The sequence below is a fragment of the Ferdinandcohnia sp. SAFN-114 genome, from assembly GCF_059415045.1.
In genome coordinates this window covers 1-52,654 of sequence record NZ_JBPFDQ010000037.1, presented here as the reverse complement: position 1 = coordinate 52,654, position 52,654 = coordinate 1, and the positions used below count along the sequence as shown (strand labels likewise).

The 52,654-nt window shown below is 38.2% G+C and carries 37 protein-coding genes, 16 tRNA genes, 1 rRNA gene and 1 riboswitch; of the genes, 14 read left to right on the top strand and 40 right to left on the bottom strand.

Annotated elements, in window-relative coordinates; translation table 11 throughout:
- Positions 1-470 precede the first annotated feature (470 nt).
- The 6 genes from pqqE to ACR65M_RS13455 all read right to left on the bottom strand — a co-directional run bounded on the left by pqqE (position 471) and on the right by ACR65M_RS13455 (position 6,597).
- Positions 471-1,595 (bottom strand): pyrroloquinoline quinone biosynthesis protein PqqE, encoded by a 1,125-nt coding sequence (gene pqqE, locus ACR65M_RS13480; RefSeq protein WP_440273563.1) that lies wholly within the window; start codon positions 1,593-1,595, stop codon positions 471-473.
- Entirely contained in the window at positions 1,573-1,875 is a 303-nt protein-coding gene (gene pqqD / locus ACR65M_RS13475; RefSeq protein ID WP_440273561.1) for a pyrroloquinoline quinone biosynthesis peptide chaperone PqqD, read from the bottom strand. Before pqqD ends, pqqE begins: the two co-directional genes overlap by 23 nt.
- 28 nt (positions 1,876-1,903) lie before the next feature.
- On the bottom strand, positions 1,904-2,635 hold the full coding sequence (pqqC, locus tag ACR65M_RS13470; RefSeq protein WP_440273560.1) for a pyrroloquinoline-quinone synthase PqqC: 732 nt from the start codon (positions 2,633-2,635) through the stop codon (positions 1,904-1,906).
- A gap of 2 nt (positions 2,636-2,637) precedes the next feature.
- Positions 2,638-3,573, bottom strand: coding sequence for a pyrroloquinoline quinone biosynthesis protein PqqB (pqqB, locus tag ACR65M_RS13465; RefSeq protein ID WP_440273559.1), 936 nt, complete (start codon positions 3,571-3,573; stop codon positions 2,638-2,640).
- 313 nt (positions 3,574-3,886) lie between these two features.
- Positions 3,887-5,245, bottom strand: a complete 1,359-nt coding sequence (locus ACR65M_RS13460; RefSeq protein ID WP_440273558.1) for an MATE family efflux transporter — start codon at positions 5,243-5,245, stop codon at positions 3,887-3,889.
- A 221-nt stretch (positions 5,246-5,466) separates the two neighbouring features.
- Positions 5,467-6,597, bottom strand: a complete 1,131-nt coding sequence (locus tag ACR65M_RS13455) for an NAD(P)/FAD-dependent oxidoreductase (protein WP_440273557.1) — start codon at positions 6,595-6,597, stop codon at positions 5,467-5,469.
- Positions 6,598-6,979: 382 nt separating this feature from the next.
- Between ACR65M_RS13455 and ACR65M_RS13450 the strand changes: the two genes are divergently transcribed.
- Positions 6,980-7,960 carry a diaminopimelate dehydrogenase gene (locus ACR65M_RS13450; RefSeq protein ID WP_121448882.1) on the top strand — a complete coding sequence of 327 codons (981 nt, stop codon included), beginning with the start codon at positions 6,980-6,982 and terminating at the stop codon, positions 7,958-7,960.
- A gap of 49 nt (positions 7,961-8,009) precedes the next feature.
- On the opposite strand, the gene ACR65M_RS13445 is transcribed toward ACR65M_RS13450, so the two are convergent.
- Both ACR65M_RS13445 and ACR65M_RS13440 read right to left on the bottom strand, forming a co-directional pair.
- Complete coding sequence (locus tag ACR65M_RS13445; protein ID WP_440273556.1) at positions 8,010-9,731, bottom strand: sulfate adenylyltransferase; 1,722 nt, start codon at positions 9,729-9,731, stop codon at positions 8,010-8,012.
- Positions 9,732-9,809: 78 nt separating this feature from the next.
- Positions 9,810-9,950, bottom strand: coding sequence for a hypothetical protein (locus tag ACR65M_RS13440; RefSeq protein ID WP_440273555.1), 141 nt, complete (start codon positions 9,948-9,950; stop codon positions 9,810-9,812).
- A 97-nt stretch (positions 9,951-10,047) separates the two neighbouring features.
- On the opposite strand from ACR65M_RS13440, the gene ACR65M_RS13435 reads away from it, so the two are divergent.
- On the top strand, positions 10,048-10,728 hold the full coding sequence (locus ACR65M_RS13435; protein WP_440273554.1) for a phosphoribosylaminoimidazolesuccinocarboxamide synthase: 681 nt from the start codon (positions 10,048-10,050) through the stop codon (positions 10,726-10,728).
- 125 nt (positions 10,729-10,853) lie between these two features.
- On the opposite strand, the gene xylE is transcribed toward ACR65M_RS13435, so the two are convergent.
- From xylE to ACR65M_RS13415, 4 genes are all read right to left on the bottom strand, one after another.
- Positions 10,854-12,347, bottom strand: coding sequence for a D-xylose transporter XylE (gene xylE, locus ACR65M_RS13430; RefSeq protein WP_440273562.1), 1,494 nt, complete (start codon positions 12,345-12,347; stop codon positions 10,854-10,856).
- 304 nt (positions 12,348-12,651) lie between these two features.
- Positions 12,652-14,217, bottom strand: coding sequence for a response regulator (locus ACR65M_RS13425; RefSeq protein WP_440273553.1), 1,566 nt, complete (start codon positions 14,215-14,217; stop codon positions 12,652-12,654).
- Between the two features lie 24 nt (positions 14,218-14,241).
- Entirely contained in the window at positions 14,242-15,663 is a 1,422-nt protein-coding gene (locus ACR65M_RS13420; protein ID WP_440273552.1) for a sensor histidine kinase, read from the bottom strand.
- Positions 15,650-16,660, bottom strand: a complete 1,011-nt coding sequence (locus ACR65M_RS13415) for a sugar-binding protein (protein ID WP_440273551.1) — start codon at positions 16,658-16,660, stop codon at positions 15,650-15,652. Before ACR65M_RS13415 ends, ACR65M_RS13420 begins: the two co-directional genes overlap by 14 nt.
- A gap of 196 nt (positions 16,661-16,856) precedes the next feature.
- On the opposite strand from ACR65M_RS13415, the gene ACR65M_RS13410 reads away from it, so the two are divergent.
- Positions 16,857-18,245, top strand: coding sequence for a LysM peptidoglycan-binding domain-containing protein (locus ACR65M_RS13410; RefSeq protein ID WP_440273550.1), 1,389 nt, complete (start codon positions 16,857-16,859; stop codon positions 18,243-18,245).
- Positions 18,246-18,319: 74 nt separating this feature from the next.
- Here ACR65M_RS13410 and ACR65M_RS13405 read toward each other — a convergent pair whose 3' ends face one another.
- Both ACR65M_RS13405 and ACR65M_RS13400 read right to left on the bottom strand, forming a co-directional pair.
- Positions 18,320-19,582, bottom strand: a complete 1,263-nt coding sequence (locus ACR65M_RS13405) for a cation:dicarboxylate symporter family transporter (protein ID WP_440273549.1) — start codon at positions 19,580-19,582, stop codon at positions 18,320-18,322.
- A 110-nt stretch (positions 19,583-19,692) separates the two neighbouring features.
- A riboswitch (cyclic di-AMP (ydaO/yuaA leader) is annotated at positions 19,693-19,846 on the bottom strand.
- A gap of 122 nt (positions 19,847-19,968) precedes the next feature.
- Entirely contained in the window at positions 19,969-21,603 is a 1,635-nt protein-coding gene (locus ACR65M_RS13400; protein ID WP_440273548.1) for a thiamine pyrophosphate-binding protein, read from the bottom strand.
- A 207-nt stretch (positions 21,604-21,810) separates the two neighbouring features.
- Between ACR65M_RS13400 and ACR65M_RS13395 the strand changes: the two genes are divergently transcribed.
- Positions 21,811-27,123, top strand: coding sequence for a lamin tail domain-containing protein (locus tag ACR65M_RS13395; RefSeq protein ID WP_440273547.1), 5,313 nt, complete (start codon positions 21,811-21,813; stop codon positions 27,121-27,123).
- A 101-nt stretch (positions 27,124-27,224) separates the two neighbouring features.
- Here the strand turns inward: ACR65M_RS13395 and ACR65M_RS13390 are convergent, their stop codons facing one another.
- Positions 27,225-27,989: an RQC-minor-1 family DNA-binding protein gene (locus ACR65M_RS13390; protein ID WP_440273546.1), complete on the bottom strand. Its 765-nt coding sequence runs from the start codon at positions 27,987-27,989 to the stop codon at positions 27,225-27,227.
- Positions 27,990-27,991: 2 nt separating this feature from the next.
- Positions 27,992-28,231: a hypothetical protein gene (locus ACR65M_RS13385; protein ID WP_440273545.1), complete on the bottom strand. Its 240-nt coding sequence runs from the start codon at positions 28,229-28,231 to the stop codon at positions 27,992-27,994.
- A gap of 255 nt (positions 28,232-28,486) precedes the next feature.
- On the opposite strand from ACR65M_RS13385, the gene ACR65M_RS13380 reads away from it, so the two are divergent.
- The gene (locus tag ACR65M_RS13380) at positions 28,487-29,350 is read left to right on the top strand and encodes an AraC family transcriptional regulator (RefSeq protein ID WP_440273544.1); all 864 of its coding nucleotides are present in this window, start codon (positions 28,487-28,489) and stop codon (positions 29,348-29,350) included.
- Positions 29,351-29,578: 228 nt separating this feature from the next.
- Here the strand turns inward: ACR65M_RS13380 and ACR65M_RS13375 are convergent, their stop codons facing one another.
- Positions 29,579-30,970, bottom strand: coding sequence for an NAD-dependent succinate-semialdehyde dehydrogenase (locus ACR65M_RS13375; RefSeq protein WP_440273543.1), 1,392 nt, complete (start codon positions 30,968-30,970; stop codon positions 29,579-29,581).
- Positions 30,971-31,019: 49 nt separating this feature from the next.
- Entirely contained in the window at positions 31,020-32,321 is a 1,302-nt protein-coding gene (gabT, locus tag ACR65M_RS13370; protein WP_440273542.1) for a 4-aminobutyrate--2-oxoglutarate transaminase, read from the bottom strand.
- Positions 32,322-32,448: 127 nt separating this feature from the next.
- Between gabT and gabR the strand changes: the two genes are divergently transcribed.
- Positions 32,449-33,864 (top strand): MocR-like transcriptional regulator GabR, encoded by a 1,416-nt coding sequence (gabR, locus tag ACR65M_RS13365; RefSeq protein ID WP_440273541.1) that lies wholly within the window; start codon positions 32,449-32,451, stop codon positions 33,862-33,864.
- Between the two features lie 169 nt (positions 33,865-34,033).
- On the opposite strand, the gene ACR65M_RS13360 is transcribed toward gabR, so the two are convergent.
- Positions 34,034-35,437 carry a sigma-54 interaction domain-containing protein gene (locus ACR65M_RS13360; protein WP_440273540.1) on the bottom strand — a complete coding sequence of 468 codons (1,404 nt, stop codon included), beginning with the start codon at positions 35,435-35,437 and terminating at the stop codon, positions 34,034-34,036.
- Positions 35,438-35,693: 256 nt separating this feature from the next.
- Between ACR65M_RS13360 and ACR65M_RS13355 the strand changes: the two genes are divergently transcribed.
- The 3 genes from ACR65M_RS13355 (at position 35,694) to ACR65M_RS13345 (ending at position 40,808) form a co-directional block, all read left to right on the top strand.
- Positions 35,694-37,346: an amidohydrolase gene (locus tag ACR65M_RS13355; RefSeq protein ID WP_440273539.1), complete on the top strand. Its 1,653-nt coding sequence runs from the start codon at positions 35,694-35,696 to the stop codon at positions 37,344-37,346.
- Positions 37,347-37,534: 188 nt separating this feature from the next.
- Entirely contained in the window at positions 37,535-39,142 is a 1,608-nt protein-coding gene (locus tag ACR65M_RS13350) for a zinc-binding metallopeptidase family protein (protein WP_440273538.1), read from the top strand.
- A gap of 124 nt (positions 39,143-39,266) precedes the next feature.
- Complete coding sequence (locus ACR65M_RS13345; protein WP_440273537.1) at positions 39,267-40,808, top strand: BCCT family transporter; 1,542 nt, start codon at positions 39,267-39,269, stop codon at positions 40,806-40,808.
- Positions 40,809-41,071: 263 nt separating this feature from the next.
- Here ACR65M_RS13345 and ACR65M_RS13340 read toward each other — a convergent pair whose 3' ends face one another.
- Positions 41,072-41,923: a DegV family protein gene (locus ACR65M_RS13340; protein WP_440273536.1), complete on the bottom strand. Its 852-nt coding sequence runs from the start codon at positions 41,921-41,923 to the stop codon at positions 41,072-41,074.
- A 334-nt stretch (positions 41,924-42,257) separates the two neighbouring features.
- On the opposite strand from ACR65M_RS13340, the gene ACR65M_RS13335 reads away from it, so the two are divergent.
- From ACR65M_RS13335 to ACR65M_RS13320, 4 genes are all read left to right on the top strand, one after another.
- Entirely contained in the window at positions 42,258-43,106 is an 849-nt protein-coding gene (locus ACR65M_RS13335; protein WP_440273535.1) for an MBL fold metallo-hydrolase, read from the top strand.
- Positions 43,107-43,333: 227 nt separating this feature from the next.
- Positions 43,334-43,537, top strand: coding sequence for a protein YkzT (locus tag ACR65M_RS13330; protein ID WP_341332670.1), 204 nt, complete (start codon positions 43,334-43,336; stop codon positions 43,535-43,537).
- A gap of 213 nt (positions 43,538-43,750) precedes the next feature.
- A complete protein-coding gene (locus ACR65M_RS13325) occupies positions 43,751-44,848 on the top strand; it encodes a C40 family peptidase (protein ID WP_440273534.1) in 1,098 nt (365 codons plus the stop codon).
- Between the two features lie 608 nt (positions 44,849-45,456).
- Positions 45,457-45,669 carry a YczF family membrane protein gene (locus tag ACR65M_RS13320; protein ID WP_440273533.1) on the top strand — a complete coding sequence of 71 codons (213 nt, stop codon included), beginning with the start codon at positions 45,457-45,459 and terminating at the stop codon, positions 45,667-45,669.
- On the opposite strand, the gene ACR65M_RS13315 is transcribed toward ACR65M_RS13320, so the two are convergent.
- The 3 genes from ACR65M_RS13315 to ACR65M_RS13305 are packed head-to-tail and all read right to left on the bottom strand — an operon-like array spanning position 45,666 to position 49,480.
- Positions 45,666-46,775, bottom strand: coding sequence for a GerAB/ArcD/ProY family transporter (locus ACR65M_RS13315; RefSeq protein ID WP_341332673.1), 1,110 nt, complete (start codon positions 46,773-46,775; stop codon positions 45,666-45,668). The two genes, ACR65M_RS13320 and ACR65M_RS13315, sit on opposite strands and share 4 nt — an antisense overlap.
- Before the next feature lie 24 nt (positions 46,776-46,799).
- Positions 46,800-47,975 (bottom strand): Ger(x)C family spore germination protein, encoded by a 1,176-nt coding sequence (locus ACR65M_RS13310; RefSeq protein WP_440273532.1) that lies wholly within the window; start codon positions 47,973-47,975, stop codon positions 46,800-46,802.
- Positions 47,972-49,480 carry a spore germination protein gene (locus ACR65M_RS13305; protein ID WP_440273531.1) on the bottom strand — a complete coding sequence of 503 codons (1,509 nt, stop codon included), beginning with the start codon at positions 49,478-49,480 and terminating at the stop codon, positions 47,972-47,974. The genes ACR65M_RS13310 and ACR65M_RS13305 overlap by 4 nt, the downstream gene beginning before the upstream one ends.
- A 234-nt stretch (positions 49,481-49,714) precedes the next feature.
- Between ACR65M_RS13305 and ACR65M_RS13300 the strand changes: the two genes are divergently transcribed.
- On the top strand, positions 49,715-50,314 hold the full coding sequence (locus tag ACR65M_RS13300; protein ID WP_440273530.1) for a DedA family protein: 600 nt from the start codon (positions 49,715-49,717) through the stop codon (positions 50,312-50,314).
- 147 nt (positions 50,315-50,461) lie between these two features.
- Here ACR65M_RS13300 and ACR65M_RS13295 read toward each other — a convergent pair.
- The 17 genes from ACR65M_RS13295 to rrf form a co-directional block, all read right to left on the bottom strand.
- Positions 50,462-50,542, bottom strand: a tRNA-Leu gene (locus ACR65M_RS13295).
- A gap of 29 nt (positions 50,543-50,571) precedes the next feature.
- A tRNA-Leu gene (locus ACR65M_RS13290) sits at positions 50,572-50,657 on the bottom strand.
- Positions 50,658-50,694: 37 nt separating this feature from the next.
- Positions 50,695-50,768, bottom strand: a tRNA-Cys gene (locus ACR65M_RS13285).
- Between the two features lie 2 nt (positions 50,769-50,770).
- Positions 50,771-50,845 (bottom strand) — tRNA-Gly (locus tag ACR65M_RS13280).
- Between the two features lie 23 nt (positions 50,846-50,868).
- Positions 50,869-50,943 (bottom strand) — tRNA-Gln (locus tag ACR65M_RS13275).
- A 41-nt stretch (positions 50,944-50,984) separates the two neighbouring features.
- Positions 50,985-51,060, bottom strand: a tRNA-His gene (locus ACR65M_RS13270).
- A gap of 11 nt (positions 51,061-51,071) precedes the next feature.
- A tRNA-Trp gene (locus ACR65M_RS13265) sits at positions 51,072-51,145 on the bottom strand.
- Between the two features lie 44 nt (positions 51,146-51,189).
- Positions 51,190-51,274: transfer RNA gene (locus ACR65M_RS13260), tRNA-Tyr, on the bottom strand.
- A gap of 15 nt (positions 51,275-51,289) precedes the next feature.
- Positions 51,290-51,365: transfer RNA gene (locus ACR65M_RS13255), tRNA-Thr, on the bottom strand.
- Positions 51,366-51,372: 7 nt separating this feature from the next.
- Positions 51,373-51,448, bottom strand: a tRNA-Phe gene (locus ACR65M_RS13250).
- Between the two features lie 8 nt (positions 51,449-51,456).
- Positions 51,457-51,532, bottom strand: a tRNA-Asp gene (locus ACR65M_RS13245).
- Positions 51,533-51,761: 229 nt separating this feature from the next.
- Positions 51,762-51,838, bottom strand: a tRNA-Met gene (locus tag ACR65M_RS13240).
- A gap of 165 nt (positions 51,839-52,003) precedes the next feature.
- Positions 52,004-52,079 (bottom strand) — tRNA-Val (locus ACR65M_RS13235).
- 4 nt (positions 52,080-52,083) lie between these two features.
- A tRNA-Glu gene (locus ACR65M_RS13230) sits at positions 52,084-52,158 on the bottom strand.
- A 25-nt stretch (positions 52,159-52,183) separates the two neighbouring features.
- Positions 52,184-52,275 (bottom strand) — tRNA-Ser (locus ACR65M_RS13225).
- Between the two features lie 3 nt (positions 52,276-52,278).
- Positions 52,279-52,353, bottom strand: a tRNA-Asn gene (locus ACR65M_RS13220).
- Positions 52,354-52,363: 10 nt separating this feature from the next.
- Positions 52,364-52,479 (bottom strand): 5S ribosomal RNA (gene rrf, locus ACR65M_RS13215).
- Positions 52,480-52,654: the final 175 nt, after the last annotated feature.

Below are 52,654 nucleotides of genomic sequence, written 5' to 3'. Positions count from 1 at the left end.
TTCATAGCTTCGATGAAGAGGATTCGGCGACGGGATTGGTCTCCTTTTCCCCTTCATAGCTTCGATGAAGAGGATTCGGCGACGAGGTTACTCTCGCTTTCCCCTTCATAGCTTCGATGAAGGACTTTACACCAAGATCCAGACTACACTCGGTCCTTCACCACCTCGATGAAGGACTTTACACCGACGCCCAGACTACACTCAGTCCTTCACCACCTCGATGAAGGACTTTACACCGACGCCCAGACTTCACCCGGTCCTTCATCACCCCTATGAAGCACTTTACACCAACTCCAGACTTCACCCGGTCCTTCATCACCTCGATGAAGGACTTTACGCCAAGCTCCAGACTTCACCCGGTCCTTCATCACCATAATAGACAAACTTCTTCAAAACCACAGTACCTACTTCCACAACAAAAATAGATGCCAAAGGCAATTTTTTCTTACAAATCGCCCCTAGCATCTATTTCATATTTTTATTTTTGGTGTTGTTATTTTACGGTAAATCAACGGTGATGTTTCGCCAACTTGCGAACTATTTGCTTCCTGTACTGCTTTTTTAACGATATGATGATCAGGTGCCAGGTGACACACTGGGTCTGTTGCTTGAGCGTCTCCAGTCAAGGCATAGGCCTGACATCGACATCCACCACCATCTTGCTGTACCAAATCACATGAACGACAAGTTTCTGGTAGCCACTCATCCCCTCGAAATCGATTAAATGAATCCGATTCATACCAAATTTGCTGCAATGACCGCTCACGAACATTTTCAAAAGAAATTTCTTCTATCATCCCAGCCGTTGGGCATGGTAACACGTCTCCGTTGGGGGCCACAGTTAGAGCGACCGCTCCCCAACCGCCCATGCATGGCTTGGGAGTTGATTCATAATAATCAGGTATAACCCAGATAATTTCCATTTCTCTCCCCAAGTGTGCTCTTGCTGCTTCAAAAACTTCACTCGCTCGCTCAATCTGCTCTCGACTTGGCATGAGCTGATCCCTATTGAGTAAAGCCCAATTATAAAACTGAGTATTTGCTAATTCCAGCCGTTCCGCGCCCATTTCATGAGCAAACGTAATAATTTCATCTAATGTATCGATGTTCAAACGATGCAACACGACATTTAATGATAAATGCATTCCCGTCCTCTTGACTGCTTCAACAGCCTTCCGTTTCTTTTCAAACGCCTTAAATCTGCCAATCTTATCCGAAAGCTTTTCTTCTCCGGCTTGAAAACTAATTTGGACATTGGCCAACCCGGCTTCCTTAAACCGCTTTGCCTTTTCCTCAGTTAAACCAATCCCACTTGTTATCAGATTCGTGTACATTTCTAAAGAGTTCGCATGGTGAATCAGTTCTTCTAAATCATTTTTTAAAAGCGGCTCTCCTCCTGAAAAATGAATCTCAACAACTCCAAGATTGGCAGCTTCTGATAATACCCGCTTCCAATCCTTTGTTGATATTTCCATTTCCTTTCGTGTCATTTCGATTGGGTTTGAACAATATGGACAATGCAAGGGACAACGATGTGTTAATTCTGCAAGCAGCGAAAAGGGTGGCTGTACTCTATAATTCTTTGATTCTAGAATCTTGCATCACCACCCATCCTTCGTTCACCATTTGTAAGATAAATTTTGTGATATCCGCCTGCATGACTTCGAAATCAGGCAAATTCTCAGACTTTAGGGAACTTCTCATTTTTTCGGTGATGGTGTGAACTGATTCATTTCCGTCACATAGAGCAAGAATTGACGCGGCAGTTTCGTTCAGAACCACAACCTTTTCAGGTAACAAAAGAAGATGTTTTTCTCTTACCTTATCAAACTTGAGTCGCCCCTTTTGTGCCAGTTTTGGAAAACTAGTAGTCAAAATTTCCCCACCACCTTCTCCTTAAAACTTAATCTGGAAAAGCTTTTTCAATCGCATCAAGCTGTGCCCAAAGTACATCACACTTAAATTGTAAGGCCTCAACCGCAAGCTGCTGTTCTTTTAATGTCTTGCAATAATCCAGTACTACATTCAGAGCAAATTCTGTATCTCGAGGTGCTTGTGTTAAGCGATTTCGGAAATACCCAAGTCCGGACCGGTCAATCCACGGATACAATCGTTCAAGGATTTTAATCCGCTCTGAAATAAGAATGGGTGAAAATAGTTCTGTTAATGAAGAAGCAACTGCTTCTAACCATGGCTTTTCTTTCGCAAAATTCACATAAGCGTCCACAGAAAAACGAACAGCAGGTACCACATGTTCTTCACTTAAAACCTCTTCTCGGGAAAGTCCCACCACTTCCCCTAGCCTTAACCAAGCTTCAATGCCGCCCTCTTGTTTATGATTTCCATCATGGTCAATAATCCGCTGTATCCATTCACGTCTAAACTCCCTAGTTGGAAGCTTTGATAAAATAACCGCATCCTTAATCGGAACAGATTTTTGATAATAATAGCGATTGGCTACCCAACCTCGGATTTGCTCTCGACTTAGGGTACCTTCGTGCATCGCCACATGAAAGGGGTGTTTATCATGATAGGAAGAACGCCCGACATCGATTAATCGTTCTTTAAAATCCTCTCGAGACCATGGCTTTCCATCCTCTTGAGACACCCTTGCTAACCCTCCTTGTTGTGGCATATTCAAACCTCCAATTCCATACCTTCATAGGCAATCTCAATGCCTTGTTGCTCCAACAAATTTGCTTCCTCGGAGCCTTTTTTCAAAATAGGATTGCTATTGTTAATGTGGATTAATATTTTTCGTTCTGCTGAAAAAGATGTTAAACTCTCAATGATTCCTGACGTACCACTAATTGGGAGATGCCCCATATCCCTTGCATTCCGTTTCGTCGCACCCAATGCAACCAATTCATCTTCAGACCAAAATGTTCCATCCACTAACAAAATATCTGCTTTATGTAAAGCAGACTCAATTTCCGGAGTCATCGTATCTAAAGTCGGAAAATAAGCCACACATTTTCCAGACCGTTCATTTTGTAAAAGTAGACCAACCTCCCATATTTCTTCGGAACTCTCATTATTTGATTTAGCATAAAGAGGTGGTTTTCTTGAAACAGGAATCGTCTCAATCAGAAGTGACCCCTCACTTGTATCCCCAATTCGTTCCTTACATTCAGGATTAAGTGACTGCCATTCCCAAGAACAATAATTTTTTAGCATTGGAAACACAGGAAAGGCTGTGTGTAAACATTTCCTTACCGTTTCCGTCCCAAATATCGTTAAATGGGAGCCTTCTCGTAACGACAATAAACCGATTGAGTGATCAAGCTCTGCATCGGTTAAAATCACACCAGCAAGTGGTGTTTCCCTAATACCAGGTCCTGCATGAAGGTCAGAAAAGGTTTCAATCTGTCTACTAACATCCGGACCAGCATTGATGAGATACCAGTCTCTATCATTTGCACTTATCGCAAGGGAGGACTGTAACATCGGTTTTAACTTAATATCCCCGTCGCGAACACCGCTACAGTTGGGACATGCGCAATTCCATTGTGGAAAGCCTCCTCCCGCTGCTACTCCTAAGACCCTGACTCGAATTTTACTCCATCCTTTCAAACAGACATAATAAAGCATGTAAGGCAAGTTTAGTAGTATTACTCACGGATGTAGGAATACATTGTCACCTCAGCGGCTGTATTAATCACTTCATACTCAGGAATGACCCACATGCTTTTCACCCCCTTCAAAAGGATAAAGGTATATGAAAACTGATTAAACTTTCGCCCTTTCAAGTTATTCATATGTTAAAAATAGGCGCAAAATAACCATGAATTTCGACATAAAGTTGTCCAATTTGCTAAATTGAAACGAACAAACTTATCCATGAATAAAAAAACAATGCCCTGAAATAACCCAAGAGCATTGTTAATCAATCATTATTCTTTAATACAGTACTCGAACTGAATAGCTCCTTCTTTTTCCATCCACCCCATTTAAAATAGGAAAATGAAAAAAGGCTGCTAATGATAAAACTAATTCCAATCCCTAGTGCAATTCCGTTCTGCCCAATTAAACTCGAGCAGAAATAAGTAAGTGGATATCGGAGAAGCCAGAAGGATAGAATGTTTAGTATTAGTACTTGATACATGGCACCCGCTCCTCTTACGACACCATTCAAAATAAAGTTAATGCCAATGAATGGATAAAAGAAAGCGACCATTTTTAAATAATCCGTTCCAAAAGTCACTGCTTCTTTTTCCTGAAGAAACAACTCTGTAAAACCTTCTGCAAACATGAAGACAATCAAAGCAATTAACACCATAATGATTACATTGAAAATCGTTCCGTACACTGCAATTTGATGAACCCGCTCCCATTGGTTGGCCCCAATATTTTGACCAGCCATACTATTCACCGCTGTGCCTAATGCCATCGCCGGAATAGTTATTAAACTATCAATTCGTTGTGAGGCGCCAAATCCTGCTACAACCGCACCATCGAATGAATTTACTACAGATAGAATGGCCGTAACACCTGCGAAAATCACCATCATCTGTAAGCCAGCAGGAATTCCTAATTTTAAAATTAACCAAATATCCTCTTTACTTGGTAAATAGGGTATCGAATATGGAACAAACTTGCCTCGAAAAGTATACGCTAATGCCAACAAAAATGAGATCCCTTGCGCTAACACAGTTGCCCATGCAGCACCGTGGATTCCCCAATCAAAATAGAAAATGAATAATGGATCCAAAACGGCATTCAACACAACTGCTATGAGCACAAAACGCAACGGAGTCTTACTATCCCCCAGTGCCCTAAGTACAGTGCCAATAAAGTTATATCCCATAATAAACAAAATACCAATAAAATTTATTTCTAAGTATGCCTTTGCCTCATTGAGCATTTCCATAGGTGTATTCAAAAATAGTAATAAAGATTCTGAAAAAAGGTAACCAAATAAACCAACTACAATCGAAAGCGTTGATAATATAACAACAAAAGCATTCACATATTTTTTTAATCCTTGCTCGTCATTCATTCCTTTTTGTTGAGAGAGGATTGTCAATGTGGCGTTGTTAATTCCAATAATAAAAGCCAATACCGTGATAACAATTGTAGAAGAAATTGTAATTGCCCCGAGTGCATTTGCACCTAGTAAATTTCCTACCCACAAACTATCGATAAATTGGTAAGAAACCTGAAGTAGATTGGTTAACATTATTGGTCCAGCAAAGGTAATTAGTTGTTTGCGGATTGAGCCTTGCGTGAAATCCTGTTGCGTCAAAACGTGAACACTCCTTATTCTTCAGAGATATCTGTTCTAGGATACCATACCTTCTCTATGCTGTCTGATTCTTTACCCCAGGAAATACATTAGAAGTTTTGCATAACTAAAAAAACAATAAAGGAGTTTTCCCTCTATTGTTTTTAATTGAACATTTTATTCCTCTAAATCGTACATACACAAGTAGAAGAAAGCCTAGTTTTTCTTAACACGACTTGATATTATACATACTTTTTCATCTCAATCGCACGATCAGGGTGACATGCTGTAAGGTCTAATTCAATCTCTTTATTTTGAATCATTGAAGCCGCTAAACTACCAATATATGGGCCCATTGTAAGTCCAGATGCCCCTAATCCAGTAGCAAGCAAAACGCCTTCAAGTGTATCAACTGTACCTAGGATCGGTAATAAATCTGGGCCCATTGGACGAAATCCGATACGAATCTCTTCTAAAGTACCATCTTCTAAACCTGGGGCAACCTCTAGGGCTTCAGTCAAAACCTCATTCACTCCACCGGCTGTCAATCGATAGTCAAATCCTGACCCAGTTTCTCTAGTCGCACCTGCAACCACTTTACCATCATCAAATGGAACCAAATAGTGGGTTGACTGTGGAATAATAATCGGCCAATCAGAACTATTTATTCCTGGTAATTTTATATGAGCAATCTGACCTCGCTGTGGATTGACGTTCAATTGGATACCAAACGGCTGCAATAACTCAGGAGCCCATGCACCAGTGGTGATGAGGACTTTATCAGCAAAAAACGTTTTATCTCCTACCGTAACACCCATTACTTTTCTATTATTCTCATGAACTAGTTCTGCATCGCCTTCGACAAACTTGGCACCGTGACGAAGTGCAGCCCGTTTTAACGCATCACGCAGCAAAGCGCCATCTACTCTTGCCCCTCCAGATACATACAAACCTTCCAAGTTTTTGTTAAGTGGTGGAAAGAGTTCTCGTGCCTGCTCACCATTCAGACGCAGAATATCACCTATTTCAGGTGCATCCTTCCGTTTGGTTTTCACTCTCTTTTCAATTTCATCCAATTTAACAGGATCTGACGAGACACATAATGCACCAACATTTTTATAACCAACTTCATCTTCGCCCTCATTTTGCAAAGTAGAAATTATATCTTGATAGAAAACAAAACTTTCCTTAGCAAGGTTATACCAAGTTTCATTTTCAATCTCTTTGATCCAGGGACAAACAATACCCGCTCCAGCTGAAGTTGCCTTTCCTTCTTGTTTTTTATCAATCATGATGACATCTAGATTATTTTTGGCCATGTGATACGCTGCACTTGCACCTACTATTCCTGTTCCGATTACAATAACTTTCATGTCAATCACTCCTTCTAATTCTAGTGTATTTAACATTCAGGGACTTTACCTTAGCTATTTTCACATTATATAAATGATTGAACTACTTATACCATAAATCTATTTATAACTACCTCTCCTGTATGAATCTTACTACGTTTAAAATATAAATATAACTTTTTAGTTTGTGGGTCCTTTATGTCCAAATTCCAATGAGCTGTTAAAAAAACTTTTCGAATATCGAAGAAAATTATTGGCAGTGAGGACTTATTCTATTATTATAAGTATTATCAAAAAAGTTTGGAAATCGAAAGACCCAAAATAGGTTTACATAGAAGCTAACTGGGCAATTTAAACTTGACATAATTTTTTTGATAGTATTTGAAGTAAAGGAGAAATGTATATGAGCAACAAAATTAGACTAGGTATCGTAGGTTACGGTAATCTTGGAAAAGGCGCAGTTAAAGCTATTAAACAATCTCCTGATATGGAATTAGTAGCAGTTTTTACGAGAAGAGATCCAGAAGCCCTCGTTCTTGATGAGCCAAATGTAAAAGCTGAACACATTTCAAATGCAAGTGATTATCAAGGTAAAATTGATGTTATGTTACTTTGTGGAGGTTCTGCTACAGACCTACCTGAACAAACTCCGCAAATTGCTAGCATGTTCAATACTGTAGATAGTTTTGATACACATGCAAAAATCCCTGAATTCTATGCAGCTGTAAACGAAGCTGCAAAAAATACGACTGCTATTATTTCAGTAGGTTGGGATCCAGGTTTATTCTCCATTAATCGTGTTATGGCGGATGCGATTTTACCTAATGGTGAAAATTATACATTCTGGGGTAAAGGCCTTAGCCAAGGACACTCTGATGCAATAAGACGAGTAGATGGTGTTAAAAACGGTGTACAATATACTATTCCATCTGAAGATGCAATGGAAAAAGTGCGCAGTGGTTCAAATCCAGAACTAACAACTGCTGAAAAGCATCGCCGCGTCTGCTACATCGTTGCTGAGGAAGGTGCAGACAAAGCAGCTATCGAAAATGAAATTAAAACAATGCCAAACTATTTCGCAGATTATGATACAGAAGTGAATTTTATCTCAGAAGAAGAATTAAACCGTGAGCATTCTAAAGCACCACATGGTGGATTTGTCATTCGTGGTGGTAAAACGAGTGAAGATACTACACAGGTATATGAATTCTCACTAAAATTAGACAGCAATCCTGAATTTACGTCTGCTGTATTAGTTGCATATGCAAGAGCAGCATACCGATTAAACCAAGAAAAGCAATTTGGTGCAAAAACTGTATTCGATGTAGCACCAAGCTATATTACACCACGTTCTCCAGAAGAACTAAGAAAAGATTATTTATAAGAAAATCTATAAAAAAATCACTCACAATTCGTGAGTGATTTTTTCCTACTTACTCATCACTACCTCTGTAACGGTTGTATGGCAGCGGGTTCCAAACTCTATATTTTAGGTTTTCTGAACGAAGTGGTGAAGGGATATCATCAAATATTTTTCGTGCAACTTCTAGTTCACGTTCTGCCTCGGACTTATCCTGATACATAAATTCATCGGAAGCCTTTTCCAATGCTTTATTTACCTTTTCTTCTAAATACTCAACCACCATTTCTTGTTGTTTATGGATAGACTCTCTGGCTAATGCCACCCAATCCGGCTGAGCGGTACGAAGTGTGTCTGATACATAACTGAACTCTTCGAAAATATCTCTATATATTTTATCGGCATTTTCACGTGCATCCATGATCACATTTTCTAAATCTTCTATCGTAAGTTCCTCAACCTTAAGCGGTTTTCTTCGCTTTGGACCACCAATTCTTGATCTCGTTAAATAATATGGGAAAATACTCTTTATCGTTTTACCGACAGGTGAGATAGCCATATTGTTCTCATCCACACCTTTCGGCTGCACACCCTGCATCGCAATCCGGGCAGACTCTGGTCTTACTATTTCTTTCGGTGGTAAAACCCCATACCTCAGTAACTCACGAATCCCAGTCCCGGAGATATTAATACGATATTGTTCATCATGTGGACATGTTTGGTCAGTTGCTTGCGTACTGCATCGTGTACAGTAAAACACTTCATGGAACAAGCGAATATCGATTCCTAATTCATCTGGTGTAAATTCATCAAATATCGTATGGCTAGCATATTTTTCATAGAAATCACCAATACCCGCATGATCCCGTCCGATTAAAGCGTGGGTACACCCATAGTTTTTCATGATCAACGCATGGAGAACCGCTTCACGTGGACCAGCGAATATATAAGTAACTCTTAAAGGTGCAAGAATCGTTCTTTCTTTTGGATAATATGTATCCAGTACACTGCGGTAAGACAACATTCGAAACTCGTGTCGTGTATATTCACGCTTTGCCATTTCTACTAGTGGCTGAACAAATAGGCCCTCTAACTCTTCCAACGCATTTCTATGAATATACTCATGTCCGCGGTGTAAAGGATTTGCTCCAGTAATAAATCCGCCTACAGATTTAAACTTCTTTTTTTCATAAAAAAGCTTCCAAGTTTCTTTCGGCTCCATTCTTATATCTTCAAATGGCCCCCAATGGACTCTTCGAAGCAATTGTATGGGGCCGGCCAAAGCGGTATCTCCCATTCGACGATAGATCGAATCAACTCCAGGGTGGTTTCGGTCAGTTGTGCCAAAAAGATGGGTTGCTCGGAATTCACGATCATAGTGAAAGATATCATTCAACTTTAGAATCGCGACGGGTTCTCTTGTTTCATCCGCAAGAGCGACCTCATCCCCGACGGATAAAGTTTTAATTACCTGCTGATTTCGGTCACCAATTGGCGCGAAACTTAGCGGTACAGGCCAAACCACTCCATTTTTCAAGCGGCCTTTCGTAAGTACAGACTTGTAATCCTCTTCATCCATAAAACCTTCATTAGGAGACAACACCCCTGTTGCGATCATTTCAAGCGTTATGACGGCCTCCAAATCTACCATAATCATAGGTAAATGCTTTGCTCTTTCCATTGCTTCCTCTTGTGCTTTCCCGGTAAGTACACGATTCACCAATTTGCCACCATGTGGCTGTTGTGGATAGCTTGCTAATGTTTTTTCATCCAACACATCAGTAAACTGATTCATCATATCACCCTCCTATACCCACTTATATTCTATTGATATACTTTATATCCTTCCAAAACTGAATATTTTTTAGAAAATTCAGTTAAACTTTTTTAATAAAAATAACATAGATGCCTGTGAATAATAGTTTAATAGAATGGATTTTCGGTTAAAATCCGCATGAATTTTATACTTCTTTACCGTTAATCCCTCAATACCCACCAAAATCTTAACGTTCATGTGTATTCACACTAAAATATTTCGTATTTACTATTGTACAAACACTATTTTATCTATATGATTATTATGTTATTAAATTTCACGTAGGAGGATTAACATGAAGCTTAAATACACAGGTAAAACAAAAGATGTCTATGAATTGCAGGACGGAAATTACCTACTCCAATTTAAAGACGATGTAACAGGCGTTGATGGTGTTTTTGATCCAGGTGCAAATACGGTTGGTTTAACAATTGAAGGTGCAGGTCGTGCTGGATTAAAGTTAACTAAATACTTTTTCGAGTTATTAAACGAAAGAGAAATTCCAACTCACTATATTGACGCCGATATCGATCAAGCAACTATGACAGTTAAACCGGCTGAAGTATTCGGAAGCGGTCTTGAAGTCATCTGCAGATATCGTTCTGTTGGTAGCTTTCTTCGCCGATACGGATTATATGCTGAAGAAGGCCAAGCTCTCGATGCTTTTGTTGAAGTAACCTTAAAAGATGATGGTCGTGAAGATCCTCCAATCAGTGAAGACGCTTTAGACATGCTCGGTATCCTGTCTAAAGAAGAATATCAGGTATTAAAAAAACTTACACAACAAATCAGTGGTATCGTTAAAGACGAGTTAGCTAAAAAAGGAATCGAATTATATGATATTAAATTCGAATTCGGACGCACTGGCGATGACAGACAAATTGTACTTATCGATGAAATCTCTGGAGGAAACATGCGCGCATACAAAGACGGAGAATATATTGAACCATTAGAATTAGAAAAGATGTTTCTATAATGGGACATAGGGACAGGTCCCTTGTCCCAAAAATCGATAATTTAGGATCTAAAAAAGAAGCCAATACAACATGATTGGCTTCTTTTCTAAAATAAGACTATTTCACTTCCACTTTATTTGTCACACTACACTACTCTTTTTTTGCTTTCAATAGTACCTTCTCTTACTGCCTCTTTAGATTTACTTAACATATTCTCCAATTGTTCCAATGACTTTCCTTTTGTTTCGGGAATAAACTTCCATACAAAAACCGCTGAAAGAAGACTCATTATTCCATAGAAGGAGTATGTTAATCCACCACTAAACTCCATCATTGCTGGGTAAGTCGATGAAATAAAGTAGTTTGCCGCCCATTGTGCAGCCACTGCAATCGCCATGGCTTGACCTCTAATTTTGTTAGGGAAAATTTCTGAAAGAAGTACCCATACTACAGGTCCCCATGACATCATAAATGATGCTGTATAAATGATAATGAAAATTAATGTACCGATTCCAATTATGTTTGTGAAAGCCATGCCAGCCACACCAAACATTCCAATTGTCATACCGATTGAACCAATAATTAAGAGCGGTTTACGTCCAAATTTGTCAACAGTGAAAATCGCAATAAGTGTGAATACAACATTAACCAAGCCCATAATTATCGTCTGGAACATAGAAGCATCTTTTGCCGCCCCCATGCTTTCAAAGATACGTGGTGCATAGTAGAGTGCCACATTAATTCCCACGAACTGCTGGAAAACTGATAACAGAATTCCGACTACAACAATTGTTTTCCCAAATGAGAATAGTTTTGATTTTGATTTATTGCCGTCAAAGGATGACTTAATTTCTAATAAAGTTGATTTAGCGACAGCTTTTTCGTACAACTTATTGAGAACAGACATCGCCTTCTCATCCTGATTCTTTTGAATAAGATATCGAGGTGTTTCAGGTACGGTAAATAATAGAGCAAGAAATATAGCTGCTGGTATTACCTCTGAAAGAAACATATAGCGCCATCCGATATCATTTATCCATTCAATGGTTTGGCCATTCGCAATTCCCCAGTTAACAAAATACACAACCAGCATACCGAAAATAATGGCAAATTGATTTAATGATACTAATGTACCACGAATTTTTGGTGGTGCGATTTCTCCTATATACATTGGTGCAACAGCTGAAGCAAGACCAACGCCTATTCCACCAATAATTCGATAGATGTTAAATGTAATCAACAATTCAATCGTAGGATTACCCTTTGTGAAGAATAAAAATTCAGGATATGCTGATCCAAGTGCTGAAACGATAAACAAGACCGCTGCTACAACAAGTGAATATTTTCGTCCAATATTCGATGCAAAGTAACCGGATACAAGACCACCAATAATACAACCAATTAAAGCACTTGATACTGTAATCCCATGGACAAGTGAACTCAGTCCGAGACTCTCAGTAAAATAAGCTTGAAGCGCTCCTTCCGCTCCTGAGATTACCGCTGTATCATAACCAAATAACAAACCACCAAGAGTGGCTACTAATGTAATTAAAACAATCGAAAAATTACTATTTTTTTTCATATACTTTTGAAAGAGACTTTCCTCTTTCTTCCCCCTCTCTTCCTTGAAAGGATTAATATTTTGATAACCCTTACACTTTCTTTAAAAGGCACCTACCTCAAAACAAATCAACTATCCTCCTAAAAAAGAATTAATTCTCAGTATGATTTCGTTTTCATAAACCTAGAAGCAGGTAGCAGTTGATTTCTATGCATCTAAATTATCATGTAAACGCATTAATGTTTTCGCTTTCATCTTCATTATCTTGTTAACTTCTAGACTATCTTGTTTTTTATGTTGGACCTTTCAAATCACTTAACCAATCCCATCACTGAAAATTTCCTGCCTAATAACAAAAAAACAACGACTATGATCGTTGTTTTTACGGTTGATATTTGGTTCGATACTCACTTGGGCTCATTCCGATTTCCTTTTTGAATACTCTACTAAAATAATTTGGATCTTTATAACCTATACTTAGTGCAATTTCTTTTAACGACATACGTGATAACAATAGCTCTCTTGCCTTTTCTAATCTCGTAGCTGTCAAATACTCTATAATCGTAAGATGAAACCGCTCTTTGAATAACTTACTTAAATAATAAGAACTAATGCCAATTTCTGCAGCAATTGATTCAAGAGAAATTGATTTAACATAATTTTTATCTAAGTATTCTTTTGCTTTTAGTAGTAATGTTTGTACACCATTCGAACGATATTCTGCTAAACTTTCTATAATCATGAGGAGGTGTGATTTGGCTGCTTCCTTAATCTGCATTGCTGTACCGAATTGACCTAAGCCTGTTACTATATCTTCTTCAAATCCTAGCTCTTTTAAGGCACGCGATAATACAATAAAGAAGTTTTCCATCGCCTTATGGATCGTTCTAACCTGATAGTCTGAGGTCTGTTCAATAGACTGAAAATACAGTTCAAACATGTGTAAACCCTTTTGGCTATCACCTTTCTTCACAGCATCAACCAGTTCCTTCTCAATTTCAAAAGGAATTAATTCTTTGCGCCTTTGTTTAATCCGCTCATTAAATACCATATAGGCTGCACTAGGTTGTGTATAGGCTAGCTCTAAAGCATCGATTGCTTCTTTATAAGAAATAGAAAACTGATTAACATCAGAAATAATACTACCAATCCCTACATATAAGTGGCATTCGTTAAGCGAATGTTGTACTTGATGTATAACCGATCGAGCAAACTCTTCTCTTATTTTATGATTTTCATATTCCTCGTCAGTTAATAGCCTCAAAACAGGTACTTGAAAGCCTGTCAAAGGACCGACAAGACAATGGGAATACTGGTCATGAATTGTTTCTTTCAACACTCGATACCAGTGACTTTTTTCTTCTCGACTTGTATGCAGTTGATCTGATTCAAATGTAAAAACAGCAACAAAACCTTTTTTATGCTCAAGATCTAGCCATTCTTCCCAATCTTCCTCATTAAACTCATGAACGTGATCCATAATGAAGGAAACAATAAATTCTATTTCAATAAAGGAACTTGCTCTTTCAAGTCGTCGATTTATTTGTTTTGTTTCATTTTCTTTCTGCTTCTCACTTTCAATTTCTTCGACCATCCGATCAAAAGCCTCAATAACTTCAGACATTTTACTAGGCTTTAATAAATACTCTTTAATTCCAAATTTCATTGCTTCTCTAGCATAATCAAATGTATCAAAAGCTGAGACCATAATAAATTTTGTTTGCGGAAGAACAGAAACGATTCTCCTAATAGCTTCTAAGCCATCAAACTCAGGCATCTTTATATCCATGAAGACTAAATCTGGTTTATGTAAGATAGCTAAATCAACTGCTTGTTTCCCATTTTTCGCCTCAGCAATAATTTCAAAATTTACCCGCTTTTTACTAAGTATTATTTTCAAACCATCTCTTTCAATCTGTTCATCATCAACTAACATGACCTTTATCATAAAAAAATCCTCACTTATTCTTCTTTACGTTTTGACTAATTTAATACGTACTGTGGTCCCTTCTCCTATACTTGAAACAACCTCAACTTCACTCTCTTTTTGAAATAGTGCAAGACGGTTGATTACATTTTTCATGCCAATTCCAGTTGAATGACCAGTACCTTCCTTTATCGTAGTTACTTCATTGCTGTCATTTGGATCCATCAAGCTTCGAAGTGTCTCTTCATCCATTCCTACCCCATTGTCCTTAACTTCTATGAGCACCATATTATCTTCTTCATATATATGTAATTCAATCTTGGCACCCTCCGCCATACCCTCAATTCCATGAATAAATGCGTTTTCAACAATCGGTTGAAGCGTAAGACAAGGTATTGGAATTGCAAGGCAATTTGGATCAATGTTTTCGATAAACTCAACTCGATCTCCAAACCGCGTCTTTTGAATAAAAAAATACTCTTTTACAATTTTAACTTCATCTTTCAATATTGTTTTACGATCAAGACTACTTATATTATATCGGAGTAACGTCGAGATTGAAGAAATTAAATCACTTGTTCTCTCCGCTCCCTCGATGAGAGATGTTTTGGATATTGTGTTTAATGTATTAAAAAGGAAATGGGGGTTAATTTGATTTTGCAAGCTCTTTAATTCCATTTCCTTCAGTAATTGTCCCATCTTAGCCTTTTCTTCTATCTCACTCATTGATTCAAGAATATTCCTCTTCATTTCATTAAACGTCTTTGTTAAAAACCAAAGTTCGTCCTTTGTCGAAACGACAACATCCTCTCCCATATAGCGTCTAGCAGATATTTCTTTAGCTGCTAGAGTAAGTCTTTCAATGGTGCTAGTTATCCCATTGGAAAACCATAATGCAAATAAGATACTTAATAGGATAATCACAACTAGAATCGATATCGCCATCTTTTTCATATAAGTAATCTTTTTATCTAATAACTTAGCTATTGATTGGTAATTGCTAAGCTCATTGTTTATCAAACTAAGTGTTTCTTCATGAATATAGGCAGATGTATTATTTGCCTCACTTATAAGTAGTGAGTAAGCCTCAATGTCTTTTTTTTCTACTGCAACTATTGTCTTATCTGTTTGTTCAAGAAAACTTGTCATGATATTGATATAATTTTTTTTCGTTATACTTTCCTTTTCCATATCCTTAAACCTATGTTGCAGTTCTACGAGTTGCTCCTTACTTTCTTGATATTCAATTAGGTTCTCAGGTAGCGGTTCGTACACGTATATTTGTAACGTTTCAAATGTTTGATTTGTCTTTTTAGCAATTTCATTTAATAGAAACAAATACGCATCATTCTCATTATGAAGTTCCATAATGCTTTGATTACTCTGCTCACGAACAACAAACAAAATTACAATTAAAAGTAAGATGGTTGTAAAATAAATCAGTAATTTTGTTCTAATTTTTATCATAAGGAACCACCATTGTTTCGTTACCAAAATCTAAATTAGATTTATTAATAATGGATGAATTGGTATGAGTAATTTCTTTAAACTGTTTGCCATTCATAATGTCTACCATTCGTTCTACACTTAAATAACCCATTTCAAAAGGATGCTGTTCCACAATTGCTTCAATTTCCCCGTTCTTTAATAATTCCATATTTTCATCGATTGTATCAAAAGTAATGACATACATATCATTTTCCTTTTGTAAAGAATTAGCTGCAGACACAATTCCAATCCCATTGTAGGAACTCGTTCCAAAAAAGGCAGTAATATTTTCATGTTCCGTTAATATGTTGTACGCCTTTTCTTCTACCTCCACCCTTGTAATCTTTGACTCTTCAACTGCTACAATTTCTATGCCCTCTACTTGCTCCACAACATCTTTAAATCCCTCTACACGTTCTAGGTGATGCGGATTGTCCAAACTACCTGTGATGATACCAACATTCGCCACGCCATTAGTATCTTCAACTAACGCTTTCCCTGCTAATTGGCCAGCCATGTAATTATCTGATCCAATGTAAGCATGCCGCATACTTTCGGGAGAGTCCGTATCAATCGTTACAACTGGAATTTTTTGACGCTCCGCTTTATTTATCATGTCGGTAAAATGTTCGTTAAGGCCTTGGACGATAATTCCATCCACTTTTGATTTAATTGCTTTGTCAAAGAGTTTCAACTGCTCTTCTGTATTTGATCTTTCAGGCCCAATATACTCCACTGCTGCACCATACTTCTGTCCGGCATTCTTTGCTCCTTCACCAATTAATTGCCAATACTCATGTTCCATCTCCTCCACTATTAATACAAAATGATACTTTGGTAAAGATGCTTCTGGAGAATAAACCTCTTCCATTTCTTGATTAATCGTTTGCACATGTTCATAAAAGTAAATGGAAAAACCTAAGGCTGTTATAAAAAATATCATTAATAAGCTATAAATAATACGTATCCTCTTCATGCTGCCCCCTTGAATATAAACTATCTAAGAATCATTATGTATTAAAATAGCACATTTCGACATTCTAATGCATTCTATTCCGTTCTTATAACCTCTCACAACTTTTACCTCCTCACCAAATACACGATATGAATTTGTAAAAATAAAGAACTTGGGGATAGTAATGGATAGAAATAGACAATGGATGGTGAAATAGGTGGAAGGTTTTTCACGATATAAACTAAACGAAACAGAAGACGGAATTGAAGTAATCTTATACCTTGATGAAAATTTAACCGAGTACTCAACTGAGTTAGGACTCTCATCCCCAGTGGAAGAGTCTGATATGGAAAGAAAAGCTGTTAATTTTGTAAAAAGAATATTTCCTACATTGAAGGTTAAAACAGTTAAGATTATGGCAGGTGGAGTGCTATTATCTGCCTTAGGTCTTGGTACTTTGCCTGCAACTCAAGCCTCTGCAGCTGAAGCAACTGGAAAGAAGACACAAACGAAGTCTTTATCCCATACTGTAGTAGCTGGTGATACACTATATAGTATTGCTCAAACTAATGGAACAACCGTTGATGCAATTAAGAACGCAAATAATCTCTCTTCGGATTCTCTACAGATTGGACAAACATTGACAATTCCTGTTGGCATTACTGCCATTCCGGCTCAAACCAATGTAACTACTTATCAGGTTGTTTCCGGTGATACTTTATATAGTATTGCCACACGTAACGGTACAACCGTAGATGAAATCAAAAGGGCGAATAATCTTTCTTCGGATATTTTGCAGATCGGACAAACGTTGACGATTCCTTCTGGTAATGGCACCGCTCCTACTCAAACCAATACAATTACACATCAGGTTGTTTCCGGTGATACGTTATATAGCATTGCAACAAGAAACGGCACAACCGTCGATGGGATTAAAAAGGCAAATAATCTGTCTTCCGATATTTTGCAGATCGGACAAACGTTGACGATTCCTTCTGGTGGTGAGTCTGTTCCTACTCAAACCACTACCACTACACATCAGGTTGTTTCTGGTGATACGTTATATAGTATTGCAACAAGGAACGGCACAACTGTCGATGGAATTAAAAAGGCGAATAATCTTTCTTCGGATAGCTTACAGATTGGACAAACTTTGACGATTCCTTCAGGTGTTACCATTGCACCCGCTCCGGTTCAAAGCGAAACAACATTCGCCGCTGAACAACAAAAAGTAGTGAACAAGGAAGAAGTCGAATGGCTTGCGAAAATGATACACAGTGAAGCGAGAGGTGAATCTTTAGAAGGGCAGATTGCCGTTGGTGCTGTAATTGTGAATCGTGTAAATAGTCCCTTATTCCCTAACAATATTAAAGATGTCTTGTTTGAAAAAAGCTACGGTTACTATCAATTTACACCAGCAGAAAACGGTGCGTTACTTACAGCAACTCCTAACGACCAACATAGAGAAGCTGCAAAAAGGGCACTCAGTGGTGAAGATCCAACAAATGGCGCATTATTCTTTTACAACCCTGATAAAACATCGAGCTCCTATCTAAGAAGTCGTACCGTATCAACCACAATAGGCAACCACGTATTTGCCTTTTAGGGACACAGTTCCTTGTCTAAAACAAAAAAAGCACATTCCTTTATTAACGGAATGTGCTTACTAATATCACATATTTACGATGCTTGTTGAACAGCTTCAACTTTAGTTGGAGGGTTATATTGACCTTCCCATTTAGCTACAACTAGTGCTGCCAACGAGTTACCTACTACGTTAACCGCGGTACGTCCCATATCTAGAATACGGTCAATACCAGCAATAAATGCCAGTCCTTCAGCTGGTAAACCCATTGTACTGAACGTCGCTAATAGCACTACGAAGGATACCCCAGGAACTCCAGCCATACCTTTGGATGTTACCATCAATATTAACATTAGCATTATTTGTTCCCCAATGCTCAAGTGAATTCCATACATTTGGGCGATAAATAAAGACGCTATAGCTTGGTATAAAACTGATCCATCCAAATTAAAAGAATAGCCAGTTGGAATAACGAAAGTCGCTATATGCTTTGGGCTTCCTGCCTGTTCCATTTTATCCATAATCCTCGGAAGTACAGTTTCCGAGCTGGATGTTGAAAAAGCAAGGATTAACTCTTCCTTAATCATCTTCAATAATTTAAAAATATTTAACCCAATAAATTTAGCCAATAAGCCTAAAATAACTACTACAAAGAAAATCATTGTTCCATAAACAGTAACGGCCAGCTTGCCTAATGGAATAAGTGATTCGAATCCATATTTTGAGATAGTTACACCTATTAATGCAAAAACACCAATCGGTGCATATTTCATAAATAAATTTGTCACATAAAACATGGCATTTGCCATACCCTCAAAGAAACGTAAAACCGGTTTTCCTTTTTCGCCTATAGCTGCAATTCCAAGACCGAAAACAACTGCAAAGAAAATAGTTGCTAGCATATCTCCTTCAACCATAGCTTGGAACGGATTTGTTGGAACAATATGAAGGAGTGTATCCGTTATAGATTTTCCTTCTTGCGCTTCTGATGTTTCTACATAACCTGAGATATCACTTTGTTCTAACTGGTCCATTACTAGTCCAGCACCTGGTTGGAATAAATTTGCAGAAATAAGACCGACTGCAATTGCGACCATGGTCATGCCAATAAAATATGTCAGGGATTTAGCACCTAACTTGCCGACTGATTTTAAATCACCAACACCAGCTATCGCAACGATAATACTCGAAAGAACAATTGGCACGACAATCATTTTAATTAATCGTAAGAAAAGATCTCCGAATGGCTGCAGGACACTTTGGGCAGTTTCACTTCCATAGAAAATGCCACCAACGATAATACCTAAAATAAGACCAATTAAAATTTGGCTTGCCAAACTTAATTTGAATTTTTTCATAAATTACCCCACCTTCTTAATAATTTGATTCTGATTACTCAGGTAAGGGAAACATATAGAAAGATAAGGTAACAAAAAACCGGCCGTTGCCGATTTACTATTCTACCATACTGTTCCCACTCGATTGCTTACGAGGTTAGCTTTCAGGTTAGGACTATAGGAAACAATAAGCCCCTTCTATTTAAGAATTCACCAATAGCGGAAAAATCCCGCATGAAGAATTTGGGTCCCCCGCTCTAGATAAAGATTAAGCAACAATGTTCTATATTGATTTTATACTAAAATAATATTCTAGTAAACTATTGAATCATTTCCAGTAGAGGGTCCCACCCCTGATTAACTAAAGCGGTAACATACCTGTGGGGCGGGAAACTAGCTTTCCACGGTCAACTCTTTGTTTCTGGATGAAAAGTTGGCGCAGTTTCAACCTCGATCAATGCTGGACCATTATGTAAAAATGCTTTTTCAAGGGTATCCTCTAATTCACTTTCTTCTGTGATTGAATAGCCTTTCCACGAGCAAGCTTCGGCAATTTTTACAAAGTCAGGATTCGTTAAGTCCACATCCTTTTGAATACTTCCGCTGGCTATCATTTTATCGCGTTCCATTTGTAACGCATGATTATTGAAAATGATGACTGTGATACTTAAGTTATACCGGATGGCCGTTAATAAATCGGCTAAAGTCATTTCGATTCCGCCATCTCCAACAACTGCAACCACTTGCTTCCCTGGAAAGCATAGTTTGGCTGCAAGAGCTGCAGGTAAACCAAATCCCATTGTTCGCCATTCTCCTGAAAAGATGATTTGTTGTTTAGTTGAGCGAAAATTACGATTGAACCAAACAGTTACATCACCCGTGTCTAGAGTAATAATCGCATCGTTTTGAACAGTATTTTCAATAGCTCTAACAATTCTTGATGGATGGAGCGGTTGGGAAGATTGTAAGCCTTCTTGCTCGTTTTGTGTGTCCCACGTTTCTTTTATCTTCTGGATGTTTGTTACCCAAGTTTGATTTTGTGAAACGCTATGAAGACTTTTCGTTAACAGGGGGACAAGCATTTCAGCTGAACCTACAATACCTAACTCAACAGGTATACCTTTCCCGATATTCTCTTTCGCAACATCAATTTGAATCAACTTCGCATGCTCTGGAACATATCCTTCCGGCCACCACAAGTTCCCTACTAATAATACGACATCTGACTCTTGAAAAAGATCTTTAGCATGAGGGTTTCCCCCTTGTCCAATTCCTCCTAAAAAGTTCGTACATGATTGATGAAACACCCCTTTTGCACCTAGGCTTACAAGGATACCCGCTCCCCAAAGTTCTGCTAGTTTTTCTACTTCTTTAACAGCATGTATTGCCCCAAGACCAGCTAAAATCATTGGTTTTTTTGCGTTTTTCATTAATTCAACTACCTCTGTGATAACTTTTTCATCTATAGATGAGGTAGTCTGTATCATTTTTGGTTCCCGCTGAATTTTTGCAGTTGTATTCACTGTAAAAAGATCCTTAGGAATCGATAGATGAGTAACAGCCCCTTTATCAAGTGATGTTTTCATCGCTTTTGTTAACACATCTATAATGGCGTCAGGGTGTGCGAGCAAAGACGTATATTCTGCGAGTGGTTTTATTAATTCTTGTTGATTAAGATACTGCTTATAGTCAGTCCCGATTTTTTGACTAGGAGCCTGACCAGAAATAGCCAGTACGGGTGCCTTATCCATATAAGCATCCCCTAGACCATTGAGTAAGTTTCCTAATCCTGGTCCCATCGTTGCCAGACAAACGCCAAGCCTTCCTGTTAACTTTGCCTCAGCTGAAGCCATCATGGCGGCAACCGATTCATGTTTCACCGCAATAAATTGGATTGAATTCTGCTTTGCTAGTTCATCCATTAACCCAATAATGGCATCCCCCACAACCCCATAGATCCTCTTAACTCCCCACATCTCAAGTTGCTTTAGCATAAGACTAGCAACAGTTTCATTCGTTGATTGACCAGATTGTACATTCACGATAGGTAAGTCTCCTTTGATTGTTTTTCCTTACCTTTCCAAATAGTGGAGTTTTATATTCAAGGACAGGATATGACAGCCACATGACAACTTTTGCTGAAATTTGTAATATTTACACGTTTTTTACATTTCAGATAAATAAAATCAATACTTTGTCGTTATTCTGTAGTGGAATACATAAAATCTTTACATTTTTAAGGAGGCATTATGAGGAAAAAAGCAAAACTGAACAAAGGGTTAGCCGTAACAACCACAGTAGCTATTCTCGTATCGAATTTAGGATTAGCCGTTCCGTCAGCTATGGCAGAAGAAACTTCACTAATTCCTATTTCACAAGTGCAATCAGAAAATCAAGTCCAAAAACAAGAAGATTCCATTTCAAATTCGGGAAACCAGGAGTCTGATGTACAAGATTCCTCTGCTCTACCTGAAGAAGCTCTCCCGAACGAAAACAGAGCTGACACTGAAGTGACGGAAGCCCCTTCTTCTCCAACTACAGAAACGAAAAGTCAGCCTAGCGAAGAAGAAACGCAAGAAAACACAGAAGTAAAAGTAAGTGAACCTGTACAGGTTCCCCAACAAGAAGTTGTTGCGGAAGAAAACCAAGCACCCATTATTACTCATGAACAAATTACAAATGCGAGTGCAAAAGATGACCTTGTTATCTCAGCAACCATTACTGACGATCATCAAGATTTCTCCGCCTCTGTTTATTATCAAACAGAACCGAATGGTGAGTTTAAGAAGATCGCGATGACTCACGTCGAAGGACAAATCTATCAAGCTACCATTCCGAAAGAATCGTTAACAAATGAAACTTTGCGTTATTACATCGAAGTAACGGACACACATCATCGTGTTAGGTATCCTACAAAAGATGGTTTTGAAGTGGCAATCGAAGATATCGTGGAGCCTGATTATGACTCACTTCCACCTATTTTGATTACGGAGATTTCTCCAAATTCTGAGGGTGGCGGCACAGATTATTATGAGTATTTTGAGCTCTATAACAATTCGAACCAGCCGCAGGTGTTAACAAACTATTCATTTGTTTATCATTATACGGATAGCGGAGTAGAGCTCCCTTTCCAAATCCCAGCAACAACGATTGAGCCACAGGAAAAACTAGTTTTCTGGTTTAATAACGGAGATAAACCATTATCAGACTTTAACACTCAATTTGGTACTGAGCTAACAAATGATCAAGTCGTCGAGTTTACTGATGCATTTCCTGGCTTTGCGAACGTCGGCAATCGTGCATTAGTTTTAAAAGACCTACAAGGAGCAGAGGTTATTTCTGCAAGTTATTTAGGAAGTGACAATGATAATACTGGCGCTGTTATCCAATATGAATATCCTGACCAAGGAACAGTAATGAAAAAATTACAGGGTATGGCCCCTCCGTCACCAGGTGTGATTACGGATAAACAGGTACCCGCTGTTCCTGTGCAACTCCCAGAAATTCCAACGGATACGGGAGCACCTGTGATTGAGCATACCCAGGTTGACGAGGTTGATGCCTATAAACCCGTCAAAATCGAGGCTAACGTAACAGATAACCTAGCAATCCCATTGGTTACTCTCCATTATAAAGAAAAGAATGCCGAGAACTTCACAGCCATCTCGATGAATCCAAGTGGAGAGAACACGAGCACGTACTCAGCTGAGATTCCAGCTGCGAGTGTAACGTCAGATCTCATTTATTATATTGAAGCATCAGATGGGATTCAGACTGCGAAAACAAGTGAGTATACGATCAACGTGAAACAAATTGATATTGATTATAGTACTCTCCCACATTTATTGGTTACAGAGGTTGTTCCAGACACCACAAATGTTGGTTCAGCTGACGGATATGAGTTTATTGAAATCTATAACAATAGCAATCAAGATATTAATTTTAAAGATTATAAGATTTATTACCGCTACGGCACGGACCCAGGTACAGATGTTGCATGGCCTTCGGTTCCGGAAGATGTCACCATACCTGCCGGAAAAACACTCGTCTTTTGGATCATCAATGATCAAAATGGCGATTCAACTGTAGCGGATTTTAACCAAAACTATGGTTCAAATTTAGTAGAAAATGAGAATATTGTTCGTGTTTATACAGGTGGTATGGCGAATGGCAGTATGCGTGGTATTGTGATCGGTACGAATGCTCATAAAGAAGTGGCACTTGCCTACTATAATGATGTACCAAATGTGGATGATACTTATGCTGACAAAGGAATTGTCTACGGGTATCCTACCGATCAGACGACACAGCAAATCAAACTAGACATCAAAGATGCAACTCCTGGAAGTGTTGAGACACACCAAGTTCCACGAGAAGCTGTGCAGCTTCCTGAAGATACAATTGCACCTGTAATTGATAATCAAACAGAGGTTACTGAAATAGCGGAAAAGGATAATATCGAAATTGCAGCGAATGTAACGGATGACCAAGAAGTGAAATCGGTCCGCCTTTTCTATAAAATTTCGGACCAAGATGAATACCAAATGAAAATTTTACAACAGGATTCTACGAGTGGTTTATTCCATTCAACCATCTACTCTCCTGAGTTAATTGGGAAAGACTTTGTCGACTATTACTTTGTCGCTTCAGATGGAAGGAATGAAAAAACAAGTGATACCTATCGTGTCGACATTACAACCGACCATGATCAATCGAGTCTTCGTCTGAATGTAATGGAAGAAGACATCGTGACTGGCGATGTGATTCTTAAAGGAACATCTGCTGAGGATGCACCTGACAACGTCTCACTAATGGTAGATGGCACAGAGCTAACGAGCGATACATATCATTCTGTTGAGCGAACTGCCTATTTTGCATTAGATGTAAACGGCTTGAATACGTACTTCCAAAATGCGGTGACCATGGGTGAAGAAGTGCTCTTCTTAATGGATAAGGATTGGTTGACTCAGTGGAAAACCTTTAGTATTCCGATTGAACCCGACCGCTTATCACTAGGAGATAATACCATCACGGTTCGCTCAGGAAACAAAGCATCGCCATTTGACTTAGATTCTAGTGAAAACCGCGATGATTATGACTTAAAAAATGTTCGCCTTGTCTTGTCGGATGGTACTGTTTTAACAGACACAACCTACAACAATCCAGATCAAGTATTAAAAATGAATGATGCCAACCCATTCGTTGATTTTCATTTTACGATCACGAACGATCATGCACTCTCTAAAACGGTGAAATGGGACACAACGACCGTATCGGATGGAGAACATCTGATCACCGTTCAAGATGCTGATGAAACTCTTGAACGAAAGGTGATTGTAGATAATACGGCTCCAGCGATTGAAAAAAATCTTGTTGAAAACAAAGAGTATAAAGGTGCGTTTACAATTGAAGGTAGTGCAATCGATGAAATTGCGGGAGTTGAATCATTCATAACCACCCTAAATGGTGAGGTTATTTCACTTCCATATGAAACAGCATCCTCCAAATTAGCACCTGGAGAACACAAACTAATCATGACTGCGGTTGATAAAGTTGGCAATCAAACAGAACACATTGTTCACTTCTCGGTAGTGAATGAAAATCCTGAAATGCCTGAAGCTTCTTCACCTGCAAATGGAGCAATCGTTAATGGTGACCCGGTTTTAAAAGTAAAAGTAACAGATCCGACCAACGATAAAGTCGATGTTACATTCTATCAAGGCTACAAATACGATGCGAGTCAGACTGAACATATTAGAGGCTATAAAAACGCTTCTGATACGGAACCACCACAAACACAGGTTCCAGCAGGAGAACAAGCCTTTACGGAAGAAGATATTGCCCTTGTTGCACAACAGGATGGACAATATTTAACGAACAATTCACACACACAATTTCCTTATCATCGCTTTGATGTAAAGGTCGATTCTACTGTCGATGAAAATGACATTGTCGAACTCAACTGGAAAGGAAAGTCACTAGAAGGACGAAAGGTTTCCATGTACGCGTGGAATCATGAAAAGGGTGATTGGGAATTAATCGATTATCGCATTGCTGGAGAAAATGATTTTGAACTGTCAGGAAATGTTGAAGTTCATGCATTTGTAAAAGACAGTAAAATTAATGTTCTCGTGCAGGATGAAATCCCAAGCACACCGGACGAGTATGACTATACGTTTGTATGGATGTCAGATACTCAATTTTACGCGGAAAGCTTCCCACATATCTTTGATCGTCAAACACAATGGATTGCCGAAAATCAAGACGAAATGAAGATTGAGTATGTCTTCCATACGGGAGATTTAGTGAACCTCTCGACAGACGAAAGCCAGTGGAATTATGCGGACCAATATATGGGCGTTTTAGACCAGCACAATATTCCATATGGCGTTCTAGCTGGTAATCATGACGTGAATCAAGTGAACAATGATTACACCGATTATTATCGTTACTTTGGTGAGGATCGTTTTGAGAACAAACCTTATTACGGCGGTTCCTACTTGAACAATCGGGGGCATTATGATTTAATCTCAGCGAACGGAAATGATTATATTATGGTCTATCTTGGTTGGGGAGTAACCGATGAGGGAATTCAGTGGGTCAATGATGTCCTTGCTGCACATCCTGACCGAATGGCAATCTTGAACTTCCATGAGTACTTGCTTGCGACTGGAACTAGACATCCACTCGGTGAAAAGCTTTATAACGAGATTGTTGTTCCGAATGAGAATGTCATTGCGGTATTAAGTGGACATTATCACGAAGCACAAACCCTAATTGATGAAATAGATGATAACGGCGATGGTACACCAGATCGTACCGTGTATCAAATGCTGGCAGATTATCAGGCTGGCCCTGAAGGTGGCCAAGGGTATATGAGACTCTTACATTTCGACCAGGACAATCATCGCATCATCGTAAATACGTATTCACCGTATTTAGATGACTATAACTACTATGATACTGAGGCCCATGCTAAAAAAGATGAGTTTATCATTAACCTAGACTTAAGCGCCGTTGAAAAACAAGTCGCGACTGATTATTTCTCTGTAAATGTCTATACCGATACAGAAATCGGCAAGGATGAGGACGTGGAAAGTGGCGAAATCGCAGAAACCGTTTGGAAAGGTCTTGCAAATGGAAACCTATACTCCTGGTATGCAGTAGTTGAAGACGACCACACTGGAAAAACAGTGTCTGACATCTGGTCCTTCACAAAACAAGCAGCTGGTTCAGATTCAGAGGATGAAAATGATCCTGAGGAGCCACCAACTGAGCAACCCGAACCTGAAATACCAACTGATGAAGAGCAACAGCCTGAAAAACCTGAAAAACCAGAGAGCGAAAATCAAGATCAAAATAATAACGAACCAAACAAAGATCAAGATGAACAGCAAGCTGAAGACGTAAATAACGACAAGACTAATAAACAATCAAATCAGAATGGTGACATTCTACCCGTTACAGCAACCAATATCTATAACTTGCTACTAGCAGGATTTATCTTATTGATTGCGGGTGGATCAATTCTAGTCATTCGAAAACGTAAACTTCAGGCATAATAGTAAGGGGCATGGTTTCTAAAAAGAACCATGCCTTTAACTATTGGATTTTCTATTTTCATCCTATAAACCCTAGACAAACTTCGGGGCGTCACTGTGACCTAAAAATCCACGAAATCTCCAAACCTTCGAGTATCCCGGCATTCTTCACATCGTTTTGGAAAATCAAAGCCTTTTTGCTTATAGAATTGTTGTTCCCCAACTGTAAACGTAAAACGATCGCCACAATCCCAGCATTTTAGAAGTAAGTCTTTCGGTGCAGATCCCATTAATGCTTTTTGAATTTCTACTTTTCTATTTTGTACAGTAGCGTGTTCGACCGAATTATTTGATTCAATGGCCTTTATCGTTACTTGAATCTCTGCTCTTACTTTTTTATAATCTATTTTTTCCCAGGCTTGGAGGAAAGGAATATATTTGGGATCCCCAGTCTCTTTTATCCTATCTAAAAATAAAAATATCATTTCTCGATTACGGTCTTTTAAATACTCCATATCTGGTAGAGGCTTTTCCTCTTCTATCCAAGTATCCCACTCCTGCAAAAATTCATCCGCTCGCTGATTGGACTCAATAGTCCAGCCGCGTTTCGTATAGACAATGATTGGGAGCTTTCCAGAGTACTCTATATCCAAAAAGTCGTAATCAATCATCCAATCTACTTTTTCCAAAATATTAGCTATTGTTTCTGATTTGAAATAACCATAAACGGGACATTGATCCAAATCTAGTGCCAGAACCTTTTTTTCACGTGATCCTTTTAAGATTTTAGCTAGGAGTGTTCGACCTCCTTGTCCAATTATTTCATCTGCGGCCCTTAAAATCGCTAATTTTTCATTTACCGTCAATTCTTTTTTATGCGGCTCCATCTTTACCCTAGCACCCTCCCAAACTTATTTTCGTATAGATCTCGAATCCATTCTTTCACTGGTGCTTTCCATTGTTGATTAGGAGCCGGAATATTTTTAAGTAAGCTTTTTGGTGTCATGCCTAATTCTTTTGCCATCTGAATATCCGCCTGATTCAACAGGCAACGTTTTTTGGCTTCTGACCAATCGGATTTCATTTTCTTAGTTGCCATTTCTTTCATTCCTTTTCGAAATCTATTCACTTTTATAATTTTTTATTAATGAACAATACATCTATGCTACTAATCCATTATACAATATCCTCAGGAAACAAGTGCGCTGAGTGAATGTATTAATATCGCCGGCTTGGCTTGTTTGACCAAGGAAATTGTCCGAGAACATCTCTTGAGACTTGTAAGTTTGTATAGAAGTTAAGGATTCGATATATTTCATGTTAAAAATGTCGAGTCTGAATAAAGCGGCTTTGCTATGATATAGACATGACAAGGAGGGATAACTTGTTAAAGGAATTAAACCAGGTAATCGACTATATTGAAAATCATTTAATAGATGAGCTGCCTCTTGAAAGTATTTCCGAGTATGCTGGGGTTTCGGACTTTCACTTTAGAAAGATCTTCTTTTACCTGTCAGGATTGACGCTTAGTGAATATATCAAAAACAGAAGATTGTCAGAGGCCAATAAGGATTTATTGAACGGAGAAAAAGTAACGGATGTCGCTTTCAAATATGGGTATCAGTCAGTAGACGGCTTTACGCGAGCCTTTAAAAAATGGAGTGGTTTCTTACCCTCAGATGTCATCAAAACAGGGATAACTAAGTCGTTTCCCAAGCTTTCATTCGTCATTACAGTTAAAGGAGGAACTTCCATGGAGTTTAGAATTGAAGACAAACCGGCATTTAATCTAGTCGGTGTAAGTAAACGAGTGCCTATGCAATTTGAAGGGGTCAATAACGAGATTGTAAAGCTAGCTCAAAGCATTACAGAGGAACAAAAAGCAGAAATGCATGCCCTTCAAAACATAGAACCATATGAAATCGTGAATGCATCTTATCACGCGGACGAGAATTTCTTAAAAGAAGAGGGAGATCTAACCCACATGATCGGTGTGTTAACAACGGAAAATCAAGTAAGTGATCGATTAGACATAGTACCAGTCGAAGCATGTACATGGGCAATCTTCCCAAATGAAGGACCATTTCCAACTACACTACAAGAAACCATGGCCAAAACCTATTCAGAATGGCTTCCTTCTTCCGATTACGAAGTCATCAATGTCCCTTCTTTTTCGTTCACAAAAATGGATAAAGACAAAGAAGGTTACGCATATAGTGAGGTTTGGATTCCGGTGAGGAAGAAGTGAAAACATACATTGAAATTTAACTAAGATGCTACAGATAGTTGTTGCTTATAAGATCAGGTACATTTCTAATCCACAATGAGAATCAAAACAACATTCTATTTCCTATTTACCGTTCGGCAAATTTTGAGACGTCACTGTGACCTAAAAATACGTGCGAATCAAAAAACGATTCCTTTACCCATTGGAATCGTTTTTTGATTCGATAAATTTCGGGGCGTCACTGTCACCTTAAAGATTTCCGATTGATAAATATTTTGTTTCCAAGTATGGTTCGATACCTTCGATGCCGCCTTCTCGGCCTAATCCGCTTTCTTTCATACCGCCAAATGGGATGTGTGCTCCAGATGGGGCACCATCATTCCAGCCAATGATTCCGAAATCTAGATGATCGTGCAGATAAGTACCTGTTTTATAGTTATTAGTAAAAAAATAAGCTGCAAGTCCATAAGGAGTACTATTTGCAATTTCTACAGCTTCTTCCAACGTTTTAAAAGTAGTGATTGGAGCAACTGGTCCAAATGTTTCTTCCTGCATGATGTCCATATTAGATGTGACATTTGCCAATACAGTTGGATACACATAGAAATACCCTTTTTCCTTATCCACTTTGTACTGATTACCCGCTAATACTTCTGCCCCTTTTTGCACTGCATCATTGATTTGGGCTACGATTTTATCAAAACCTTTTTCATTAATAATTGGCCCTATTTGAGTATCCTTATCCAACCCATTTCCAACTATTAATTGACTTGCCTCATTTGCCAATTTTGTTGAGAAGGCCTCTACAACATTCTCATGTACAATAATTCGATTTGCACATACACATGTCTGTCCGGCATTTCGAAACTTTGTAGCCAGCGTTTGTTTTACAGCAAAATCAATATCTGCATCTTCGGCAACAATAAGAGGAGCATGCCCTCCTAATTCCATCGTAACGTGTTTTACCGTTTCAGCACTAGCCTTGATTAAATTCTTTCCAACAGGTGTAGAACCAGTGAACGTGATTTTTCGAATATATTCACTACTAGTAAAAATGTTGCCAACTACGGAACCGGGACCGTTTACATATTGAATAACATCAGTAGGTATGCCAGCTTCATGAGCAAGCTCAACTAATCTCATAGTTGTTAATGGTGTCTCTACTGCAGGCTTTACGATAAATGGGCAGCCCGCTGCTAAAGCAGGTGCAGCTTTTCTTGTCATCATTGCTGCCGGGAAATTCCATGGTGTGATGGCAGCAACAAGCCCAATTGGCTGCTTGCTAACTACAATGCGCTTTGTTTCGCTCGATGCAGGGACAGTACGTCCATAAATTCGTTTGGCTTCCTCTGCATACCAGTCGATATAACTTGTCGCATAGTCTACTTCACCAAGCGATTCAGCCAAAGGTTTCCCATTTTCTAACGTCATAATTTCTGCGATTTCTTCCTTATGTTCTTGTACAATACGAGACCAGTTTGTTAATAAACGTGAGCGTTCATGAGCATTGACCTTTGACCATTCTCTAAAACTATCGTGTCCCGTTTTGATTGCTTCCTTTATTTCTTCTTCAGAATTGATTTTAACTTCTTGCACAAGTTGACCTGTAGCTGGGTTTTGTACTCTTATTGTATGACCCATAGTAACACTTCCTTTCCTTGTTTGTTACAAATTCTAGAATACTCAAATGTTATTGAAATGCTTTTTCTAAAATAGTTAGTCCTTTTTCTAGTTCCTCATCTGTCATCACTAAAGGAGTCAAAAACCGAATCACATTGCCTTTTAAACCAGCCGTTAGAAGTAAAAGACCATTTTCATTAGCATACTTTGCAATTTCCGATGTTTTGGTTTTGTTTGGACGTTTAGTCGTTTGGTCTTCAACAATCTCACAGGCAACCATTGCCCCTAATCGACGAATATCCCCAACATAATCATGCTTTTCTGCTAGCTTTTTGAGTGTTTCTTCAATTTTTTGTCCAAGGATTTCTGCTCTTTCAACCAGCTTCTCTTCCTCCATGATGTCAATAACAGCTAAGGCAGCAGCACAAGCAACTGGGTTTCCTGCGTACGTACCACCTAATTCACCTGGATCGGCAACATTAAGTATTTCCTTTTTACCTACAACACCGCTTAATGGTAGTCCTGCAGCTAAAGATTTTGAAACAGTGATTAAATCAGGTGTTACACCAAAATGATCAATCGCAAACAGTTTTCCTGTACGTCCAAATCCTGTTTGGATTTCATCTGCAACAAATACAATCCCGTTTTCTTTGCAGAACTCACTCACCGCTTGAACGAATTTTTTCGGTGGAATTATAAATCCGCCTTCCCCTTGAACAGGTTCCATCACGATACAAGCAACTGTTTCAGGTGCTACGGTAGCGATGAAGAAATCTTTGAATTCTTCAATCTTCATATCAATATACCTTTCTTCTGTCATACCTTCTGGCTTATGATACATATAAGGAAAAGGTGCTTGATAAATTTCCGGGGCGAATGGACCAAATCCAAACTTATATGGCTTCACCTTACTTGTCATTCCCATTGTTAAATTCGTTCTTCCATGGTAACCGCGGATAAATGATACAACCGCCTGACGTCCAGTATAACGTCGAGAAATTTTTATTGCATTTTCAACTGCTTCTGCACCTGAATTAAAGAAGATTGCCTGCTTTTCAAAGTCACCAGGTGTAATTTGGCATAGCCTTTCAGCCAGTTTGATATAACTTTCATACATGATCACATTGAAACCAGGATGTAAAAATCTATCGACTTGTTCTTTCACTGCTTCGGTCACTTTTGGATGACTGTGACCCACATTCAACGTACCAATCGCACTGGCAAAATCAATCCACTCGTTCCCATCAATATCAGTAATTGTCGCACCTGCTGCTTTATGTGCAATATTTAAATTACCGTTACTAACACCTTTTGGAACGTATTTTTGTCGTTTTTCTTGTAATTCTTTTGAACTAATATAAGCTGTAGTCATATTTCTCCCCCTCATTTCTTGTGATTTTAAAATTAATTGAATTTAATGATAGTTTGACATTGTTTTGGTATAATGAAAAGTACCAAAGATAGAAAAATGATGGTACCAGTGATAATGGGGTGGTAGGATGATTTTTTTAAAAAAAGATAAAGATTCACAAGGTAAATATATATATCAACAAATCTATGAAGAAATAAGAGAAAGCATCTTAAAAGGGAGACTGAAACCGGGCGAAAAGCTCCCTGCAAAGAGAGCGTTGGCAGACCACTTAAATGTCAGTACAAACTCCGTTATGAACGCCTATGAACAACTATTAGCGGAAGGATATATCTATACCATCGAAAGAAAAGGATATTTTGTCGAAAAAATTACGCAGTTTATCAATCAAGGAGACTCAAACAAATATAGCTTACCAAATGATCTTAAAGAAAATACTATTGATAAAGAGGACTTGCTTTCACTATCCCATATGACCTCGAATATATCACTTTTCCCCTTTAATGAATGGATGAAATGCCAGCAGAAAGCAATCGAGAACCACAAAAACGAGCTTTCGGAAATCATCCATCCACAAGGTCCGTATATAGTAAGAAAAACAATTAGCCGTTTAATCTCCCTTAATCGGGGGGTAATTTGTGAACCGGAACAAATAGTAATAGGGGCCGGGACCATGTTACTGGTACGTCAATTAATGGGAATGCAGAATAAAAATACAATTATTGCAATGGAGAATCCTGGGTACTCGCGGTTATATTCACTCCTTAAAAACATGGAATTTACCGTACATCCTGTACAATTAGATAAGAAAGGCATTCGGATAAAAGAAATTGACAAAGTTAACGCAAACTTTGTCTTTGTTACCCCCTCACACCAATTTCCAACCGGGGAGATCATGCCTATTACCAGACGGATTGAGTTATTAAATTGGGCATCTGTTGATGATAACCGTTTTATTGTTGAGGATGATTATGATAGCGAATACAAATATGAGACTGATAACATCCCTTCATTACAAAGTTTAGATCGAAATCATCGTGTCATCTATACAGGAACTTTTTCAAAAACGATGCTACCTGGTATTCGGATAAGCTATATGGTCCTACCGCCTGATTTATTAAGGTTGTACCACAAGCATTATCGTCATTCAATGCAATCTAGCAATACACTAAACCTTTTCACATTGCACTATTTTATCGAAAATGGAGAGTATAGTCGCCATCTAAAAAGGATGAACAATCATTATGAGACAAAAAGAAAAATACTGACCAAAGAGCTAGTTACTTATTTTGGCGATCAAATTAAGATTGAAGATATACCCGCTGGACTCCATTTCCTTGCCCACTTTCAAACAGATAAAACCTATGAAGAAATTGAGGAGAATGCAAAACACCAAAAGCTAGAAGTCTATTCCATTAAACGTTTCATGTTAAAAAGTCAGGATCATCCTAGAGGTTGGATTTCCTTAGTAATTGGGTTTGCGAACATCTTAGAAGAAAAAATACCAGAAGCAGTGAAACGACTTTATAATGTATTATTAAGCTAAAATTGTAACTTCGAAAACATTGATTGAACTGTCACCTATGGCCATAGCCCAATATTCACCTGGGCTTTGGCCTTTGACAAAAATGCCGGACCCCCGAACACGGAAATACATGCCCTTCCGTCGACAAATTTCGGCGTCACTGTGACGTAGTTCAACAGATCCTACAAATCTACGATTCACTCACAACAGATCCCCTAGTTATTCCGTATTTTTTCAATTTCCTGACTATAGTGGGTTGGCTAACGCCGAGGTATCGGGACATTTCTGTGGTACTATTACATCGTTCCATTGCCCCTTTTAGAACTTGGGCCTCCACCTCCTCCATAATTTCTGGTAGATTTTTATTTTTTAGTGCCTGAACAGATAAAGCTCCATCTGGCAGGTTTGAGGAAACAAGCTTGCTAGGCAAGTGATTTAACTGTATTAAATTGTCTTCTACAGTTAATACCAACCTTTCTATTAAATTACCTAACTCACGGACATTTCCTGGCCAATCATATTGAAGCAAATTATCAATGACAGCATGATCCAATACTTTTTCCTGTTGATATCTGCTATTAAACGTCTGCGTTAAATTCATAATTAAGGACAATAAATCTTCTCTTCTTTCTCTTAAAGATGGGATTGGAATATGAATGACTGAAAGTCGGAAATATAAGTCCGCTCTAAACTTCCCAAGCCTTACTCTCTCTATTAAATCCACATTCGTGGCTGCAACGAGACGGAAGTTCACCGATTTTGGCTTTGTGTCCCCGATACGGAAGAATTCTTTCTTTTGAATTAAGGTTAATAGTTTTGCTTGAAGGTTCATAGGCAACTCACCAATCTCATCCAAAAATAAAGTACCAGTCTCCGCTTCTTCTACGAGCCCTTTCTTCCCTTTTGGGTTTGCTCCTGTAAAAGCTCCTGCATCATACCCAAATAATTCTGATTCTAGTAGGGTTTCTGGGATACTGCTACAATTAATGGTGACAAAGTTCCCTTTTCTCCCACTCCAATTGTGCAGGTGTTCTGCTAATAAACTTTTCCCAACACCCGACTCTCCGGTAAAGAGAACTGTTATATCCGTATGTGCTACGCGGTTAATCAATTCAACCACATTTTTCATTTGTTCACTCTTAGCTATAATATGGGGGTCAGCAGACTGCTTATTTTGCAGCTCCCTCAGTTCGTTTTTAATGCTCTCCATTTCTCCTTCCATCATTTTGACATACATTTTCATTTGTTCTAATTCGGTAACATCTTGAGAGTACGTTACAACATATTTCATCTTTTGATTCTCATCGTAAACAATATTTCCTATAACAAGAAGCTTTTTACCACTCCTAGTTTGCTGAATTAGGGCTTGCTTTTTTTCCGTTTCTAGTACTTTCTTTACTACGGATGGATAAAAGATGCCTTCCTTTTCTAATTGCATAACCGAATAACCAATGAGATTTTCTTTTTTGGTATCCAGCCAATATTCTACTGAAGAATTTGCATATACAATTTTTCCTTCTTTATCTGCAACAATAATATCTGAATAAATATTTTCAACGATTTCCTCCCAATCCCATAAACTATCAAAATTCATAGAAAATTCCCCCTTATTCGTATTATAGCAGAAGGTTATTCAATTTCGTATAACCTTATCCAATTTTGAATAGGAAGATTATGCTGATATCTAGGGATTTTCACTCAGAAGGTTATACAGAATTGAATAGGATAAGTATATTAAATTTATAAAAAACCCAAAGAAACAAAGGTTTATTAAATTGGCACGACTCTTGCATATAAAATTCGCAAGAAAAAATATACTATATCATTTACTACTAGAGAGGAGAATACAGATGCAAGAACAATCTTTGCTTTTTTATAATGGAAGTATCTTAACTATGGGGGAAAAGGAGCATGTCGAAGCAGTAGCGGTAAGAGGGAACAAAATCGTTCGTACAGGTACTCTTCAGGATTGCCGATTATCTTTGCAAGGTAGTTATTTTCAAGAAATAGATTTAAACGGACGTTGTCTACTCCCAGGATTTATTGATCCTCATCTACACTTAATGATGTTAGGTATGTGCCATACCTGGATTGACGTTAGTTATCCAAAGGTAAAAAGTATTGATGATTTAGTTAAAGAACTTTCAATACACAAAGATAACCTTCGGGACGGTGCAATCATTCGGGGTTATGGTTTTGACCAGAGAACTCTTAAGGAAAAACGATATCCAACCGCTGATGATTTAGATCGTATTAGTACCGAATACCCAGTGCAAATTATGCATGCAAGTGGACATTCAAACGTAGTCAACCACTATCTTCTCGATCAACTTGGTATTGATGAAAGCACGAAAGACCCAGAAGGGGGCGCCATTGGTAGAGACGAAAATGGCAAACCGAATGGTCAGTTATTTGACAGTGCAAATGACTTTTTTGCTAAGAAATCTGGAGTTTTAATTGGCAATCACGGACCAAACATACACATGCCTGATATTCCTGAGAATCTACAAACGCTCATTACAGTCGGACAGGAGCAGTGTGTCTCAGCTGGTCTCACAACAATCAATGATCCACAGGTAACAAAGCAGGAAATGGAATCATTTCATGTAGCTAAAAAAGATGGAAATTTAAAAATCCGTGTCGTAATGTCGTTTATTTCAACCTATTTAGATGAGCTGATTCGACTTGGTTTCCACTCAGGTTTCGGTGATGAGCAATTATCCATCGGGTCGATTAAATTTTACGCAGATGGTTCCTTAAATTCTGGTACCGCTTACCTATCAACGAACTATGCAGATAGTGCGAGGAAAAAAGGTTACCTTTACCATAAAGTTGAAGTATTCAAGGAAATGTTTGTTAAAGCCCACCAGCAAGGCTTTCAAACGTTAACACATGCACAAGGAGATAGCGCCATTCAACTCGTAATCGACAGTGTGAAAGAGGCTCAGGCAAGTTCATGCACAGACGTGAAAGAATTGCGACATCGAATTGAACATTGCGGGTTGCCAGACCCTGCCCAAATTGATGATATTAAAGAACTAGGTATTTGGCCGATTCCACAGCCACAGCATGTATATCAATTTGGAGAAGGAGTTATTAGCCAAGTAGGAGATTTCGGGAAAAATTACTCACCTTACGGATGGTTTAAAGAAAAAAATATCCCAGTCGTATTATCATCTGATGCACCGGTAGCACCACCAAACCCTTTACTTGCAATCTATGCAGCAGTCACAAGGTCTACCTTACAAGGAAATATTATTGGTGAAGAACATAAAATTACACTTACCGAGGCTTTAAGAGGATACACAATCGAAGCAGCAAGATCTATACGCAAAGAAAATTTGATTGGGTCGATTGAGGACGGAAAACTAGCCGACTTTGCTATTCTTTCCCATAATCCATATGAAGTGCCAACAGAACAAATCAAGAATATCGATGTTTGTGAAACCTGGATAGCAGGAGAAAAGGTCTTTGAAAATAAAAAAGAAGCATCACTAATATAGGTAGGAAAATAACGTCGGTACTAGTTAGTACTTGGGAAAAGAGAAGGCTTTTTCTTACGTGCAATGAATTCGGGAGGAAACAATTCTATTTCTGTTCGCCTTGCTACCGACGTATCCTTTCTTAAATATAATTCATTAAATTAATTTTATTATTATTTTTAAAGCTACAACTTAATGGGGAGATAAATATGACGATAAAAGAAAAACAAACAGTTGTGGAAGAAAAACAATCTGTAATGGATTGGGTTGAGAAAAATAAAGCAGACCTCTCTGATTGGAACCAAATCATCTGGAATTATGGGGAAACAGCATGGAGGGAATATAAGTCCGCAAAATGGTATGTAGAACAGTTACGTAAAGAAGGATTTACAGTGGAAGAAGGCAGTGCTGGCATGCCTACAGCCTTTTGTGCCACCTGGGAGAATGGGGATGGACCAGTAATTGGAGGATACGCTGAGTATGATGCTATTCCGGGAAACTGCCAGGCAGCCGATACGAAAGAGCGTCCGAGAGGCGGGTTAAGTAAATATGCAGGTGGACATACCGATCCCCATTCTGCACTAGGTATCGGATCCTTTGGAGGTTTTCTAGCGGCCAAGGCCGTAATGGAAAAATACGATATAAAAGGAAAACTCAAATTCTTTGGGGAACCAGCTGAAAAAGTTAGAGGTTCAAAGCCAATCCATGCAGCAAAAGGATATTATGATAATCTTGACGCTGCTATTAGTTTTCATCCGTTTTATATGCTACCATTATGTAACACCACTCGTTGGAATACCCATTGTGCAGTCGCTTATTCCGTGATGTACACGTTTACTTGTGATGAGCCGGAAACTTGGCTGTCCCTAGGAGATGATTCACCAATTCCTGCGTCCCACGCGGCTGTTCGTGCACCAGGTGCTACCGATGCAGTTGTCAATATGTATACTTTATCTAAAATGTACAAAGAACATATGCTCCCCCATAACTTGGGCTGGAGTGTCAATGAGACAATATTAAATACTGGTCAAGCTACTGCTGACAATATCCCTGGACAAATGTCACAAATCTATTATTTCATTCGTGTACCTGATATTAAAATGGCAGAGGATGTTGTAAAGGTACTGGATCAAAACGCCGAAAGTGTTGCAAAAGCTGCACATTGTATCTGGAAACGAGAATGGGTTACAAAATCCAGAGCAGGCCTTGAAAACCATACAATGGCAATGGCCACATTTAAAAATTTAGAACTAGCAGGTGCTCCAAAGTTTGACGGAGATGCGATTAAGATAGCCCAAGAAATTCAGAAAAATCTCGGGTTCGAACCATTAGAAAAACCGTATTTGAATGAAATAGAAAACCTTATTCACCCAGAGGATGCTGAGAGAAAATTACGGGAAACTCTCCCAGCCATCCAACGTCATTTTACCTCGGATGACTATACAGAATATTGCTGGCACGCACCCACTGTACGACTTTACATTGGTAGACCAGCATTAAAGGCGCCAAAACCAGGGTATTCCTACCCCACTTGGGTTATGAATGCATTAGGCGGAATACGTGAATGTATAGATCCGATGATCGTGAGTGCATCAAAAACAATTGGGTTGACGATTATTGATCTATTAACACAGCCTGAATTGCTCAAACAAGCACAGGATGAATTTAAAGAAAGAACTGGCGGGGGTATCGGTGGAAGTAAGTGGCAAGAACCATTATGTGATTATAAGCCACCAATTCACTACCGTTGGCCTGAATATGTTACTACCGAACGCGGAAAAGACCACTGGGTTATACCAGCTGAAGGTAACGAGTAATTAATAAGACAGGAAAGCTCATTTAGTGAAGTACGATTTACCCAGATAAGGTGAAGCTAGTTGTGGCCTTCCTTTAAATAAAAATTACAGAATTTTTTAACTTTTAAAAAAAGGGGGAATGTGTATGCTTAAAAATTCTGTCGTCGTTGGAGCACTAATTTTTACGTTTGTTTTTGTTGCTCTTGGGTTATTTGTTCCAGAAAAGCTAGGTGAAATATCTTCATACATTCTATTCACGTTTATTGGAGAATATTTTGGATGGTTTTATATGCTTGTTGCTTTCTTCTTTGTAATTACTTGTTTGTATGTTGCCTTTTCAAAGTACGGAAAAATCCGGTTAGGGAAAGACACGGATAGACCTGAATTCAGTACATTTTCTTGGATTGCGATGCTTTATAGCTGCGGACTCGCTATCAGTCTATTCTTTTGGGGCGTTGCAGAGCCAGTATTAATGTATCTAGAACCACCGTTTGGGGAAGGTGGTACTAAAGAATCCGCGGAAATTGCGATGCAGTATACTTTTTTCCACTGGGGACTTCACAGTTGGGGAACTTATGCAATTATCGGGTTAATTCTAGCATACTTCCAATATAGAAAAAACTCACCACCATTAATTAACCATACATTACAGCCAATTTTAGGAAAAAGATCTTTTGGACCGATTGGAAAGTTCATTAACATTCTAGCAATCTTTGCCACGATCAGTGGTCTCTCAACCTCACTAGGTCTTGGCGTTAACCAAATGGGAGCAGGCCTTGAATATGAATATGGAATTGCAAACAACACTACCAATAATATCATTTTAATCCTAATCTTAACCGCTATGTTCATTGCTTCTGCAAGTACAGGTATTGAGCGCGGGATTAAATGGTTATCCAATATTAACATCATCATCGCTTTAACCATCATGATAGCAATTTTCCTTCTAGGACCAACAAGAAATATTATAGAAATAATCGTTACTTCAACTGGTGATTATATAAACAATTTCATCGGAATGAGTTTTCATTTAGAACCATTTCTCAATGATTATAGCTGGCAAGCCTCCTGGGACTTCTTCTACTGGGGCTGGGCTATTAGCTTTGGTGTATTCGTCGGACTCTTTTTTGCCCGTATTTCTAAAGGTAGGACAATTAAAGAATTTATTATCGGAGCTATGCTCGTTCCAACTATTGCAACAATGATTTGGTATGCAACAATCGGTGGCAGTGCACTCTATAACATTGTCAATCTTGGGAACACAGAACTGGCTAATCGAATCTTAGAAAATATGAACACGGCTCTATTCTATTTCTTGGATTTATTCCCTGCCAGTCCAATATTGATTCTCATGACATTTATTTCCTTGGTCATCTTTTTCGTTACTTCTGCCGATTCTTCTGTTTTCGTACTTGCTATGTATAGTGAGGAATCAATGGAACCAACGAATAAGAGTAAAATTATGTGGGGAATCGTTATTGCTGGTGTGGCAATTGCACTCCTTTTAACTGGAGGTTTAACTCCACTTCAAACCTTATCAGCAGTTGCAGGTCTGCCATTCTCGATAGTCATTGTAGCCATGAGTATATATTTCTTTAAATCTTTACGAGAAGAACAAGCTATACTCCAATCTCAACAAGAGGTAACAAAATATAGTGAAGTAGAATTAAAGGAAAAAAGTTCCTAAAATTCTGCTGAAGCAATCCCTGAGAAGGGATTGCTTCTTTTAATTTAGGAATATGTAATGGTGTGATTTGTTATACTATACTCAGTGTACATACTTAAGTTAGTTTACCACATTATTCCATTCATCAAGATTTATAGAATTCTTTCTTGTTACTTCTCCCATCCCCTGATAAAAGGTGCCTGATCCCGAACACGAAAATGCATGCTCCTCCGTTGACAAATTTCGAGGCGTCACTGTGACGTAGAAAACTATGACTTTAAATTCTATCTCTCCAAGCCTGCAATTCCAAATCCGCCTGGTCCAGCATGGGTGGAGATCATGGCGCCGGCCTGTATCCAACTGATATTTTCAAATCCATGTTCTTTTGCGACATCGGTCATTCTTTCCTTAATCTTTTCATCTAGGCCAAGGGAGTATACTAAATAAATTTGACCTTTATCAATGTCGTATTGATTTAAATAGTCTTGGATCAGTTTTTCCGTGACGGTACTCATATTCCCGCGATACTTCTTAGTAGATGTGAGTTTTCCATCTATTAATTCGATACATGGCTTAATTTTCAACAAAGCACCTCCGAGATAAGCTAGGTTACTTACTCTTCCACCCGCTTTTAAAAACTCTAGACTGCCAGGAACAAAAGCCAACCTAGATTTCGGGACGATCGCTTCGATTTTTTTGACTAACTGTTCAGGATCAATCGTAGGTTCTTTTGCTACTATATCTACTGCATACATCACAATAGCAGCTAGTCCTCCCGTAACGTTCAATGCATCAATTAGAAAAATATCATTTAACTCTTCCGTTGCAATAATGGCATTTTGGAAGGAAGAAGATGCCTTAGACGTATAACCTATATGGATAATGACACAACCGGGAAAGTCCGTTTTTATCTGTTTAAAGAATTCCTCATATTCATAAACATTTGTTGCAGTTGTGGAGGGGATTTTCTTGGTTCGCTCATAATAATCATATATATCCTCTACCGGCAACGCCCCATCTAAATAATCCTTATCACCCATGATAACGTGCATCGGAACCACTTGAACAGAGTGTTTGCTCGTCCAATCCAAAGGTAAATCCGCGCCACTTTCCGTAGTTAAAATAATTCTACCCAATTATTATTCCCCTCTCATCTCCCATTATGGGTCGGTTGTTAACCATCGTACCTAAACCAACTATACATTATACGAAAGCGTTTTACAGAATTTTTTTAAGTAGAAATAAAGCAATGTGGCTTGAAAATAGAAGGTTACGCATTAGTGAGGCTTGATTCTTGTGAAGAAGAAGTGAAAACAAGTACTGAAAGTTGATTGAAGTTTATCTATAAACTCTCGACAAACTTCGAGCCGTTTCGGGGCGTCACTGTGACTTTATAAAGTCTCAATTTTATCCCCTCTACAAATAGGATATAATGAACAATACATACAATCTTGAAGGAGTTCATACACCATGCAAACATTGCAAAAGCTTTCCAATCGTCTTTTCTACCTGCCTCCAGTTCAACAAGCAGACCGTCCGATTTTGGTAGCGATTGTGGGAGATGACCAGACATTGTTAATTGATGCTGGAAACTCTTCTAATCATGCTAAACTTTCCAAAGAGCAATTAGCTTCCTATCATGTCACCGGAGATATTCTCGCTCTTACACATTGGCATTGGGATCATATATTTGGTTTGAATGAAATGGACATGCCTTCAATCGCAAATAACATGACCTATGAAAAAATAAAAGAACTGCAGCAACTATCATGGGAAGATAAGGAATTGGATGAACGTGTTGAAGCAGGGATTGAGATTCCGTTTTGTGCTGACGCGATTAAACTTGAGCTCCGAAATGACAGAGATATAATCATACCGAATCCCACAATTATTTTTGAAGAGAAAATAAAACTGAATCTCGGTGGGGTTACGTGCATCATCGAACATATTGGTGGAGACCATTCAGCTGATTCAAATCTCCTCTACATTGCTGAGGAAAAAACGATCATTCTCGGTGATTGCCTCTATGCAAATCTGTACGCAGAAAAATGGCACTATACGATTGAAAAAATGGGTAAACTTCTAGAGAAAATCGAAAAATACGATGCAGATATCTATTTCCTCTCTCATCATCCAGGACCACTAACTAAGGGTGAATTTTCTTCTTTTGTAACACTACTAAAGACTAGTGTCTTATTGACTGAGAAACATAAAGGAAATCTTGAAAAAATCAAAACAGAGATGGCCTCGTATTTTCAACGTGAGTTAACGGAAGATGATTTAGAAATTATCACATACTTTGTGAATGGGTATGTGTAACATGACAGTAACCCCGTGGTGATTATTTACCTTGGGGTTTATTTATTTATTTGTATTGGAATTGACCATTCTTCTCCTCTATCTTCATAATTGAATTTAATTGTTACAACATTTCAAACAGAAATATGAAGGAAATGTGAACCTTTTCACAAATGTATTTTCAAACTACTTATTCGAGATATACTGTAAGTAGTTTGAAAATAATCTTCCAAGGAAGGTGCTAGGTAATGAAAGGTACAGCATTATTAATCAATAAAGACCACTCTCTAACAGTATTAGAAAACGTTGAGCATGATGTATACGAAGATCTAGTAAGTCTCGAAGATTGTAAAAATATAAAATGTACCATAAATGACAAAGAAGTTCAATTTGACCCCATCGATAAAGTCGTTTGGTATGAAGAAACAATCGACTGGGAATACGGTTATTAATCATAGACAATATTTCATCCATAAACAAAGCTTGCAGTATTTAAATTACTGCAAGCTTATTTTTTATATCATCGACAGAGAATGAGCAATTATGGCAAAACACCTTATTATAATGGATAACTATTCCTCTATTTCCACATTAATCTACATACCTAGACATTTCTATAGTATAATTATTAACTAGAATAATAGAATAATGAGGAGGTCCAAGAGTTGGGTAAAAAGAAATTATATATGTCCGTGACTACGACTGCAGTCATTGCCTCTGCACTATTTGCTGCGGAAGAGGCTGAGGCAGCAAGCACGTACAAAGTTCAGAGTGGTGATTCACTGTGGAAGATTGCTCAAAAACATGATCTTACTGTTTCACAATTGAAGTCCTTAAATAGTTTAAGCAGCGATCTTATTTTCCCAAATCAAGTCCTTAAGACAGAAATAACTACCAACAATAATTCAGGCAGCAATAACACGCAACCTACAAATGAAAAAGAAACCCAAAGGCCTAGTACATCGAAGGCAACTACATATACGGTTAGATCTGGTGATACACTAAGTGGTATTGCCGTGAAACATAAGATTTCAATTAATGAACTAATGAAGTGGAATAACTTGAATTCTACTCTTATCTTCCCAGGAAACGTGTTTGTTGTAAGTAAACCTACTTCTTCTGAGGAACCAAGTAACTCTACTCCGGAGAAACCAAACAACACTACTACTGAAAAAACAGAGCAACCTCAAGAAGAAAGTGTTCAATCCGCTTCTGTTTATACAGTTAAGTCAGGCGATACTCTATCAAGAATTGCAATTGAATATAAAGTGACAGTTCCAAACCTTAGAAAATGGAACAACTTGAAATCAGATATGATCTACATTGGTCAAAAGCTAACGATTGGTGATGGGGCAAAAGTAGAAACTCCTACAGTTGAAACCCCATCAAATAATAGTAGCTATAACGTAAATCAGTTGATTAAAGTAGCTAAAAACCAATTGGGAATCAGCTATTCATGGGGTGGATCTACACCTAATGGATTTGACTGCAGTGGATTCATATACTATGCATATAAGTCAGCAGGATTAGATACTCTTCGTTATTCAAGCGAGGGTTACCATATGCGCTCTTATTATGTTAATACACCTAAAGTTGGAGACTTAGTATTCTTCCAGGGAACCTATAAATCTGGCATCTCTCATGTCGGGATTTATCTTGGAAACAACCAATTCATTCATGCTTCAAATGACGGAGTTGTCATTTCAAATGTAAATGACTCTTATTGGAAAAAACATTTTGAAAGCTTTAAGAGGTTTTATTAAATACAAGAGGAAGTTCATTCTCAGGGATGGACTTCCTTTTTAGTAGGTTTGTAAAAAAAAGCCTCATCCAAAACTAGAGGAGCGCGAGAACAGGGTCAAATTTATTATTTATTCAAAAATTAACAAGACGTGTCTTCACCGGAGGGCCACATATCAAGAGTTTTATGGATAAATTGTTCCAAACCCGTTTCTTATTCTTTGCATCATATTGAATGTGAAAGGCTACACTCCTATATTGTTCAATTATACTGTTAGTTTACAGTAATTTTATAGTCATTTTATATTCATCTTCCTCATATGTCTAAAAATTCACAGCACAACTAAAAAGAAATAATGTTACCATCAATTTTTTTCCAACAGAGTGCTAAAACCATTGCTAATAGCACTCTATTTATAATGCTATTTGTGATTTTCCTACAATATCTAAACTACTTAGCATACAATATCCTGTGTTTTCCTTAGGTATTGTGCTTTACTAACAACTTATGTACTTCTTCCATTAACCGCCTTATTAAAAATATTGAATTCACTCGTTTATGATAGTTTATATATGTTAAACCTAGTAATTAAAGTCATATTTCGAATTTTGTGTGGGTGAATGTATGCGTATGTTAATTGTTCTTTTATCTATATTTGTTAGTACAATAGCTCTTATTGTTCTTGTAGACGTCTATCAGGGCCACAGCCTATACGAAGCTTGGTATAGTCTCAAGAATTTATTAATTGTAGCTAAAGGGGAAGATTATTTTCTAATCATTATTTTCATCATTACATATCTATTGTTATTATTCTCTTATTTTCGCGGAAAGAAAAAACCTTAATTTAAAGATGTATTTCGTGTTACCTTCTCCTTAATTGTTACCAAAATAAATAAAAGTATCGGGATGACAATTTGAAATGGTAAATGCAGCACATATGGGACCGTTTTCAAACCCTCATCTATGTGAGTTTGGTAACTTGGTGCAATCAAAATAGAGGATAAGAAAATTACTGCCCCAATTGAAAAGGTCGATAACGTATTTTGTTTAATCTTGAACAAATTATTCATTCCAATTACAGCACAAAAGAAAAACAATGATACTTTTACAAATCCCAAGATCACAACTAGTATGATGATAAACGTATCTAGACGCTGGATAAACCCTGCAATATTAATATATCCAACAGCTGTTAATGCTGGCGATGTAGCACTCGAAAGAGTTTCCGTTCCCAAAATAGATATTAAAATAAGTATGTTTAATGTTAAGTAAAGACCTGCAACACCAATCGCCATTATTCCAACTTTCAATATTTTAGTATGCTTATTTATAAATGGCAGGATCATTGAAAGAGTAATTAATTCTCCGTACGGAACCATAGTAGATAAGGGTAACTCTTTAAATATTGGCTTCCAGCCTTCTGCAAGTATTGGTTTTATGTTCTCGAGATGAATAATATAACCATTAATTACGAACAAAATGTTCATTATAAATAGAGCCATTCCTATAATAAAAAAACTGATGAGAATTACCCTAGAGATTACCTCAAAACCAAGATTTATAGCGTAAATTAAGACAAACAACATAGAAATTCCTAGAGTTATGAGAGATGTTCTTGTGTATGGAGAACTGCTTAATAATTCTTCCATATCGCGTAACACTCTTGATGCTATATAAATAAAATAAATGATATAAAAATAACTTATGATACTTCCAACGTATTTGCCCATTATCTTTTTTATGTATTCCGTTAAAGGTAAATCCGGATAATACTTGTACAGTCGATAGTAAATTGTAAATAATATCATTCCTGCAACAGGTGAAATAAGTGTTACAATCCAAGCATCTTCCCTTGCACCACTTCCTATATTTAAGAAAATTGTAGTTCCAAACAAAAAAAGCACAATGATTGAAAATAATTGAAAACCATCAATTTTAACATTGGGCAAAACGATTCATCTCCTTATTTTTCACTACCTAATTTGATACGGTTTAGATGAAAGTCCTGAATCAATAAGTGTTGCGTTTACATGAACCTCAATTTTTGCATCAGAGTATATTGAATCCCACTCCTTCTTATGTTTTTTCCAATAATTTGGATTTTCCTTATTTAATTTGTTACCAAATCCAAATACATCTGTACCTTGGTCCTGTGAGATTTTAATTGTATTCTCTATTTCTTCCTTTATTTTTTTTTCTAAATCTTTCTCTACTCTGTCTAAAACTTGCGCGTTACTAAAATCCAAATAACAGCTTGTTTCCGAAATTTCATTCGTTAACCCTACATCTACTCGTAATGTTGGAGTCGGCTTTAAAACTGTGTTGATCTTACTGTTACTTCTTTTGGCCGTAAACGTAATATGGTCACCTTCACCACAGGGTACCAGAAATGACGAACTCTCTACTTCTGAAAGAATCAAGTGTGCTGTTCGAGCAAGTTCCCCGTCATACCAACCCACTAACTTATCTTTCTTAAAAATGGCTAATCCGCTTACTTCTATTAGAGCAGGCTTGATATTATTTAAATTGTCAGTTTGGTTACTAGATGTTAACTCCTTATTTAGTTGAATTCCTGTTAATAGAAGTTCTTTACCCTCACTTGATATAGAAGAAATGGCTTCGTGTATAGGTGTAATTTTAGCAAGGCCATACATCGTTTGATTGTTTTCACTCGTACTTTTAATACTTTTTGTTGGATTTGACTCAAGTGGTTCAACTACTCCTAAAATGTTTTCTGCTGAATCTCCTCTAGCAATAAAAACTGGAAATGTAGTTCTAGTTTGTTTTCCACGTACAAAAGGATCAAGCAAAAGTTTTAAACCCTTCCTTGCTAGGGATTCACTAATAACTACTAAAGAAAGATGTGAGACATCATTTTCTCTTGGTATGATATTAGACGCGATTCGATAGGCATCAACTAAAGTATTTGATTCGACTGTATAATTTGTAATTGGTAATCCTGAAGTAGAACCTGTTGGAGACAATTGACTAGGATTTATCACTTGAAAAGTAACCCGATAACCATTTTCCATATTTTTAGCAGGGTCTATTCCCATAGCTACGATTAGTCCTAATTCATTTAGTTCTCTGTAGTTTGAGCATCCAGTGAGCAGCATCATAATTAAAAGTATCTTACAGATTTTCTTCATTTTTGACCCCTACTCGTATTTGTTTGCATCTCATTTGATTGTTCTACTTTTGACTGCCTCATAAATAAGGAATGAATCGGGAAGCGGATTAAACTATCTTTTTGCGCATCAATCCTTAGTGGTGAAAAAGGCGCAAAATACGGTACACCGAACGATCGTAAACTACAAAGATGCAATAAGATACATAGAGTAAATAATAGTATTCCATAAAAGCCTATAAAAGCAGAACAGAATATTAAAATAAACCGTAACCCTCTAGCAACATTTACAACACTTGTATAAGGTAAGGTAAAACTACTAATTGCAGACGTGGCAACGATGATGACTATTGCCGCCGATACAAAACCTGCTTCGACAGCTGCTTGTCCTAAAATTAGTGCTCCAACAATGGAGACAGCTGGTCCAATGGCTCTAGGCATTCGTACCCCAGCTTCTCTTAAAACTTCAAATGCTAGCTCCATTAGTAATAATTCAATAATTGCCGGAAATGGAACCCTTTCCCTTTGAGCCATCAACGTGACCATCAATGTCGTAGGAATTAATCCGTGATGATGCGTTATTAGAGCAAGATAGATTGCAGAAGCGTACATATTTACTAAGAAGGTTCCTATACGAACCAATCTTAAAAATGAACTAAATACATTGTTTTCATAATAATCTTCTGGAGAGTGAAAAAACTGCACAAAATACACTGGTAGAGTTAGTACAAATGGTGTCCCCTGTATGAATATAGCAATTTTGCCTTCCAATAGATTACCTGCAACAACATCTGGCCGTTCGGAATTTTGAAGGAGTGGAAAGATTGTATTTCTATGATCTTTTATCGCTCCTTCTATATAATTGGAATCAAGTACATTATCTATTTTAATCCTCTTGACCCTAGAAATTACTTCCTTAACCATATCTTTATCTGCAATTCCCTCGATATACATAATGCCAACATCTGTTTTTGTTATATCACCAACTTTTGTTTGTTTGAGCCTTAATTTAGAATTTTGAATCCTAGATCGTATTAATGAGATGTTAGTACCCATATTTTCAGTAAAACTATCCTTTGGGCCTTTAATAACCGTTTGACTAGTAGGTTCATTAATAGAGCGGGACTGGAATTTCCTTGTGGCTATTGTTATTGCCTTTTGATTACCATTTATTAAAATAATGGTATCCCCTGATAATAGACTGTCTATAAGCTGAAACCATTCAGAAACATACTTAACCGAAGTGATAGATATTATTTGAAAGATTTTATCCGCTAAGTGTTCAGTAGTTACGGAAGTATTACATTCATTTAGAAGTTTTATAATTCGATTTACCACATTATTGTTAATACTTTCTTCATCTACAATTCCATTAAAATGAATGATTGCTACATTTTTATCGCTAGTAAACTTCAGCTTTCTTATCGATAAATCTGCACTATTCCCAAGCTCATTTTCTAATCTTTTTATATTATCATCTACACTGTCTTGAATAGACCTAAATATATTTGACTTTTCTGTGTTCACGTTAAATCCCCTCTAATGGAATTTATTTCATTTTTTTCATTATTAGCCTACCCCAAAGTTTATAAAATATTTAAAAGGGATTGTTGGGCTTGAAAAAGGAGGTAGGGGTGCATAAAAATAGGCAAATGTCATTTCTCAATTTTGACGTCTTTTACGTATAAAGTTAAGTTGTTAACAAACGCTAATTTTATTGGATTGATTAAACTTGTTCATAGTCAGGAATGAGGAAGGATAATGGGAATTGTTGAACGCTTATTTGCTCAATATGGATATTTTGTGTTACTAATCGGTCTACCTTTAGAACTAATTGCTTCTCCGATCCCACCTGGTAACTCAACACTTGCATACACCGGTTATTTATCGTACAAGCATGTTCTTAATCTACTTCCAGCTCTGACTGCCGCATACTCTGGTTCAGTGTTAGGAATAACAACCACCTATTTTATCGGAAACAAGTTTGGGATGACACTAATCGAAAAATACGGCAAATGGTTGTTTCTGAAGCCGAAACATATTAAGAAAACACGAAAAACCTATGAGAAATATGGAAACAAAATGCTATTATTTGGTTTCTTCTTGCCCGGTGTCAGACAGTTCAATAGCTATTTTGCAGGAATTATTCAGGTACCATTTCGAACCTTTGCACTTTATGCGTATTCAGGTTCCGTGTTATGGGTATCTTTTTTCATCGGTATCGGCTATATATTCGGTAACCAATGGCAGTTCGTTTTCACTTGGATTGAACAATTTATGAAGGTAATCTTATTAATTTTGTGTGGAATGATTGTAGTCTTTCTATTAAAAAAATGGCGCAAAAGAAAATTGGTACGGTGAATGCAACTAATTTTTTTTGCTGCTCCTTTAAAGTAGCAGTCAAGCTGATACTAAGAAATAAAAAAATTAAAACTCTCCATTCTACTGATATTTCTGGTTTAAACGCAAAAAAAAACACTTCTCATTTGATGAGAAGTGTTTTTGTGATACCGGTGGTCGGGGTCGAACCGACACTCCAGAGGAACACGATTTTGAGTCGTGCGCGTCTGCCAATTCCGCCACACCGGCGTATATAGAAAGAAAAAGACATCAGAAGATGCCGAGGACCGGAATCGAACCGGTACGGTAGTCACCTACCGCAGGATTTTAAGTCCTGTGCGTCTGCCAGTTCCGCCACCCCGGCAAGTCATAAAAAAGCACTTACATTCAGTTTAAAATAATGGAGGCGGCAACCGGATTCGAACCGGTGGTAAAGGTTTTGCAGACCTCTGCCTTACCACTTGGCTATGCCGCCATTGGAGCGGAAGACGGGATTCGAACCCGCGACCCCCACCTTGGCAAGGTGGTGTTCTACCACTGAACTACTTCCGCAAATTATTAATTAAGTAAAGAAATGGCTGGGCTAGCAGGATTCGAACCTACGAATGACGGAGTCAAAGTCCGTTGCCTTACCGCTTGGCTATAGCCCATTGATTAGCTGCGTATCAGCAGAAACATTATAAAATAAAAATGGGGCGGCTGATGGGAATCGAACCCACGAATGTCGGAACCACAATCCGATGCGTTAACCACTTCGCCACAGCCGCCACAATTATAATGGCAGGGGTAGTAGGAATCGAACCCACACCAAAGGTTTTGGAGACCTTCGTTCTACCTTTAAACTATACCCCTATGATATATAATATTCAAATCAAGATAAAAATGGAACTAATAAATGGTGGAGGGGGACGGATTCGAACCGCCGAACCCGGAGGGAGCGGATTTACAGTCCGCCGCGTTTAGCCACTTCGCTACCCCTCCATCATTAAATGAAGATGGTGCCGGCGATAGGAGTCGAACCCACGACCTACTGATTACAAGTCAGTTGCTCTACCAACTGAGCTACACCGGCATAAATATGGTGGCTCAGGACGGAATCGAACCGCCGACACAAGGATTTTCAGTCCTTTGCTCTACCGACTGAGCTACTGAGCCACTACATATGGCGGTCCCGACCGGGATCGAACCGGCGATCTCCTGCGTGACAGGCAGGCATGTTAACCGCTACACCACGGGACCATGTAAAATTATTAAATATTCAATGCGCAATTTCTTACGTTTGTTAACTGTTCCTTCCTCTACTAGTTTATTCGAGGATGATTATCCGTCGGCACAACTCGTAGTTGATTCGATGATGTTTTGCTCGTCGCTACACCACGGGACCAATTTTTTATTGAATATTTCGTCTTTTGTTTAAGAACAAATATTATATTACTATATTATTTTATTCTAGTCAACAACTTTTTTTTGGTTGCGGGGGCAGGATTTGAACCTACGACCTTCGGGTTATGAGCCCGACGAGCTACCAGACTGCTCCACCCCGCGATAATAGTAATATATAGTTTTTGTTATGCGCTTAGTTAGCTGTTGACTGTCCCTTCCTCTGCAAGCTAATTCAAGAAGCTTTATCCGTCGGGACAACTCGTAGTAACTTCGATGATGCAACGCTCGTTGCTCCACCCCGCGATAATAGAAAAACAACTTTTAAAATGGTGGAGGATGACGGGATCGAACCGCCGACCCCCTGCTTGTAAGGCAGGTGCTCTCCCAGCTGAGCTAATCCTCCATAATGGTGACCCGTACGGGATTCGAACCCGTGTTACCGCCGTGAAAGGGCGGTGTCTTAACCGCTTGACCAACGGGCCAACTTACTTGTAAATATATATATAGTGGCGGAGAGCAAGGGATTCGAACCCTTGAGACAGTGTTGACCGCCTACACGATTTCCAATCGTGCTCCTTCGACCACTCGGACAGCTCTCCAAATGGCTCCGCAGGTAGGACTCGAACCTACGACCGATCGGTTAACAGCCGATAGCTCTACCACTGAGCTACTGCGGAATGATACAAAACCTAGCGACGTCCTACTCTCACAGGGGCAATGCCCCAACTACCATCGGCGCTGAGAAGCTTAACTTCCGTGTTCGGTATGGGAACGGGTGTGACCTTCTCGCCATCGTCACTAGACTATTAAAAGAACATTTCCTATTATAATCTCTTTTCGAGATAAATCAAGAGGAAATTCATTCCTTCAAAACTAGATAACGTACTTACATTCATCTTCGAAGTATTTTGGTTAAGTCCTCGATCGATTAGTATCAGTCAGCTGCACATGTCACCATGCTTCCACCTCTGACCTATC

Bases quoted from the DNA above. Each gene is read 5' to 3' on its own strand.
- pqqC (WP_440273560.1), bottom strand. From the start codon at position 2,635: ATGCCACAACAAGGAGGGTTAGCAAGGGTGTCTCAAGAGGATGGAAAG.
- ACR65M_RS13455 (WP_440273557.1), bottom strand. From the start codon at position 6,597: ATGAAAGTTATTGTAATCGGAACAGGAATAGTAGGTGCAAGTGCAGCG.
- ACR65M_RS13450 (WP_121448882.1), top strand. From the start codon at position 6,980: ATGAGCAACAAAATTAGACTAGGTATCGTAGGTTACGGTAATCTTGGA.
- ACR65M_RS13445 (WP_440273556.1), bottom strand. From the start codon at position 9,731: ATGAATCAGTTTACTGATGTGTTGGATGAAAAAACATTAGCAAGCTAT.
- ACR65M_RS13440 (WP_440273555.1), bottom strand. From the start codon at position 9,950: ATGAACGTTAAGATTTTGGTGGGTATTGAGGGATTAACGGTAAAGAAG.
- ACR65M_RS13435 (WP_440273554.1), top strand. From the start codon at position 10,048: ATGAAGCTTAAATACACAGGTAAAACAAAAGATGTCTATGAATTGCAG.
- ACR65M_RS13425 (WP_440273553.1), bottom strand. From the start codon at position 14,217: ATGATAAAGGTCATGTTAGTTGATGATGAACAGATTGAAAGAGATGGT.
- ACR65M_RS13420 (WP_440273552.1), bottom strand. From the start codon at position 15,663: ATGATAAAAATTAGAACAAAATTACTGATTTATTTTACAACCATCTTA.
- ACR65M_RS13415 (WP_440273551.1), bottom strand. From the start codon at position 16,660: ATGAAGAGGATACGTATTATTTATAGCTTATTAATGATATTTTTTATA.
- ACR65M_RS13405 (WP_440273549.1), bottom strand. From the start codon at position 19,582: ATGAAAAAATTCAAATTAAGTTTGGCAAGCCAAATTTTAATTGGTCTT.
- ACR65M_RS13395 (WP_440273547.1), top strand. From the start codon at position 21,811: ATGAGGAAAAAAGCAAAACTGAACAAAGGGTTAGCCGTAACAACCACA.
- ACR65M_RS13390 (WP_440273546.1), bottom strand. From the start codon at position 27,989: ATGGAGCCGCATAAAAAAGAATTGACGGTAAATGAAAAATTAGCGATT.
- ACR65M_RS13375 (WP_440273543.1), bottom strand. From the start codon at position 30,970: ATGGGTCATACAATAAGAGTACAAAACCCAGCTACAGGTCAACTTGTG.
- gabT (WP_440273542.1), bottom strand. From the start codon at position 32,321: ATGACTACAGCTTATATTAGTTCAAAAGAATTACAAGAAAAACGACAA.
- gabR (WP_440273541.1), top strand. From the start codon at position 32,449: ATGATTTTTTTAAAAAAAGATAAAGATTCACAAGGTAAATATATATAT.
- ACR65M_RS13360 (WP_440273540.1), bottom strand. From the start codon at position 35,437: ATGAATTTTGATAGTTTATGGGATTGGGAGGAAATCGTTGAAAATATT.
- ACR65M_RS13355 (WP_440273539.1), top strand. From the start codon at position 35,694: ATGCAAGAACAATCTTTGCTTTTTTATAATGGAAGTATCTTAACTATG.
- ACR65M_RS13350 (WP_440273538.1), top strand. From the start codon at position 37,535: ATGACGATAAAAGAAAAACAAACAGTTGTGGAAGAAAAACAATCTGTA.
- ACR65M_RS13345 (WP_440273537.1), top strand. From the start codon at position 39,267: ATGCTTAAAAATTCTGTCGTCGTTGGAGCACTAATTTTTACGTTTGTT.
- ACR65M_RS13335 (WP_440273535.1), top strand. From the start codon at position 42,258: ATGCAAACATTGCAAAAGCTTTCCAATCGTCTTTTCTACCTGCCTCCA.
- ACR65M_RS13330 (WP_341332670.1), top strand. From the start codon at position 43,334: ATGAAAGGTACAGCATTATTAATCAATAAAGACCACTCTCTAACAGTA.
- ACR65M_RS13320 (WP_440273533.1), top strand. From the start codon at position 45,457: ATGTTAATTGTTCTTTTATCTATATTTGTTAGTACAATAGCTCTTATT.
- ACR65M_RS13310 (WP_440273532.1), bottom strand. From the start codon at position 47,975: ATGAAGAAAATCTGTAAGATACTTTTAATTATGATGCTGCTCACTGGA.
- ACR65M_RS13300 (WP_440273530.1), top strand. From the start codon at position 49,715: ATGGGAATTGTTGAACGCTTATTTGCTCAATATGGATATTTTGTGTTA.